Annotated in this window: 47 protein-coding genes (1 of these 47 only partly in view); 22 read left to right on the forward strand and 25 right to left on the reverse strand. The window is 62.0% G+C overall.

Features of this window, described 5'->3' with window-relative positions; translation table 11 throughout:
* The 13 genes from LNV09_RS23325 to def form a co-directional block, all read right to left on the reverse strand.
* Positions 1 to 671, reverse strand: the 5' portion of a protein-coding gene (locus LNV09_RS23325; RefSeq protein ID WP_263559462.1) for a substrate-binding periplasmic protein. 139 nt of this gene lie to the left of the window's left edge; the window shows 671 of its 810 coding nt (coding positions 1-671); its start codon is at positions 669 to 671; its stop codon lies beyond the left edge, outside the window.
* Positions 672 to 675: 4 nt separating this feature from the next.
* The gene (locus LNV09_RS23330) at positions 676 to 1,647 is read right to left on the reverse strand and encodes a TIGR02285 family protein (RefSeq protein ID WP_263559463.1); all 972 of its coding nucleotides are present in this window, start codon (positions 1,645 to 1,647) and stop codon (positions 676 to 678) included.
* A gap of 53 nt (positions 1,648 to 1,700) precedes the next feature.
* A complete protein-coding gene (pyk, locus tag LNV09_RS23335) occupies positions 1,701 to 3,134 on the reverse strand; it encodes a pyruvate kinase (RefSeq protein WP_263559464.1) in 1,434 nt (477 codons plus the stop codon).
* 84 nt (positions 3,135 to 3,218) lie between these two features.
* Positions 3,219 to 5,537 (reverse strand): NADP-dependent malic enzyme, encoded by a 2,319-nt coding sequence (locus LNV09_RS23340; protein WP_263559465.1) that lies wholly within the window; start codon positions 5,535 to 5,537, stop codon positions 3,219 to 3,221.
* Between the two features lie 98 nt (positions 5,538 to 5,635).
* Positions 5,636 to 6,952 carry a GGDEF domain-containing protein gene (locus tag LNV09_RS23345; protein ID WP_263559466.1) on the reverse strand — a complete coding sequence of 439 codons (1,317 nt, stop codon included), beginning with the start codon at positions 6,950 to 6,952 and terminating at the stop codon, positions 5,636 to 5,638.
* A 40-nt stretch (positions 6,953 to 6,992) separates the two neighbouring features.
* Positions 6,993 to 8,189, reverse strand: a complete 1,197-nt coding sequence (locus LNV09_RS23350; protein WP_263559467.1) for a phosphoglycerate kinase — start codon at positions 8,187 to 8,189, stop codon at positions 6,993 to 6,995.
* A 99-nt stretch (positions 8,190 to 8,288) separates the two neighbouring features.
* A complete protein-coding gene (locus tag LNV09_RS23355; protein WP_263559468.1) occupies positions 8,289 to 8,618 on the reverse strand; it encodes a branched-chain amino acid transport AzlD family protein in 330 nt (109 codons plus the stop codon).
* Positions 8,615 to 9,343, reverse strand: a complete 729-nt coding sequence (locus tag LNV09_RS23360) for an AzlC family ABC transporter permease (protein ID WP_263559469.1) — start codon at positions 9,341 to 9,343, stop codon at positions 8,615 to 8,617. The genes LNV09_RS23355 and LNV09_RS23360 overlap by 4 nt, the downstream gene beginning before the upstream one ends.
* A 46-nt stretch (positions 9,344 to 9,389) precedes the next feature.
* Positions 9,390 to 10,142 (reverse strand): head GIN domain-containing protein, encoded by a 753-nt coding sequence (locus tag LNV09_RS23365; protein ID WP_263559470.1) that lies wholly within the window; start codon positions 10,140 to 10,142, stop codon positions 9,390 to 9,392.
* A 166-nt stretch (positions 10,143 to 10,308) separates the two neighbouring features.
* Positions 10,309 to 10,674: a hypothetical protein gene (locus LNV09_RS23370; RefSeq protein WP_411969342.1), complete on the reverse strand. Its 366-nt coding sequence runs from the start codon at positions 10,672 to 10,674 to the stop codon at positions 10,309 to 10,311.
* Between the two features lie 103 nt (positions 10,675 to 10,777).
* A complete protein-coding gene (gene htpX / locus LNV09_RS23375; protein ID WP_263559472.1) occupies positions 10,778 to 11,626 on the reverse strand; it encodes a zinc metalloprotease HtpX in 849 nt (282 codons plus the stop codon).
* Positions 11,627 to 11,701: 75 nt separating this feature from the next.
* Positions 11,702 to 12,658, reverse strand: a complete 957-nt coding sequence (gene fmt, locus LNV09_RS23380; RefSeq protein WP_263559473.1) for a methionyl-tRNA formyltransferase — start codon at positions 12,656 to 12,658, stop codon at positions 11,702 to 11,704.
* 3 nt (positions 12,659 to 12,661) lie between these two features.
* Positions 12,662 to 13,180 (reverse strand): peptide deformylase, encoded by a 519-nt coding sequence (def, locus tag LNV09_RS23385; RefSeq protein WP_263559474.1) that lies wholly within the window; start codon positions 13,178 to 13,180, stop codon positions 12,662 to 12,664.
* Positions 13,181 to 13,423: 243 nt separating this feature from the next.
* Here def and LNV09_RS23390 point away from each other — a divergent pair, with 243 nt between their 5' ends.
* The 3 genes from LNV09_RS23390 (at position 13,424) to LNV09_RS23400 (ending at position 16,336) form a co-directional block, all read left to right on the forward strand.
* Positions 13,424 to 14,626 carry a LysM peptidoglycan-binding domain-containing protein gene (locus LNV09_RS23390; RefSeq protein WP_263559475.1) on the forward strand — a complete coding sequence of 401 codons (1,203 nt, stop codon included), beginning with the start codon at positions 13,424 to 13,426 and terminating at the stop codon, positions 14,624 to 14,626.
* Positions 14,627 to 14,645: 19 nt separating this feature from the next.
* Positions 14,646 to 15,767 (forward strand): DNA-processing protein DprA, encoded by a 1,122-nt coding sequence (gene dprA / locus LNV09_RS23395; protein WP_263559509.1) that lies wholly within the window; start codon positions 14,646 to 14,648, stop codon positions 15,765 to 15,767.
* 116 nt (positions 15,768 to 15,883) lie between these two features.
* Positions 15,884 to 16,336, forward strand: coding sequence for a Smg family protein (locus tag LNV09_RS23400; RefSeq protein ID WP_263559476.1), 453 nt, complete (start codon positions 15,884 to 15,886; stop codon positions 16,334 to 16,336).
* Between the two features lie 72 nt (positions 16,337 to 16,408).
* On the opposite strand, the gene LNV09_RS23405 is transcribed toward LNV09_RS23400, so the two are convergent.
* The 4 genes from LNV09_RS23405 to yajC form a co-directional block, all read right to left on the reverse strand.
* The gene (locus LNV09_RS23405; RefSeq protein WP_263559477.1) at positions 16,409 to 18,775 is read right to left on the reverse strand and encodes a DUF1631 family protein; all 2,367 of its coding nucleotides are present in this window, start codon (positions 18,773 to 18,775) and stop codon (positions 16,409 to 16,411) included.
* Positions 18,776 to 18,820: 45 nt separating this feature from the next.
* Positions 18,821 to 19,855, reverse strand: coding sequence for a protein translocase subunit SecF (gene secF, locus LNV09_RS23410; RefSeq protein WP_263559478.1), 1,035 nt, complete (start codon positions 19,853 to 19,855; stop codon positions 18,821 to 18,823).
* Between the two features lie 18 nt (positions 19,856 to 19,873).
* A complete protein-coding gene (secD, locus tag LNV09_RS23415; protein ID WP_263559479.1) occupies positions 19,874 to 21,766 on the reverse strand; it encodes a protein translocase subunit SecD in 1,893 nt (630 codons plus the stop codon).
* Between the two features lie 179 nt (positions 21,767 to 21,945).
* Positions 21,946 to 22,272, reverse strand: a complete 327-nt coding sequence (gene yajC, locus LNV09_RS23420; protein WP_263559480.1) for a preprotein translocase subunit YajC — start codon at positions 22,270 to 22,272, stop codon at positions 21,946 to 21,948.
* Positions 22,273 to 22,478: 206 nt separating this feature from the next.
* Between yajC and LNV09_RS23425 the strand changes: the two genes are divergently transcribed.
* The 7 genes from LNV09_RS23425 (at position 22,479) to LNV09_RS23455 (ending at position 28,632) form a co-directional block, all read left to right on the forward strand.
* A complete protein-coding gene (locus LNV09_RS23425; protein ID WP_263559481.1) occupies positions 22,479 to 23,411 on the forward strand; it encodes a dihydrodipicolinate synthase family protein in 933 nt (310 codons plus the stop codon).
* A 47-nt stretch (positions 23,412 to 23,458) separates the two neighbouring features.
* Entirely contained in the window at positions 23,459 to 24,136 is a 678-nt protein-coding gene (locus tag LNV09_RS23430; protein ID WP_263559482.1) for a GntR family transcriptional regulator, read from the forward strand.
* A 20-nt stretch (positions 24,137 to 24,156) separates the two neighbouring features.
* Positions 24,157 to 25,089, forward strand: coding sequence for a proline racemase family protein (locus LNV09_RS23435; protein ID WP_263559483.1), 933 nt, complete (start codon positions 24,157 to 24,159; stop codon positions 25,087 to 25,089).
* The gene (locus LNV09_RS23440; RefSeq protein ID WP_263559484.1) at positions 25,086 to 26,210 is read left to right on the forward strand and encodes an NAD(P)/FAD-dependent oxidoreductase; all 1,125 of its coding nucleotides are present in this window, start codon (positions 25,086 to 25,088) and stop codon (positions 26,208 to 26,210) included. Before LNV09_RS23435 ends, LNV09_RS23440 begins: the two co-directional genes overlap by 4 nt.
* Positions 26,207 to 26,470, forward strand: a complete 264-nt coding sequence (locus LNV09_RS23445; RefSeq protein ID WP_263559485.1) for a (2Fe-2S)-binding protein — start codon at positions 26,207 to 26,209, stop codon at positions 26,468 to 26,470. The genes LNV09_RS23440 and LNV09_RS23445 overlap by 4 nt, the downstream gene beginning before the upstream one ends.
* Positions 26,467 to 27,744 carry an NAD(P)/FAD-dependent oxidoreductase gene (locus LNV09_RS23450; protein ID WP_263559486.1) on the forward strand — a complete coding sequence of 426 codons (1,278 nt, stop codon included), beginning with the start codon at positions 26,467 to 26,469 and terminating at the stop codon, positions 27,742 to 27,744. The genes LNV09_RS23445 and LNV09_RS23450 overlap by 4 nt, the downstream gene beginning before the upstream one ends.
* Before the next feature lie 108 nt (positions 27,745 to 27,852).
* The gene (locus tag LNV09_RS23455) at positions 27,853 to 28,632 is read left to right on the forward strand and encodes a DeoR/GlpR family DNA-binding transcription regulator (protein WP_263559487.1); all 780 of its coding nucleotides are present in this window, start codon (positions 27,853 to 27,855) and stop codon (positions 28,630 to 28,632) included.
* Between the two features lie 19 nt (positions 28,633 to 28,651).
* Here LNV09_RS23455 and LNV09_RS23460 read toward each other — a convergent pair whose 3' ends face one another.
* A complete protein-coding gene (locus LNV09_RS23460) occupies positions 28,652 to 29,905 on the reverse strand; it encodes a rhodanese-like domain-containing protein (RefSeq protein ID WP_263559488.1) in 1,254 nt (417 codons plus the stop codon).
* Between the two features lie 93 nt (positions 29,906 to 29,998).
* Positions 29,999 to 30,211 carry a hypothetical protein gene (locus LNV09_RS23465; RefSeq protein WP_263535755.1) on the reverse strand — a complete coding sequence of 71 codons (213 nt, stop codon included), beginning with the start codon at positions 30,209 to 30,211 and terminating at the stop codon, positions 29,999 to 30,001.
* A gap of 281 nt (positions 30,212 to 30,492) precedes the next feature.
* On the opposite strand from LNV09_RS23465, the gene LNV09_RS23470 reads away from it, so the two are divergent.
* Complete coding sequence (locus LNV09_RS23470; protein WP_263559489.1) at positions 30,493 to 31,053, forward strand: thymidine kinase; 561 nt, start codon at positions 30,493 to 30,495, stop codon at positions 31,051 to 31,053.
* Between the two features lie 47 nt (positions 31,054 to 31,100).
* On the opposite strand, the gene LNV09_RS23475 is transcribed toward LNV09_RS23470, so the two are convergent.
* From LNV09_RS23475 to LNV09_RS23490, 4 genes are all read right to left on the reverse strand, one after another.
* Positions 31,101 to 31,337 (reverse strand): hypothetical protein, encoded by a 237-nt coding sequence (locus LNV09_RS23475; protein ID WP_263535753.1) that lies wholly within the window; start codon positions 31,335 to 31,337, stop codon positions 31,101 to 31,103.
* 215 nt (positions 31,338 to 31,552) lie between these two features.
* Positions 31,553 to 32,311 carry an enoyl-CoA hydratase/isomerase family protein gene (locus tag LNV09_RS23480; RefSeq protein ID WP_263559490.1) on the reverse strand — a complete coding sequence of 253 codons (759 nt, stop codon included), beginning with the start codon at positions 32,309 to 32,311 and terminating at the stop codon, positions 31,553 to 31,555.
* Positions 32,312 to 32,375: 64 nt separating this feature from the next.
* A complete protein-coding gene (locus LNV09_RS23485) occupies positions 32,376 to 33,878 on the reverse strand; it encodes a glycine betaine ABC transporter substrate-binding protein (protein ID WP_263559491.1) in 1,503 nt (500 codons plus the stop codon).
* Positions 33,875 to 34,594: an ArsR/SmtB family transcription factor gene (locus LNV09_RS23490; protein ID WP_263559492.1), complete on the reverse strand. Its 720-nt coding sequence runs from the start codon at positions 34,592 to 34,594 to the stop codon at positions 33,875 to 33,877. The genes LNV09_RS23485 and LNV09_RS23490 overlap by 4 nt, the downstream gene beginning before the upstream one ends.
* Positions 34,595 to 34,645: 51 nt before the next feature.
* On the opposite strand from LNV09_RS23490, the gene LNV09_RS23495 reads away from it, so the two are divergent.
* The 9 genes from LNV09_RS23495 (at position 34,646) to LNV09_RS23535 (ending at position 42,167) form a co-directional block, all read left to right on the forward strand.
* The gene (locus tag LNV09_RS23495; RefSeq protein ID WP_263559493.1) at positions 34,646 to 35,815 is read left to right on the forward strand and encodes a cytochrome P450 family protein; all 1,170 of its coding nucleotides are present in this window, start codon (positions 34,646 to 34,648) and stop codon (positions 35,813 to 35,815) included.
* Complete coding sequence (locus tag LNV09_RS23500; RefSeq protein WP_263559494.1) at positions 35,812 to 36,168, forward strand: antibiotic biosynthesis monooxygenase family protein; 357 nt, start codon at positions 35,812 to 35,814, stop codon at positions 36,166 to 36,168. The genes LNV09_RS23495 and LNV09_RS23500 overlap by 4 nt, the downstream gene beginning before the upstream one ends.
* Positions 36,169 to 36,195: 27 nt before the next feature.
* Positions 36,196 to 36,666 carry a CreA family protein gene (locus LNV09_RS23505; RefSeq protein ID WP_263559495.1) on the forward strand — a complete coding sequence of 157 codons (471 nt, stop codon included), beginning with the start codon at positions 36,196 to 36,198 and terminating at the stop codon, positions 36,664 to 36,666.
* Positions 36,667 to 36,781: 115 nt separating this feature from the next.
* Positions 36,782 to 38,860 carry an elongation factor G gene (gene fusA, locus LNV09_RS23510; RefSeq protein ID WP_263559496.1) on the forward strand — a complete coding sequence of 693 codons (2,079 nt, stop codon included), beginning with the start codon at positions 36,782 to 36,784 and terminating at the stop codon, positions 38,858 to 38,860.
* Between the two features lie 195 nt (positions 38,861 to 39,055).
* Entirely contained in the window at positions 39,056 to 39,652 is a 597-nt protein-coding gene (locus LNV09_RS23515) for a hypothetical protein (RefSeq protein WP_263559497.1), read from the forward strand.
* 403 nt (positions 39,653 to 40,055) lie between these two features.
* Complete coding sequence (locus LNV09_RS23520) at positions 40,056 to 40,250, forward strand: hypothetical protein (protein WP_263559498.1); 195 nt, start codon at positions 40,056 to 40,058, stop codon at positions 40,248 to 40,250.
* Positions 40,251 to 40,289: 39 nt separating this feature from the next.
* On the forward strand, positions 40,290 to 40,550 hold the full coding sequence (locus LNV09_RS23525; protein WP_263559499.1) for a hypothetical protein: 261 nt from the start codon (positions 40,290 to 40,292) through the stop codon (positions 40,548 to 40,550).
* 143 nt (positions 40,551 to 40,693) lie between these two features.
* A complete protein-coding gene (locus tag LNV09_RS23530; protein WP_263559500.1) occupies positions 40,694 to 41,536 on the forward strand; it encodes an HDOD domain-containing protein in 843 nt (280 codons plus the stop codon).
* Between the two features lie 13 nt (positions 41,537 to 41,549).
* The gene (locus LNV09_RS23535; RefSeq protein WP_263559501.1) at positions 41,550 to 42,167 is read left to right on the forward strand and encodes a methyltransferase domain-containing protein; all 618 of its coding nucleotides are present in this window, start codon (positions 41,550 to 41,552) and stop codon (positions 42,165 to 42,167) included.
* Between the two features lie 16 nt (positions 42,168 to 42,183).
* Here LNV09_RS23535 and LNV09_RS23540 read toward each other — a convergent pair whose 3' ends face one another.
* Positions 42,184 to 42,669 carry an Lrp/AsnC family transcriptional regulator gene (locus LNV09_RS23540; RefSeq protein ID WP_263559502.1) on the reverse strand — a complete coding sequence of 162 codons (486 nt, stop codon included), beginning with the start codon at positions 42,667 to 42,669 and terminating at the stop codon, positions 42,184 to 42,186.
* A gap of 120 nt (positions 42,670 to 42,789) precedes the next feature.
* On the opposite strand from LNV09_RS23540, the gene hppD reads away from it, so the two are divergent.
* Positions 42,790 to 43,920, forward strand: a complete 1,131-nt coding sequence (gene hppD, locus LNV09_RS23545; protein ID WP_263559503.1) for a 4-hydroxyphenylpyruvate dioxygenase — start codon at positions 42,790 to 42,792, stop codon at positions 43,918 to 43,920.
* A 60-nt stretch (positions 43,921 to 43,980) separates the two neighbouring features.
* On the opposite strand, the gene LNV09_RS23550 is transcribed toward hppD, so the two are convergent.
* Positions 43,981 to 44,889 (reverse strand): esterase/lipase family protein, encoded by a 909-nt coding sequence (locus tag LNV09_RS23550; protein ID WP_263559504.1) that lies wholly within the window; start codon positions 44,887 to 44,889, stop codon positions 43,981 to 43,983.
* Positions 44,890 to 44,941: 52 nt separating this feature from the next.
* Here LNV09_RS23550 and LNV09_RS23555 point away from each other — a divergent pair.
* Positions 44,942 to 45,617: DUF8198 family protein (locus LNV09_RS23555; RefSeq protein ID WP_263559505.1), on the forward strand; the 676-nt coding region annotated here is incomplete at its 3' end.

Raw genomic sequence — 45,617 nt, forward strand, 5'->3', positions numbered from 1 at the left:
AAAACGGCAATGCCGGCCGCGAAGCCCGATTCCTGGCGCAAGACCTTTTCCACCCCCCAAGGCTGCGGATTGCGATGAGAGGTCAGCATCACATCGCAGCGCCCGGCCATCAACATGCGCGTGCGCGCCGCCAGATCACCGTCCACTTGCTCGACCCTGAATAGCGAACTCTGTTTCGCTGCCTCAAAGGCCGAGCCATAACTGATGCCCCGGGTGACACACAGGGTACGGCCGCCCAAGTCGGCCAAGCCACGGTACACCAGCGCTTGATCGCGCCGCACCACCATCCAGACATGGTTATCGAACACCGGCTGGCTGAACTCGAACTGCTGCTCTCGACTGGCGCTGCGCGACACCCCAAATGCCAGCGCCTGTCCGCGCTCGGCCATCAAGAGCAAACGCGCCCAGGGCACCGACTGGATCTGCCATTCAATACGCGCCGCCTGGCCAATCAGCTTGAGCATCTGCGCCACAAAAGGCCGTCGACTGGCGTCGCTGACAGCGATTGGCAGGTGCAGCCAAGCCTGGGCCGATGCACTCTCCACCCCATTCGCGCCCGCCGGGATTGGCATCGCCAGCGACAACGGCGCCAGCAAGGCGCAGCGTCGCCGCAGCAACAAGACATCAGGCCCGGACATCGCGGCGCCCGTCACGACCAGGGTTTTCGTCAAACAATCAGCGCGCCCCTGACTTGGCTTGCTCCGCAGAGATTGCCGCAGCTGGCGACTGCTGCGCGGCTGCACTCGCAGTCAAAGCGGCCATACGCGCCCGGTAAATCTGCCGCTCGCCAGCCGGCAGCAGCGCCTCGTAGCGTTCCCGCAAGAGTGCCCGTTCAGCCTCCATGCCCGGCAATTGATCAATCGTCTGTATCACCTGCTTGCCCCAAGCCGTGCGACTGCAAGACGGATAGGTGATGATCAAGCCCGGCGCCTCGATCAGCGGCAAGTACTCAAACTCACCCAAATCGGGCTGGGTTTTGCGCAGCTGCTCTACCTCGATCGCATAACCCAAGGTCACATCAAAACGCTTGCGCCCCAAGGTGTGCAAAAGCCCGGACAACAGCCCGTACTCGCTGAAGTCGAGCACCTGATCCGGCCGACTGGCGCGCGCTTGCTTCAAGGCCTCGTCAATGCCAAGGCCAAACCGCCGCTTGGGCAGCGTACCGACGCGCACTTCAGGCGACTGCTGCAGCAATTCGGCCAATGAAATTTCACCCCGTGCGCGTTTTTTCCAGCCGCCCGGCGGGGCATAGCCACGCCGCACGATCAGCACCGGCGGCAACTGGATGAAGAAGGCTTCGCTGCCAAAGACCGTGTAAACCTCGCGCTCGGGCACCTTCAAGCTCGACAAGGTGCACACCGGCTGCCCGCTCTGCATGTATTGAAAAATGCGCTCGGTGCTGCTGACCTCAAGCACGTGGCGGTACTCGGGCATGCGTTTGATCAGCGCGCTGAGGTACTGGTCTCTCAAGCCCGTGCCTTTGAGCGGGCCGTCCACGATGTGATAGGGCACGAAGTCCAGCAAAAGCCAGCGAATTACCGGCGGCTCCGGCTGAGTTTCAGACCGGGCCGGGTTCGCATACAAGCCCGCCAAAGCCAGGCCGGCCGAAAACACGGCGCTCCAAAACGGACGTAGGCGCAAGTTCATGCGCCGACTATAGCGGTCCGTATGCCCGATCGGCTTGAAAGGATCGGGGCCGACTAACCGCCGACGCGGCAGACCTTCAGCATATTGGTGCCGCCTGGGTAGCCCATGGGCTCGCCGCAGGTGATCGCGTAGGTGTCGCCCGGCATCAGCACGCCCTTGTCGACCAGAATCTTCTCGGCCGCCTTCAGCGCAGTGTCGCGGTCTTCGAACTTGGGCATCAGCAAAGGCCGTACATTGCGGTACAGCGTCATCTTGCGCTGGCTGATTTCCTGCGTGGTCAAGGCATAGATCGGCACTTGAATGCGATGGCGGCTCATCCACAAAGCGGTGGAGCCGGATTCGGTCAAAGCCAGGATGGCCTTGCAGCCCAGGTGATGCGCGGTGAACAGCGCGCCCATCGCGATCGACTGGTCGATACGGCCGAACTGGCGGCCAGCGAAATCGGTGTCCAGCGTGACGAACTCGGCGCGTTCGGCCTCTTGCGCAATCGCCGCCATCTGCTCGATGGTTTCGACCGGGAACTTGCCAGCGGCCGTCTCAGCGCTCAACATCACCGCGTCGGTGCCATCAAGCACGGCGTTAGCCACATCGCTGACCTCGGCACGCGTGGGCACCGGGTTGACGATCATCGACTCCATCATCTGCGTGGCGGTAATGGCGACCTTGTCCAGCGCCAGCGCCATCTTGATCATGCGCTTTTGCAAGGCCGGCACCGCCGCATTGCCGACTTCAACCGCCAAGTCGCCGCGCGCCACCATGATGCCGTCGCTGGCCTTCAGAATCGCCTCGAGGTGCGGAATCGCTTCCGAGCGCTCGATCTTGGCGATCATGCTGGGCTTGTGGTTATAGGGTTCGCCGGCCATATTGGCGAGTTGGCGGGCCATTTCCATATCGGTGGCGTTCTTGGGGAAGCTGATCGCCAGATATTCACAGCGGAAGCTCATCGCGGTCTTGATGTCTTCCATGTCCTTGGCGGTCAGCGCCGGCGCGGTCAGCCCGCCACCCTGCTTGTTGATGCCTTTGTTATTGGACAGCTCGCCGCCGAGCTTGACGATGGTGTGCACCGCAGCACCCCGCACTGCTTCGACCGTCAGCACCAAGAGGCCGTCGTTGAGCAGCAGCGTGTCCCCGGGTTTCACGTCGCGCGGCAGTTCTTTGTAATCAAGGCCGACGGCTTCTTCGTTGCCCAACTCGGTGCGGTCGGCATCCAGGATGAAGCGCTCGCCATTGATCAGCTCGATCTTGCCGTTCTCGAACTTGCCGACGCGGATCTTCGGGCCTTGCATATCGGCCATGATGGCGACCGCCTTGCCGGCGGCCATCGCAGCTTCCCGCACCATGCGTGCGCGGTCGATGTGGTCTTGCGCCTTGCCATGCGAGAAGTTCAGCCGCACCACATCAACGCCGGCCCGGATCATGCGCTCCAGGATCTCCGGGGATGAAGAGGCTGGGCCGAGGGTGGCAACGATCTTGGTGGCACGGGTCATGACGGGCTCTCGCTGAAATAAAGTTACAAGCGGCGATTATGAGCCGCTTTCAAGACGCCAAACCGGTTTCACGCGGTTACAGCATCAGCTCTTGGCCGCCAACACATCGGCTACCGCCAAGGCCGTCATATTGACGATCCGACGTACCGTTGCCGATGGCGTCAAGATATGCACCGGCGCCGCCGCACCAAGCAGGATGGGGCCGACCGTCACGCCGTGGCCGCAGGTCACCTTGAGCACATTGAATAAGATGTTGGCGGCGTCCAGCGAAGGCAGCACCATCAGATTGGCCGAGCCCTTGAGCGTGCTGCCGGGCAGGAAGGCGGCGCGCACCGACTCGGACAGCGCCGCGTCGCCATGCATCTCGCCGTCGCACTCAACGTCAGGCGCATGCTGCGTAAATAACTCGCGAGCCCGGCGCATCTTGACGGCCGAGGGCCGCTTGCTGGAGCCGAACATCGAATGCGACACAAAGGCCAGCTTGGGCGGCAGGCCGAAACGCTTGACCTCCTCGGCCGCCATCGCGGCGATCTCGGCCAATTGCTCGGCATCGGGCTGGTCGTTGACGAAGGTGTCGGTGATGAAGAGCGTGTGCTGCTCCAACATCAGCGCATTCATGGTGGCGAAGTTGCGCGCGCCGGGCTTCAAGCCAATCAAGTCGGAGACATGCTCCAGATGATTGTCAAAGCGCCCGACCAGGCCGCAGATCATCGCGTCGGCGTCGCCGAGCTTGATCGCCAGCGCGCCAATGGTGGTGGCCGAGCGGCGTACTGCCGCCTTGGCCATATCGGGTGTCACGCCGCGTCGGCCCAGGACCTCGTGGTAAGCCTCCCAATACAGACGAAAGCGCGCGTCGTTGTCCGGGTCGATGACAGCCACATCGGCGCCCAGCTTCATCCGCAAGCCAGCCCGATCAAGCCGCGCGGCAATCACCTCGGGCCGACCGATCAGTGTGGGCTTGACGATGCCCTCGTCCAGCGCCACTTGCACCGCGCGCAAGACTCGTTCGTCCTCGCCTTCGGCATAAATCACCCGTGCAGGATTGGCTTTAGCAGCGGTGAACACCGGCCGCATAAACATGCCGGTCTGATAAACATAGCGCTCGAGCGACTGGCGATAGGCCTCCAGATCAGCGATCGGGCGCAAGGCCACGCCAGACTCGGCCGCGGCTTTGGCGACCGCCGGCGCGATGCGCAAAATCAGCCGCGCATCGAAGGGCTTGGGAATCAGGTACTCAGGGCCGAAATGCAGCTCCTCGCCGGCATAGGCGGCCGCGACCTCGTCGCTGGTCTCGGCCTTGGCAAGTGCGGCGATTTCACGCACACAGGCCAGCTTCATCTCTTCCGTGATCTTGGATGCGCCGCAGTCCAGCGCGCCGCGGAAGATATAAGGGAAGCAAAGCACATTGTTGACCTGGTTCGGATAGTCCGAACGGCCGGTGGCGATGATGCAGTCAGGCCGCACGGCCTTGGCCAGTTCCGGGCGAATTTCAGGCTCCGGGTTGGCCAGCGCCAGGATGATGGGCTTGACGGCCATCTTGATGATCATCTCCTGCGTCAAGACGCCGGCGGCCGAGCAACCCAGGAAGACATCGGCGCCGTCGACCACATCGGCCAGCGTGCGCGCGGAATTAACTTGGCAGTAGCGCTGCTTCGATTCATCCAACTTGCCGGCCTTGGCGTCCTCGCGCTGATCCTGGATCACGCCTTTGGAGTCGCAGACAAAGATGTTCTCGCGCCGCACGCCCAGACCCACCATCACGTCCAGGCAGGCAATCGCCGCAGCACCCGCGCCCGACACCGCGAGCTTGACCGTCGCGATGTCCTTGCCTACGAGTTCAAGACCATTCAGCAAAGCGGCGCTGGAGATGATGGCCGTGCCATGCTGGTCATCATGGAAGACGGGGATGTTCATCCGCTCCTTGAGCTTCTTCTCGATGTAGAAGCATTCGGGCGCCTTGATGTCTTCCAGATTGACGCCGCCCAGCGTGGGCTCCATCGCGGCAATCATGTCGACCAGCTTGTCCGGATCGCGCTCGGCCAGCTCGATGTCGAACACATCGATGCCGGCGAATTTCTTGAACAAGCAGCCCTTGCCCTCCATCACCGGCTTGGAGGCCAGCGGGCCGATATCGCCCAGGCCCAGCACCGCCGTGCCATTGGTGATCACGCCGACCAGATTGGCGCGCGAGGTGTATTCGGCCGCCAGCGCCGGGTCTTGCTCAATCGCCAAACAGGCATAGGCCACACCGGGCGAATAGGCCAGCGACAGGTCACGCTGGTTGGACAGCGCCTTGGTAGGAGTGACCGCGATCTTGCCGCGCGTCGGTGCGCGGTGGTATTCGAGCGCGGCTTCGCGCAAGGCGGCTTCGGCCGGGGACAAGGTATCCGAATTGTTATTCATCGCAGTCTCCTGATTATTCATACTGGCCGCAGCTTAGCCTGCAGCTTTCACTTAATCGATGCCGAGTGCTTTAGGCGTCATGCAAAGATGGCAATACCCTATTCAGCTGCTGCACCGATGTTTGATGCGCCGAATTCAACTCGGTTGCGCCCCAGGCGTTTGGCACGGTACATCGCTTGATCTGCCGCGCTCACGGCGGCCTCCACGCCCGCCTCGCTGTCGGCCTGGGCGACGCCAAAACTGCTGGTGACTTGCAGGCCGGCCGGCCAAGCCAGACTGCTCAGATGCTGACGCAGGCGCTCGGCCACCGCAACCGCCTCACGCTCGGTCGTCTGCGGCATCATTAGTACGAATTCCTCGCCGCCCCAACGAGCCAGCAAATCCTCGCGCTGGATATTGGCCTTCAGATTGACGGCAAAAAACTTCAAGACCTCGTCGCCGGCGTCATGTCCCAGGCTGTCATTGATACGTTTGAAATGGTCAATGTCCACAAACACGATCGCCAGCGGGAACAGCAGCTCTTCCTGCGCCCGAATCAGCAGCTTCAAATCATGCTGTAGGCCAATGCGGTTAGACAAACCGGTCAGACCGTCGTGGTGGGCCTTGGCCTCGTATTCTTCGGACCGCATCACCAAGCGCGCATTGGCTTTTTGCAGCTCCCGTTTGCGCTGCAGGGTCTGCCCCAAGCGACGGCGGGAACGGCGCCAGTCCCACAGCAGATAGAGGGCCATGCTGAGCAACCAAACCGCAATCAGGCCCAGTCGAAACACCGCCGGCTGCACCCACAGGCCGACAAACTCGGCCCTGTCCAGATAGATTTTGTGCTCACCCGGCTGCACGCTCCCGCCAGTCGTCAAACTCAAGAGCTTGACCTGGTCGAGTTGCGGCCCTTGCAAGCGCACCGGCAATGGGTGCTCTTGCACCCACCAGGAGGCCACCATGAATTGCGACAACTTCAGCTCCAGCGGCATGGTCTCAGCGCTGGGATCAAAAACCAACTCATGCGGTTTGAGGTCGGCGACACTTTTTGAGCTGGCATAGGCCGGGTCAAAGTTGCGAAGAAACACCCGCAACTGCTGATGCGGCTCGGGTCCGCTCGCGCGCACCCATAGGCGCAGGCTGTCGAATTGCGTCAGGTCCAGCCCTTGCCCTGCTTGGCCAAGCCGGATCTGCATATCGCAGAACGGCCATTCGTAGCCGCGCTGAATATTGCAATGCAAGACCCAACCGGAGCCCTGCTGCTCGACTCGGGCGACACTGCGACCGCCCTCCTCTTGGTCGTTGACGGCGACGACTTGCGTCAATTTGAGCGTGCTGGCATCGAGGCGCAAGATGCGCGTCATCCAGTTCGCATTGGCATACAGGGCCAGCAGGGTTGACAGCAACAAACCCAGCAAGATGCGGCGTGCAATCATCGGCTTGGCTGGGTTGTTGAGTCCGCCGGGCTTGCCTTGATCAGGCCTCCTGAGCGCGCTGGGTCAAAATCTCGAAGGCGGGCAAGGTCTTGCCCTCAAGGATTTCCAGGAAAGCGCCGCCGCCCGTCGAGATATAGCCGATATCTTTCTCGATACCGTATTTGGCGATCGCCGCCAAGGTGTCGCCGCCACCGGCGATGCTGAAGGCGCTGGACGCGGCTATGGCGCGCGCAATCGTCTCGGTCCCATGTGAAAAGGCGTCGAACTCGAACACGCCGACCGGACCGTTCCAGACAATAGTGCCGGCGGCCTTGAGTTGCTCGGCCAGCATGGCGGCGGTCTGCGGGCCGATGTCCAGAATCAAGTCATCCTCGGCCACATCGGCCGCGGCCTTCACCGTCGCTTCGGCATCGGCCGCAAAGCGCTTGGCCACCACCACATCAACGGGAATTGGCACTGCCGCTCCGCGCGCCTTCATTGCCGCGATCACCGCCTGAGCTTCAGGCACCAGATCGGGCTCAGCCAAAGACTTGCCGATCTTCAGACCCGCCGCCAGCATGAAAGTGTTGGCGATACCGCCGCCAACAATCAGGCCATCAACCTTGTCGGACAGCGCCTTCAGAATGGTCAATTTCGTGGACACCTTGGAGCCCGCCACGATGGCGACCAATGGCCGCTTCGGTGTGGCCAGCGCCTGGGTGATGGCGTCGATCTCGGCCGCCAGCAAGGGACCCGCGCAGGCAATCTTGGCGTACTGCGCGATGCCGTAGGTGGTGCCTTCGGCGCGGTGGGCGGTGCCAAAGGCGTCATTGACAAAGATATCGCACAGCGCGGCCAGCTTCTTGGCCAAGGCCGGGTCGTTTTTCTTTTCGCCCTTGTTGACGCGGCAGTTTTCCAGCAACACCAACTCACCGGGTGCGACCTCGACCCCGTCGACCCAGTTGGCGACCAGCTTGACCTCGCGGCCCATCAACTCGCCCAGGCGCTTGGCCACGGGTGCGAGCGAATCTTCGGGCTTGAACTCACCCTCGGTCGGGCGGCCCAGATGCGAGGTCACCATGACCGCCGCGCCGGCCTTCAGCGCCAGCTCGATGCAGGGGATGGACGCGCGGATGCGGGTGTCTTCGGTGATATTGCCGGCGTCGTCTTGCGGCACATTGAGGTCAGCACGGATGAAAACACGCTGGCCGGCGACCTTGCCGGCAGCAATCAAATCGGAGAAACGAATGACATTCATGAACTTGAGCCCGGTATAAAAAAGCGTTTTGCACCCACAAAACTGGACGCTGATGGCCGCTAGCTTACCAAGGCCAGCGGCCTGGTCAGAACAGCTGGGTTACCAGCCGAGCCCGATTCTCAGCGCCAACATCACTGCGGTGCCACTGATGATGGTGCCCAGAATGCCTCTTTTCCAGTAGAAATAGGCGCTGCCGACCGCCACGGCATAAAGCCGCGCGTCCTTCCAGGTGTCGATCAAGGCCCCATGACTCATCACAATCTCGGGCACGATGACGGCCGCCAGCGCGGCCAACGGCGCATAGCGCAGACCTTGTTTGACCCAGTCGGGCAGCGGCAAGTCCTGCTTGGGGAGCAGAAAGAAGCTGCGGGTGAGCATCGTGATCATCCCCATGCCCAAAATGGCCAGAACGGTTTCCCAGGTGCTCATTGCTCCGCCCTCCGCTCGGGCAGCCAATGTTCCATCAACAAACCGACCGTCACGGCCACCGCGATCGAAACCAGGATGTTCAAGCGCAAGGGCAGGCCATAGGCCGCCACCGCCGCGCAGCCGGCCACCGCCGCCGAGACCCAGGTGTTGCGGTCCTTCAGCAAGGTGTAGGACAGCCCCAGCAGCGCCAACACGCCGGCGAAGCCCAGCCCCCATTCGGTCGGCACATGGTTGGCCGCCAGAATGCCGATGATGGACGGGATTTGCCAGGAGGCCCAATTCCAAGCCACACCGCCCCAGTAATAAGGTAACTGCGCGGGGTTTGGCTTGGGCTCGGGGAAGCGCTTCAAGAACGCCACGTAATTCAAATCAGCGGCGAAGTAACCCACACTCATACGCTGCAGCAGCGGCAGATGGCCGAAATACATACGCCACTGCACGCTGAAAATCACAAAGCGCAGATTGACACAAAAGGCCGTCGCCCACAGCACCCACATGGGGGCGCCACTGGCGATCAAGGGCAAGGCCGCCAGCTGCGAGCTGCCGGCAAAGACCACCAAACTCATCAGCAGCGCCAGCGGCACCGATAAGCCGCTCTTGACCATCGCCACGCCGGTGACCAAACCCCAGGCCGAAATGCCTAGGCTGACGCCCATCATCTCGCGCGCGCCGCGCCTGAATTCGGGCTGCCGCCACAGCGCCCCGGTCAATTCTGTTCTGCTCATACCGGGATTGTCACCCGCCCAGCAGGGGAAGCTTGTCACATGGCGGTCAGTTCAGCTTGGTGATCACACCACGGCCGGCCACCGAACTGCTGACCTTGGGCGAGCCTAAATAGGCTATATCGCCAGAACCGGCGATCGAAATCTTCAAGGTATTGACCGCATGCACGGTGGCGTTGCCGCTGCCTGCAATGCTGGCCTTGACCTCATCGGCCTGCAGGTCGCGCGCATCGATGTCGCCACTGCCCGCCACCGCCAGACTGAACTTGGCAACGCGCCCACGCGCTTTGATATCACCGCTGCCGCTGACCTGCACGCTCAAGCTGTCACTGCTGAGGTCGACAAATTCGACGTCCCCGGAGCCACTGACGCTGACGCTGACGTCGGGCGTCTTCATCGTCTCGACCCGCATATCGCCTGAGCCCGCGATGGCGATCGAGCGCAACAGCGGCAGCACCAGGGTGATTTGCGGGTCGCTCTTGCTAGAAAAGCTGAAGCCCTTCTTGCTGCCTATCTCCAGGGTGCGGCCCTTGCTGCCCTCGACCACGCGGGTCTCGATCAGCGGCAACAAATTCTTGTCGGCCTTGATCTCCAGCTTGACGGCTGAGCCTTGACGCACCAGCACCTTGTAACTGCCGGACAAGCTGATAGCGTCGAAAGTACCCAGGTCGCGCGTCTCACTGACCACTTCGCCCGAGCCCTTGACCTGTTCATTGAAGCCCCAAGTCCAAGCCTGAACGGGCGCGGCCAGCCCCAAAACACCAACAGCGGCGGCGGCAAGAAGAAGGCGGCGATTCGACATAAGGAGCTCCTGACTATCTGAAACAGCGTTGCAATGCCCGCATCTTCACCCGCGCAGAAGGCCAAGCGCCGCCCGAGGCGACAGACTGCGTAAGCCCGGGCCTGGAAAGTAAAAAAGCCGTCGCGAACGGTCGCGACGGCTTCCCAGCCCATGAGCTCAGGCAGCCTCAGTGAGCTGCGGCCTTGGGCTTGCTGTCTTTGGCCTCGGCCTTGTCTGCGGATTTTTCAGCCGCTTTCTCGCCACCTTTCGCCTTGGGCTTAACGTCCTCTTCCGGCTCGGCGCCCGGCTTGACCACCGGCGTACGCGGCACTACCGGTGCTACGCCCTCCAGTTTGTTCTCGCGCATGTATTCGTCCATCTCCTTCCAGCCATTGAAGACAGCTGCCTTCTGCGCCTTGGGGTTGAGCGTGTAGCAGTCCTCAATCGCGCGCAGCGCATGGCGGCAGGCGCTACCGATGGCCTTGCCCTCGGCCTCCTTGATGGCGGCTAATTTGGCGGGATCTTCAATACCGAGTTGCTCGCAACCTGTCATCAAGACTAGCGCGAGCAACGGCACAGCACGGAGCGTGAACACTGATTTCATATGCCTTTATCGGCCCGTTAAGTACCCGCTTGAGTCAGCCCGCAGTTGCACATCAGCGGCGCTGCGCCATTTCCATCAAGCGTGCGACCCGCTCTTCGGTGGCCGGGTGGGTGCTGAACAAGCCGGCCAGGCCCTTGCCAGAGAGCGGATTCATGATCATCATTTGCGCCGTCTCGGGATGGCGTTCGGCAGCGGCCATCGGGATGCGCTGAGCGAAGTTGTGGATCTTGGTCAAGGCCGAAGCCAAGGCTTGCGGGTCGCCGGCAATCTCGGCGCCGCCGCGGTCGGCCTCGAACTCACGCGCGCGGCTGATCGCCATCTGGATCACGCTGGCGGCCAAGGGCGCCAGAATCATTACCAACAAGCCGACCAGTGGATTGCTGGAGCGGCCCTCACTATTGCGCCCGCCGAAGAACATCGCGAAATTGGCCAACATCGAGATCGCGCCCGCCATGGTTGCGCTGACGGTGCTGATCAAGATATCGCGGTGCTTCACATGCGCCAGCTCATGCGCCATCACGCCGCGCAACTCGGCCGCCGACAAAACCCGCATGATGCCGGTGGTGGCGGCCACCGCCGCATGCTCGGGATTACGGCCCGTAGCAAAGGCGTTAGGTGCGTCTTCTTCAATGATGTAGACGCGCGGCATCGGCAATTCGGCTCTGGCCGCCAGTTCCTTGACCATGGTGTAGAACTGCGGCGCCGAGGTCTCGTCGACCTCGCGGGCGTTGTACATCTTCAGTACCAGCTTGTCGGAGAACCAATAGCTGAAGAAGTTCATACCCAACGCTACCGTCAGCGCCATCATCATGCCGCTGCGCCCACCTATCATGCCGCCCAGGGCCATGAACAAAGCGGTGATGGCGGCCATCAAAATAGCGGTCTTCATCAAATTGAACATAGTGATCCTTTCAAGTTCCGGGGCATGATAACGGCCCAATAGACCGGATCTTATGTCGTGCCAAGAGCGCGAATTTCAAGCCGCGAAGCGCGCTCCGGCCGCAATGGGCTTCGCTTGCAAAAAGGCCTGCGCCGGCAATCGCTTGGCGCCCGCGCGCTGGAGTTCGGTCAAACGCAAGGCCTGCTCGCCGCAAGCCACCACGACGCCATGCTCATCCACGCCCAAGACCAAACCCGGTTCACCGGCGCCCGCGCAGACTTCGCCACGCCAGCACTTGATTGCCTCGCCGTCCAACCGCGCCAGGCCACCGGGGAACGGGTCAAAAGCGCGCAAACGACGCTCAATTTCGACGGCCGGCTGCGTCCAATCAATTTGCGCCTCGGCCTTTTCGATCTTGTGCGCATAGTTGACGCCCTCTGAGGGCTGCGGTGTAGCTCGCAAATCACCTCCAGCGGCCAAGGCCGCAACGATCATCCGTCCGCCCAATTCGGCCAGCCGATCGTGCAAGCTGGCCGTGGTGTCGCTCGCAGCGATGGCCACGCGCTCCACCAGCAACATCGCGCCGGTGTCCAAGCCCGCATCCATCTGCATGATGGTGATGCCGGTTTCGCTGTCGCCGGCCTCGATCGCCCGGTGGATCGGCGCCGCGCCGCGCCAGCGTGGCAACAGCGAAGCGTGGATATTGAGGCAACCGCGCGGCGGAAAATCGAGCACCCACTGCGGCAGGATCAGGCCGTAAGCGGCGACCACCATCACATCGGCCTTTGCATCAAGCAGGGCTTGCCTGGCGGAGGCAGCCTCTTCCGGGTATTTGCCGTCCAGCCGCAGGCTGCGCGGCTGCGCGACGGCAATGCCATGCTGTAGCGCCAGCTCTTTGACGCTGGAGGCCTGCAGCTTCATGCCGCGACCGGCTGGCCGATCGGGCTGGGTCAAAACCAAAGGCACGCTAAAGCCAGCATAGAGCAAGGCCGCCAGCGCAGTGGCGGCAAATTCGGGCGTGCCGGCAAAAATGACGCGGAGCGGAGCCGTCATCGCTCAGCGCCGGCGGCCATCTTCTTCACGCGTCTTTTTCAGCATCTTGGTCTTGATGCGTTCGCGCTTGAGCGGGCTCAGGTAGTCCACGAACACCTTGCCCATCAAATGGTCCATCTCATGCTGTACGCACACGGCCAACAGCCCTTCGGCGTCGAACTCATAGACCTGGCCTTCGCGATTCAAGGCCCGTACCGTGACGCGTGAATAACGCGGTATCTTGTCGTAAATTTGCGGCACCGACAGGCAGCCCTCTTCGCCCTCCGTGAACTCGGCGCTGGTTTTGATCAGCTCCGGGTTGATCAAAACGCGCGGGTCATCGCGACCCTCCGAGGTGTCCATCACGACCACCCGCTCGTGCACATCGACCTGGCTGGCCGCCAAGCCAACGCCTTCGGCGCCGTACATGGTCTCCAACATATCGTCGACCAGACGCTGTATGCGGGCATCAACGGCCACCACAGCGGTGGCGACGGTGTGCAAACGAGGGTCGGGGTAACGCAAAATATTCAATATCGCCATGATTCTCGCGTTGTGGACGGGGCACAACGTCTATTTGTAAGTGCTTGCAAGAGGGCGAAAGCCCTTGTTTTGTTCGTTGCGACGGCCTGTTTTTGGGGGCAGAATCGTCGCGGCCGGGTGGATTTTCGCTGAAATGCGCAAGCTTGGCCGCTTGCGGGTCTATGCGGGCGGCAAATCACCTGTCGCCTGCGCCGTAAAACAAGTCAACCCATTGCCGCATCCCTAGGCGGTAGAGAGTGCTCAATGCCTTTTTGCGAAAACACGAATCTCCCCCGCCGCACCCTGCTGGGCTTGAGCCTGCGAGCGGCCGGCATTTGCCTCTTGGGCTCGGCACCTGCGGCCTGGTCGCAGACCTCCACCCTGCCCATCACCGACCAGCAGCGAGCGACAGCCGACCGCGTCGCGCAGGCCGGTGTGCCCTTGAGCGAGTTGGCCCCAAACGCGCCAGACTCGCACACCGTCAAGCGCGGCGACACGCTGTGGGACATCTCCAAACTGTTCCTGACCAACCCCTGGCGCTGGCCCGAGCTCTGGGGCATGAACCGTGAGCAGATCAGCAACCCCCATCTGATCTACCCCGGTCAAATCCTGATGCTGGTCCGCATGGATGGACGCGCCCAGTTGCAACTGGCGCAACAGCGCTCAGGTACGCAAGCAGCAGAAGATGATCAATCGGGCAAACTCTCGCCACGAGTGCGCAGCAGCGACTTTGACGGCAACGCCATCACAGCGATCCCGCTCAATTTGATCGAACCCTTTTTGAATGATGCGGTGGTCTTTGATACCGATGAATTGGCGACGGCGCCGCGCATCGTGGCTACACCCGAGGGACGGGTGCTCTTGTCACGCGGAGATTTGGCCTATGCGCGCGGAGACCTAAGCCAAGCCACCGATTACCGCGTGTTCCGCAATACCCGCCCGCTGCTGGATCCGAGTACCCAGGAGATCCTCGGCTATGAGGCGCCCTATTTGGGCACCGCCGAGTTGAAGCAAGCAGAACAAAGTATTGAGTTGCCGGATGGCAAGGCCGAGATCGTGCCGGCCACCTTGGTGATCAAGGCTGTACGCCAGGAGATCGGCGTCGGCGACCGCCTCTCACCGGTGCCGCAGCGCAGTTTCTCGCGCTACATCCCCCACTCACCTTCGGCGCCGATCAACGGTCAGATTGTTTCGATTTACGGCGAGGGCTTGAACGCGGGCCAGAACCAGATCGTTGCCCTCAACCGGGGCCGGCGCGACGGTATCGAGCGCGGCCATGTGCTGGCGCTTTGGCAGCAGGGCCGCAGCATGGTGGACAGCACCAGCGACAAGCGCGAAGTCATCAAATTGCCCGACGAGCGCCACGGTGTGCTGTTCGTGTTCCAGGTCTACGAGCGGGTGTCTTATGCGCTGATCATCTCGGTCAAGGCTCCCGTCAAGGCCGGGGATAGGTTCAGCCAACCCTGATGGCTGGACGCAGCTCATGCTGGCGCGCGATGAATTAGCGGCCTGGCTGCGACTGCTGGAAACTCCCGGCATTGGTCTGGAATCGGCCCGCCGGCTGCTTGCGCTGACCGGCTCGGCGCAAGCGATCTTTGACTTGCCGGGCGACGCGTGGGCAGCAGCCTTGAGTTCGGCACAGTGCGAGAGCCTGGCCCGCCCACCCGCCAACTTTGACGATTTGCTGACCCAAACCTGGGACTGGCTGAACGCCGATCCGGCCCATGACATCTTGCTCTTGGGCGATGCCGACTACCCGGCCGCCCTGCTGCAAACCGCCGACCCGCCCTTGCTGCTGTATCTGCACGGCAAGCGCGAGCTCTTGGGCGATGCCGCGCTGGCCGTTGTTGGCAGCCGCAACCCGACCGCCCAAGGCCGTGACAACGCCGCTCAGTTCGCGCATGCCTTGAGCAGAGCCGGTCTGAGCATCGTTTCGGGCCTGGCCTTGGGCATTGACGGCGCCGCCCATCAAGGCGCTTTGGACGGCGAGCGCGAGGGGGGTGCTAGCACCATTGCCGTGCTGGGCACCGGGCTGGACCAGATTTACCCCAGGCGCCATCTCAAGCTGAGCCAGGAAATCATCGCGCGCGGCCTCTTGATCAGCGAATACTCGCTGGGCACGCCGGTGCTGCCGCCGAATTTTCCGCGTCGCAATCGAATCATTGCGGGCCTTTCGCTGGGCTGCCTGGTGGTCGAGGCGGCGCTGAAGTCGGGCTCGCTGATCACTGCACGGCTGGCCAGCGAGGCCGGTCGCGAGGTGTTTGCCATTCCCGGTTCGATTCACTCCCCCTTGAGCCAGGGCTGTCATGCGCTGATACGACAAGGCGCCAAACTGGTCGAACGGGTCGAGGACGTGCTGGAAGAGTTGAAGATGCCGCCCGGCGCTGCTCGCGCGGAGTCGGGCAGCGCCAGCGCACAGGCCCATTTGAGCCGCGAACAAACCCAAGTGTTGAACTTGATGGGCTTCGAGCCGGTGAGCCTTGATGGGCTGGCGCAGCGCGGTGGCTGGCCGGTCGCGGACCTGAGCGGGCTTTTGCTGGAGCTTGAATTGAACGGCGAAATCGCGCGCCTGGCCGGCCAGCTTTTTCAACGCCGCAAGTGCGCCTGACTGCTCGCATAACTGCTGGCAAAGGCGACGCTCAGCCCAAAATCAAGCCCGTTTAGCCACTTGGAAGCGCTATTTTTCGGTCCGAAGGGCTAAAAGGCCTGCGGTATAGTTGGCCCATGTTTGACGTGCTGGTCTATCTCTACGAAACCTATTGGCGTCCGGATGCCTGCCCGGATAACGCCCAATTGACGCGCAAATTGTCGGCCGTTGGATTCGAAAGCGACGAAATCCAAGAAGCGCTGTCTTGGCTTGAAGGCTTGGCCCAAGGTGCCGCTTCTTATCAAGGGAAACAAAGCGCCTTGAGCTTGCGGGTCTACTCGGTCGCCGAACTGGACCACTTGGGTGAGCTCTCGGTCGGTTTCATCAGTTTCCTGGAGTCGGCCGGCGTGTTGCCGCCACCGATGCGAGAAATGGTCATAGACCGCGGCATGGCGATTGCCGGCGGCCCTATGGATCTGGAAGACCTCAAGATCATCGTCTTGATGGTGTTCTGGAGTCGCGGCGAAGAACCCGATGCGCTGATCTTGGATGAGTTGTTTGTAGCGCCCGAAGACCGGCTGATCCACTGAACCCGGGCCACAACGGTCTAAGCGGCCTAGACGACCAAGACGACTTAAATGACCTAAACGGCCTAAACGGCCTCAGTTCAGCAGACGCGCTGGATCCACATCCAATTTGGCCAGCGCATTGCGCGTCGCCTTGACGGTCAAAGATTCGTCTTGCGCCGGCAGCAAGAGACCCGCTTGCAGGAACGCCGCCATCCGGTTCAACTGGAACAGCACGCCGCGCCCGCTGGCGGTAACAAACAAGGCCATTTGCCGACGCGTACCCCGCCAAGCCAGTTGCACCGCCTCGTTGCGATTTCGGTAGTCCAACATATACCAGCCGCCGACCTGTAGCTCCTTGGCCCAGGCCAGCATCGCTGGACTGGGATCCGAGCCGCCCTCGGCCACCACTTCCATACCCTCGGACTCGTGGCCAGACAGATCGCGCACCATGGTTTGGTCGATATCGATCTCGTCGCCGCCTTCCGGCAGCATCGCCTCCAGCGTTTCAAGCTGATCCATCAATTCGTCCAGGCGCTCGCGCGGAATTTGTGCGGTCTTGGCGGTAAAGGCCGCCGCCAAGGCATTGTTCAGCGTGCGCACTTGCTCGTCCTGGCGTTCCACCGCCATGCCGGCCTGGCCCATGCCGTCGCGCAAGGTCTTGAGCAGCGGCGGCAGGCGGCGAATCACCTCGGCCCGCTCCTCGCGCGACACCTTGGCACTGGCCGACCAAATCAGATCGGCAGCGGCACGCTTCATCAACCGCGTTTGCTCGGACTGCGCGCCGGCCCGCACCGCGGTCACCGCCAACACGTCGGCCCAGATATGGAACAAAAACTCCCGCACGCCGTCTTGCACCGGCACCGCGCTGAGCATCTTGCGCAGCTCAATCGTGTACTGAATGGCCAAGGTCTCACGCTGCTCGACCTGCTGGGCCAACGAGACACCATGTTTGGTGGTCAGGTTCTCGTTCTCAAAATAGTTGTCAAGGAACTTCTCGAACTCGGTCAAGACGGTCTGAAAAACTCGCCGCCCGGTGTCTGGGTAGGCCTCGACCACCTGCACCACGCGCTTGATCTCACGCTCCAGGGGTTCCGGTCCTGAAACACCATTGCTGCCCCCCGTGCTGGCACTGAAGCCCATCACGCAAGAGCCCATGCGGTCGATCAACTGCCGCGCCGGATGGTCAGTGGTGGCAAAAAAATCGGGCTCGCTGACCGCCACCCGCAGCACCGGCATCTGCAGGCGGGCAAACCAAACCCGCACCGTCGCGGGGATGTGCTCTTCCATCAGGATGCTCTGAAACATCATTGCCACCAACTCGATGGTGGCGCGCTCTGCGGGTGTTTCGGCCGCTTGTTTGAGGACTTGCTTGAAGGCTTGATTGCGGGTCTGCAATTCCTCCAAAACCTGCGGCGCAGCGGCTTCCGGCGCACCAGGCGTCTGCAATGGGGCTCGCTGCAAGGCCTCTTGCGCATGCTTGATGGCGGATGACAGGCGCGGCGCCAGGCCATGTTTGGCGCCTCCCGCCATCGGTGCCAAGGCCGAAGCGCCCCCGCTCAGCGCGGTCGCATGCGCTTCTAGCCGGGTCGCGGCAAAGGCCGGCACCTGCCCGCCGACGATGCGCTGCAAGAGCTGCAGGACTTCCTCGGCCTGACTGCTGACGGGGCTGCGCGCAGCGAGTGCGGCAGGATGGCTTGCCGCCGCTGCCGGAGACAAACCCGAGCCGCCCCGAATCGCCCCGCCGCGTAGCTGCGCTTCGGCCGACTGCCCCGGATACGCCGCAGTTCCTGCCGCCTGAGCCGCACGGCGGATAAAGGGCCGCAAATCCACTTCAGGCATCACCGACTGCGTGAGCAACCAAGCATTGACTTCGTGATAGGCCTCACCCAGCAACTGCGCAAACTCCTGGTGCAGCTCGGTGCGCAGCATCTGCCAGTCGGAGTTGCTCAGGCCGCTACGCGTCCAGGCGTCCAGCACCAGCTTGGCCAGCACATTGGCTCGAAATAAATCTTGAGGCCCCAACTCGTCTTGCTGCTCCAAGACCTGCATGCGGGTGCGCAGATCGGAGAATTCCCAAGTGGCCTTGTCCATCATCGCCAGCGCCAGCCGGGAGGCGGTGATTTCGCGCTCGATGGTGTCGTCGTCAACCAGGCTCATCGAGCCCTCGGTATGCACGACTTTGGCTTCGGCGGGTGATTTCTGGGTGTCAACAATGCCGTAGACCGCCGCATGGCGAATGCCGCTGATGACGCCCGCTTGCCAAGCCGGGCCGTGCCGATTCCAGGACTGCACCCCGTCGCGGCGCGCCACCATCACCGCGTATTCGGCCGACAGCAACAGCAGCTTGGCGGATGCCTCATTGACCGCTCGCCCTAGCGCCACCAGGCCATGCACCAGTGCCTCGACGTAGATGCGCCGTGCCTGTGTGGCGAGAGCCTTGTTGCGAGCGGCGACGGTCATAGAGATGGGGCGGGCTGAAGCTAGGTCGAAGAAGCTGAAAGGACTCTACACCAAGGCTCCGGCGTTTGGATCATCCGGGTCGCCCTTGTTGACCGGCGTATTGACCAAATCCTCGCGCTTCACGCCCAGCCACATCGCAATCGCTGCGGCCACGAAGACCGAAGAGTAAATGCCGAACAAAATGCCGATGGTCAGTGCAACCGCGAAGTAATGCAGCGTGGGTCCGCCAAAAATCAGCATCGACAAGACCATCATCTGGGTCGAGCCGTGGGTGATGATGGTGCGGCTCATGGTGCTGGTGATGGCGTGATCAATCACCTCATGGGTCGTCAGCTTGCGATATTTGCGGAAGGCCTCGCGCACCCGGTCAAAAATCACCACCGACTCATTCACTGAATAGCCCAGCACGGCCAACACCGCCGCCAACACCGAGAGCGAGAACTCCCACTGGAAGAAGGCGAAGAAGCCCAGGATGATGACCACGTCGTGCAAGTTGGCAATGATGCCGGCGACGGCAAACTTCCACTCGAAGCGGAAGGCCAGGTAAATCATGATGCCGACCACGGTGGCCAGCAAGGCCTTGGCAGCATCCTGCGCCAACTCGGCGCCGACGGCCGGGCCAACCACCTCGCTACGCGACAGCTTGATCGGCTCGACGCCGGCGGCGGTCGCGCAGATCTGCTTGCTGATGGACTCGCCCTTGTCACTGATGCTTTGACGCTGGCTGATGGTGCCGGACTCAGCCCGGCACAGCTCGCCAAAGACCAGATCAACCTGTTCAGTCTGCTTGATGTCGGTGCGCAATGGCAGGCGGATCATCACATCGCGCGTGCTGCCGAAGTTTTGCACCTGCACCTCGCCAAAGCCGAGCTTCTCGACGATCTGGCGGGTTTTTTCAATATCGGCTGCTTGCGCGTATTCAGCCTCGATCACCGTACCGCCGGTGAACTCAATCGAAAAATGCAGCGGGCGTGTGATCAAGAAGAACACCGCAGCGGCAAAGGTCAGGAAGGAGATGACGTTGAAGATCAACGCATGCTTCATCAGCGGGAGATCCCGCTTGATACGGAACAATTCCATTTTTCTAGCTCCGTCTTATCAGGACTTGGCCACGGGCTGATCAGCCGCGAGAACCTCGGTGGGTGGGATCCAAATCTGTCCAATCGACAAGGACTTGAGCTTTTTCTGACGGCCATACCAAAGATTGACCAAGGCGCGCGAGAACACGACCGACGAGAACATCGAGGTCAGGATACCCAAGCAATGGACGATGGCGAAACCCTTCACCGGGCCAGAACCAAAGGCCAGCAGCGACAAGCCCGCGATCAAAGTGGTGACGTTGGAGTCCAGAATGGTGGCAAAAGCGCGTTCGTAGCCGATCGTGATGGCCCCTTGCGGGCTGGCACCGGCGCGCAACTCCTCGCGAATGCGCTCGTTGATCAACACGTTCGAGTCAATCGCCATACCCAGCACCAGCGCGATCGCGGCAATACCCGGCAGCGACAGCGTCGCTTGCAACATCGACAGCAAGGCCACCAGCAAGAGCAGGTTGAAGCCCAGCGCCAGCGAGGAAATCACGCCGAACAAGCGGTAGTAGAGGCTCATGAAGATCGCCACTGCGACAAAGCCCCAGGTCACCGAGAGAATGCCCTTTTCGATGTTTTCTTTACCCAGGCTTGGGCCGACGGTCTTTTCTTCGATGATTTCCATTGGCGCGGCCAAAGAACCGGCGCGCAGCAGCAAGGCCGTGTCGCTGGCTTCTTGCGTGCTCATCGAGCCTGAAATCTTGACCCGTCCGCCGGTCAATTCGCTGCGAATCACCGGTGCTGTGACGACCTCGCCCTTGCCCTTTTCGAACAAGATGATGGCCATGCGCTTGCCGATGTTTTCGCGCGACATGTCCCGCATGATGCGGCCGCCCTTGGCGTCCAAGGTCAGGTCGACCGAAGCCTGGTGATTCTCGTCAAAGCCGGGCTGCGCGTCGGTCAGGTTCTCGCCGGTCAACACAAACTGCTTCTTGACGATGATGGGGCCAAAACCACGGTCGATGAAACGCTCGGTGCCGAAGGGCACCGGGCCGCTGCCGGCCAAAGCGGCTTGCGCCTCGGCACTGTCGTCGACCATGCGCAACTCCAGCGTCGCAGTGCGGCCGATGATGTCTTTGGCCTTGGCGGTGTCTTGCACGCCGGGCAGTTGCACGACGATGCGGTCACGACCTTGCTGCTGAATCGTCGGCTCGGCCACACCGAGTTCATTAACCCGGTTGTGCAGCGTGCTGATGTTTTGCTTCAGTGCTGCGTCTTGAACGGCCACCATCGAGGTTGGCTTGAGGCTGCCGGTCAGGCGCTGCTCCAGGCCCTCGGTCGAGCTTGCCCACAGCACATCGGTGATCTGCCCGCTCAACAAGTCCTGGGCTTGCTTGAGCACCGCAGCGTCGCGGAAAGACACCACCACATTGTTGCCATCGCGGCTGATGCCGGAGTGGCGGATGCCCTTGTCGCGCAGCATGGTGCGCACATCGCCGGTCAGCGATTCGGCCTTTTTGGTCAGCGCCGACTTCATGTCGACCTGCATCAAAAAGTGCACGCCGCCGCGCAGGTCAAGGCCCAGATACATCGGGAAAGCATGCAGGCTGGACAACCAATGCGGCGAGCGCGACAGCAGGTTCAGCGCCACGATATAGCTTGGGTCGGCCGGGTCGGCGTTGATCGCCTTGCTGATCGCGTCCTTGGCGTGAATCTGCGTGTCCAGATCGGTAAAGCGTGCCTTGATCGAATTGCCTTCGAGTTGCACGAAGTCGGGCGTGATCTTGGCTTCGGCCAAAGCGGCTGCGACCCGGCTTTGCAGCGCAGGGTCGACCTTCAGCGTGGCCTTGGCACTGGACACCTGCACGGCCGGCGCCTCGCCGAAAATATTCGGCAAGGTGTAAATGGTGCCGACGAGTAACGCGAAGACAAGGATCGCGTACTTCCACATCGGATAACGGTTCATGCTGTTTCCTCTCAGACCCGGCCTTGATGGCTGCGTGGCGCGTGTGCACCAGGGCATGCTGTGCTGGGGGCGCTGCCCGACCGCTTGAGCGGCAAGCGGGCAACTTGGCTAACTTGACTCATCGGTTGAGCTTGGTTTGTTTGGCTGGAAGCCGCAAATCACAAGCACCCCGGGAAGTCTTACTTGACGGTACCCTTGGGCAGGACCTGCACCACCGCGCCGCGCTGCACTTGCAACTCGACACCCGTGGCCACTTCGATCGAGATAAAGCTCTCACCCAACTTGGTGATCTTGCCCAGCAGACCGCCCGTGGTGACCACTTCGTCGCCCTTGGCGATCGCCTCGATCATGGCCTTGTGCTCTTTCTGGCGCTTCATCTGGGGCCGGATCATCACGAAGTACAAGACCACAAACATCAAGACCAGCGGCAACATGCTCAACAGGCTGGATTCGGTACTGCCAGAAGCGGCCGGAGCGACCTGGGCAAAAGCATTGGAAATAAACACGACAGATCCCTTATCAATAATTGCGCCTCAACCGGCTCTTGATCAGCGATCAAGAGCCGCAGGCGAACGAGCGCGGATTGTAAGCGCCCAAGCATCCAACACTCGGCCGGCCTTGGACCCCAACTTACCCGCAGCAATATGCGGTTGACATCCTCATCATGCAAGGCTACAGTTAAATATATCAACAGCATACCTGCGAGCAAATCATGTCCCTGCCAAAAGCGAAAGCCAATCTGCCGCGCTGGACCGGCGTCTTCCCGGCCGTCACGACCAAGTTCAAGCCGAACGAGGATTTGGATGTCGCCGAGATGGAGCGCCACTTTGAATTCCAGATCGCCAACGGCGTGGATGGCCTCGTAACCGGCGGCTCGCTCGGCGAGGCCAGCACCTTGACGCTGGAGGAGAAGCTCGAAGTCGCTGCCATCGCCGTGCGCGTCGCCAACGGTCGCGTGCCGGTCTTGGCCAATGTGTCGGAAACCAGCACCCGCAATGCGTTGCGCTATGTCGAAGGCGCCGCGCGCATCGGCGTCGAGGGCTTGATGCTGATGCCGGCCGTGCTTTACCCGGCCGACACCCGCGAGGCGATCGCCAATGTGCGCACCATCTGCGCCGCCGCCGCACTGCCGACCATGCTCTATAACAACCCGGTCTCTTACCGGGTCGACTTGAAGCCCGAGGACATGGTCGAGTTGGCCGACTGCGAATGGCTGGTGGCGATCAAGGAATCCACCGACAACATCCGTCGCGTTACCGATCTGCGCAATGTGTTGGGCAATCGCTACCAACTCTTTATCGGCGTGGACGATCTGAGCTTCGAGGCCTTGGCCCTGGGCTGCGACGGTTTGCTGGCCGGACTGTGCGACGCCTTCCCGGCCGAAACGGTGGCGATCTACAAGCTGATGCGCGCCAAGCGCTATGACGAAGCGCTGAAGATTTATCAGTGGTTCATGCCGCTGCTGCATCTGGACGTGCACGCCAAGCTGGTGCAAAACATCAAATTGGCTGAAACGATGGCAGGTGTCGGCAACGAGAACGTGCGCCGCCCGCGCTTGCCCCTGGTCGGCGAGGAGCGCGCCCGCGTGATGGCCATCATTCAGCGCGGCCTCGACACCCGGCCCGATCTGAGCCGTTTGTTCTAAGCAACGGCGCTGCCAGACGCGGTGGAGCCTGCGATGATGGCGGCCATATGAAAAAAGCTGCCATCACCCCTGCACTCACGGACGACGGTTCCGACAAGCGGCGCTATGCAGATCAAGCCTACGACAAGCTGGAGTCGATGATCTCGACCCTGCTGCTGAGGCCCGGTGCGCCGATTGTCGAGGCCGACCTGATCGAGCATACCGGCCTGGGCCGCACGCCCACGCGTGAGGCCTTGATGCGCTTGGTCGCCAGTGGCTTGATCGTGCAGCAGCCGCGCCGGGGCTTGCTGGTCAGCGACATCCGCTTGGCCGAACATCTGGACTTGCTGGAAGCCCGCCGCGTGCTGGAACGTTTGATCGCCTCGACCTCGGCGCGGCGCGCCACCCCGCAGCAGCGCGAGGACTTGGCCAGCTGCGCGCAGCACATGGTGGCCGCCGCCCTAGCCTCGGATCTGCCGGCCTATATGGCGGCCGACCAGGCGCTGGACCATGTCAATCACGCCGCCTGCCGCAACCCGTTCGCGGTGGCTGCGGTGATCCCGATGGCGATTCAATGCCGGCGCTTTTGGTATGCCTATCAACACCAGGGCGATATGAGCGAAGGCGCGCGCTGCCACTTGGCGCTCGCTCAAGCGATCGCAGCCGGCGAGCCGGCCGCTGCGGCAGCCGCTTCCGACGCGCTGCTCGACTATCTGCGCCAATACGCGCAAGCGGTCATCGCCTAAACATTCATCCACCTGCACCCATGCGTTTCATTGACTCCCATACCGGCGGCGAGCCGACCCGCATTCTGATCTCCGGCGGCCCCGATCTGGGTCAGGGCAGCATGGCCGAGCGCCTGGTCAAGTTCCGCGCGCAGCATGAGCAATGGCGCAGCGCGCTGGTGAATGAGCCGCGCGGCTCCGAAGTGCTGGTGGGCGCGCTCTTGTGCGAGCCGGTCGACCCGACCAACGCCTGCGGCGTGATCTTCTTCAACAACGTGGGCACCCTGGGCATGTGTGGCCACGGCACGATAGGCCTGATCGCCACTTTGGCCTATCTGGGCCGCATCAACGCAGGCGAACATCGCATCGAAACGCCGGTCGGCCTCGTCACCGCCACGCTGGCCGCAGACGGCAGCGTCAGCGTCGCCAATGTGCCGTCCTATCGCCACGCCACTCAAGTGGCCTTGAACGTGCCCGGCCATGGTCTGCTGCACGGTGATGTGGCCTGGGGCGGCAACTGGTTTTTTCTCTGCGCCGACCACGGCCTGAATTTGAACCTCGCCAATGCGCAAGCCTTGACAGACTTGTCCTGGCGCATCCGCCAAGCCTTGCAAACACAAGGCATCAGCGGCGCGGACGACCAGGAGATCGACCATATCGAGCTGACCGGCCCGGCCCAAGACCCCGCCAATCATGGCCGCAACTTTGTGCTCTGCCCCGGCAAAGCCTATGACCGCTCGCCCTGCGGCACTGGCACCAGCGCCAAGCTGGCTTGCCTGGCCGCAGACGGCAAACTGGCGCCCGGCCAGACTTGGCGCCAAGAAAGCGTCATCGGCAGCGTTTTTGAAGCGGACTATCGATCGGGGGCGGCGGAGCAAATCCTGCCGCGCATCCAGGGCCGCGCCTTTGTCAATCTGGATGCGTGCTTGGTATTCCAGGCCGGCGACCCTTTCGCCTGGGGCATCTCGGTTTGAAGCAAAGCCGCAGCGCCGATGTGCTGATCGTCGGCGCCGGCATCATTGGCGCGGCCTGTGCGCGAGCCTACGCGCGCCAAGGCCTGTCGGTCTGCGTGATCGAGCCGGGAGCGGTCGGCGGCGGCGCGACCGCTGCGGCGATGGGTCATTTGCTGGTGGTTGACGACGAGGCTGGCGGCGCTGATGCCGAATTTCAGCTGACCCGGCGCAGCCAACAGCTTTGGCAGCAATGGCTGGAAGAGAACCCCGAGCACCCGGCGCAGGCCGAGCACCAGGCCTGCGGCACGCTGTGGATAGCCGCCGATGCAGAGGAGCTGGCCCTGGCCGAGCGCAAGCAAGCCTGGTTTTGTGCGCATGGTTTGGCCGCCGAGATGCTGAGCGCCGCCGATTTGGCCCGCGCCGAACCGATGTTGCGCCCAGGCTTGGCCGGGGCCTTGCGCGTACCCGGCGACGCCCGCGTCTACCCGCCCAAGGTCGCAGCGCGCTGGCTGGCCGAAGCGCGCGCTGAACTGATCGAGGGTCAGGTCTTGTCATTTGAGGGCAGCAGCGTCTTGCTGGCCGACGGCCGGCGCCTTTGGGGCGCGTTGACCGTGCTGTGCGCAGGCCTAGCCACTCAAGCATGGTTGCCTCCCGGCTGGCTGATTCCCAAAAAGGGACAGCTCGCGATTACCCAGCGTTATCCCGGACTGCTCAGCCATCAGTTGGTGGAGCTGGGCTATATCAAAAAAGCCCATCTGACCGACCAGGACACGGTCTCCTTCAACGTACAGCCACGCCCCGGCGGCCAGTTGCTGATTGGCTCCTCGCGCCAGATCGGCCGCAGTGACCGCGAGCTGGACCCGGTCATTCTGCAAGAGATGCTGCGGCAGGCTTGCAGCTATGCGCCCGGGCTGCGGGATCTGAGCCTGCTGCGCTGCTGGACCGGTGTGCGCCCGGCCAGCCGCGATGGCCAACCCATCATTGGCGCACACCCAGAGTTGCCGCGCGTTTGGCTGGCGACCGGCCACGAGGGCCTTGGCATCACCACTTCGCTGGCCACAGCCGAGTTGTTGACCGAGTTGAGCCTCGGCGCTGCGCCGCTGCTGGACGCGGGTCCGTTTTCACCGAGCCGCTTTCAATGACCCAGCCGCTGCTAACCGCCCAAATCACCGTCTATATCAATGGCGAGGCCAACATGGTCCCAGCGAGTTGCAGCGTTGCTGCGGCCATCGCACGGGCGGGCTTGAGCGCCACGCGGCGCTCACAGAGCGGCCAGCCGCGCGCGGCTTTTTGCGGCATGGGCCAATGCCAGGAATGCCGCGTCAGCATCGACGGCGTGGCAAACCGGCTCGGCTGTCTAACGCCTGTCAAGGACGGCATGAAAATCATCACCGAAACATGAAAGCGCAGAGCATCCTGACTGCCGATGTGATCATGGTGGGCGCCGGCCCGGCCGGCATCGCAGCCTTGGGCCCGCTGCTTGCGGCCGGGCGAAGCGTCATCTGGGTTGACCAGGGTAGGCAGCCCGGCGGGCAGATTTGGCGCGCCGGCCTGACGCAGCCCTGGGCCAAGCAGATTGCCGTATTGTTGCCGCATTCGGGTCTGCGCAGCCTGTTTGGTCATGCGGTCATAGCCGCGCAAAGCAGCCCAGATGGCGCCTACCGCCTGCGCTTGCAAAACCTGCTGGATCCTGCTGCTGCGGCGGTCTTGGTGCAGGCCCCGCAAATGCTGCTGGCGCTCGGTGCGCGCGAACGTTTCTTGCCGTTTCCAGGCTGGACCCTGCCCGGCGTCAACGGCGCCGGAGGACTGCAGGCGCTGGTCAAAACCGGCTGGCCGGTGGCGGGCCAGCGCGTCGTCCTGGCCGGCTCTGGCCCCTTGCTACTGGCCGCCGCCGACAGCGCCCGCTTGGCCGGCGCGACTGTCAGCATGGTGGCCGAACAGGCTTCCCGCACGGCGCTGGCCGGCTTCGCCACCCGCCTGACGCGAGCCAAGCTCGGCCAAGCCGCCGGGCTGGCTTGGCGGCTGCGCGGCACGCCCTATCGCACCGGCACCTGGGTTGTACGTGCTCTAGGTCAGCAGCGGCTGGAAGGCGTCGTGTTGAGCAATGGTGCCACGCAATGGGAGCTGCCCTGCGACGCACTGGGCGTCGGGTACGGCCTGCTGCCCAATACCGAAATGGCCGAGCTGCTGGGCTGTCGCGTCGAGGCTGGCGCGATTGCCGTCGACGCAAAACTGCAAACCTCACTCAGCGACGTCTATGCCGCCGGCGAATGCACAGGCATTGGCGGCGTCGACAAGGCGCTGATCGAGGGGCAACTGGCCGCCTTGTCCATGCTTGGGCAAGAGGCCAAGCCCGCGCTGCAGCGTCGCAAGCTCCAAAGCGAGCGCTTTGCCCAAGCGCTGGTGACGGGCTTTGCGCTGCGCCCGGAGTTACTGGCCTTGGCCGACGCCAAGACCTTGGTCTGCCGCTGTGAAGATGTGCCCTTGGGTGCTTTGAAAGCTCAGCGCAGTTGGCGCGATGCCAAGCTGCAAACGCGCTGCGGCATGGGCGCCTGCCAAGGGCGCATCTGCGGCCCCATCACCCAGACCTTGCTCGGCTGGCCGGCGGCGCAGTCGGGCCGCGGCGTGCGTGCGCCTTTGCAGCCAACGCCGTTGAGCTGCCTGTTGGACGATTAGGCAGGCGTCATCACGGCGTCATCAAGCTAGACGCTAATGGACGGCCGCCTAAGGCCGCTCGATTGGAGCGGCGCTTGCCCTTCAATAGTTCCGTGCATTTTAGCTATTATGTGGACCCCAGAACGTCACGACCGCATCATCTCGCTGTTGCATCAGCGCCAGCGCCTGACCACCGACGCGTTCGCGCTGGAGCTGGGGGTGTCCAAAGAAACGGTGCGCCGAGACCTGATCGAGTTGGAGTCCAACGGCAAACTCAAGCGCATGCATGGCGGTGCCGTGCCTTGCGCCTTGCCGGCCGAGAACCTGGCCGAGGCCAGCTACCTGGAGCGGGCGCGCCAATTTCAGGCCGAGAAGCGCGCCATCGCGCGCCATGCCGCCGCCCTGATCGAGCCGCGCAGCGCCGTTTTCATAGACGCCGGGTCCAGCACGCACGCCTTGGCTCAGGCTTTGTTGAACAACAAAGGCCTGCGTGTCATTACCAATTCGGTCGACGTGGCCAGGACCTTGGCGGCCAGCACTGATGTCGAAGTGCACCTGCTGGGCGGCACTTTGCAAACCGATGTGCCCGCGACCAGCGGTGACTTCACCATCAGCGAGATTGCGCGCTTTCACGCTGACTACGCGCTGATCTCGCCGACGGCGCTGAGCCCGGAGCATGGCGCACTGAACTACGCTTGGCACGAGGCCAGTGTGGCGCGCGCGATGCTGGCTCATGCTCGCCACAACATCATGCTGGCTCATGCCAACAAACTCGGTCAGGGCTGTCGGGTCCAAATCTGCAACACGGCGGCCATCGATTCGCTGGTCACCGACAGCCTGGCCGAACCGGCGATGCTCGAGCGCCTGCGCCGCGCCGGCATCAAGCGGATCATCAGCGCGGCTGTGTAGTTGCTTGGCCTAGCGTCATCTACTGTGTGGCGATGGGCAGATTAGCGCTACGCCATTCCGGAAATCCGCCACGGAACCAATAGACCTTGCTGTAGCCGGCTTTCAAAGCAGCCTGGCTGGCCTTGAAGCTCTTCCAGCATTCGGCGCCATTGCAGGCAAACACCAGTGGCGTGGCCTTGTTGGCGGGCAGTTTGCTGATATCAAAGGAATCATCGGCGGCCTTGAAGTCGGCATCCTTGGCGCTCTTCTCGCCGTAAGGCAGCAGGCTCGCTCCGACAATATGGCCAGCCTTGAACTCCGCATCATTGCGGGTATCGAACAGCAAGGCGCCGGCCTTTTGCAACTGCGCGACGGCTGCGGCATCGACCACGGTCGCCCCCGCCAAACTACGCGGCGTGAAATAGCCCAAAGTTGCCACGTAGTCAAAATCTTTGGCCACCAAGGGCTGCAGCTTTTGTGCACCAAAGATGCCCGGAATCGTCGCCAAATTCTTACTCAGAGCCACCCGCAAAGCATCCGGCGTCAGCGTCGAGGCGGGTTTCAGAGCAACGCCCAGCCCCGGCACGGCCTTGCTCTGCATCACGACCTTGAGCGGCTCACCGGCGGCCACCCAACGATCAAACACCGAGCGCTCCACCGCCACCACATCGCAGCGTTTGATCTGCAGGCAAATCAACAATGCGTCCTGATAGCGGCTCTCCACCACGCTGCTGAAATGCCGCTTGACCGTCGTATTGGCCGCATTGAGTTCGCCGCGCAAAAGATAGGTCACCACGCTGTCCTGCTGGGGTAGCCCCAAGCGCTTGCCGGCTGCACTTTCAAGGTTGCTGACCTGGCTGCTATTGAATGCGACCAAGACAGCTTGTACAGGCTTTTCAACGCTGGCGACCGGCACATAGCCATAGCGCATCGCGCTGCCGATCACATGAGCCGGCGCCACGAAAACATCGAATAAACGGGCTCGGGTGGCTGACAAATCGGCCGCGACATCGGTAGAAGGGGTGACCCTCGGTGCAGCACCGCGCTCGGAGCGAAGCGATTGTTCAACTGTCGTTTTCCAGGCACTGAAGGTGGCGAAGCGCGATTGTTCCGCCTCATCACCCGGATTGATCAACACCGAGTAGGACTCAGTCGCTGCACCTGCGGCCAAACCGGCCGCCATTGACGCCGCCGCAGTCAAGCCCAAAACCGCCGCAATCAGGCACCGCTGTGCCCGTTTGCCTAACAAGGCAAACGGTTCGCCTTGGCTTGTTGCGCCCGCAAAATGTTTCATGGCAGCCAGTCTAGGCCATAGGCAGGGCCTTGCACAAATGCTGCCTCGCCTCCTTGCAAAGGAGGCGGAGCAGCTGATAGCTGGCCTGAGCGGCTAGATACTGTCCTTGGGCTTGGCGCAGCCGGGCTTGCAGACCACCTCGGTGCGACCCAGTACGCGCTTAGATTGCAGGTTATTGGGTGTGCGGTGCTTGCCGCATTTGAAACAGGAGCGAGTGTGGCCACTACCCAAAAAAGGTGATCCGCCTAACTTTGACTCATAGCGCAGACCGTTATCGCTGACGCTGGTGTAGGTGTCTTTACTCATTGTTGTCACTCCTAAGTCTTGCCGACCCATGGCGCGAGGGGCGCGACGGACCCGATATGCATTGACTGCTCCCATCCCTCAACACAATAGTAGGCGGCAGATATGGCAATTGACTACCTCGCTTGCCCCATGTTTTGTCACAATTCGGGTAAGTCATACCGCCTATTTAGGGGATTACTGCGGCGGATCGAGTGAGTGGTGACTCAATTCCGAAGATTACGCATGTACAAGCACAATAGCCCGCTACCCATTTCCACCGCACTGAGACCCTAGACCTCCGCATGGCCAAGCTATTTTTCCGTTATGCCGCGATGAACGCCGGCAAGTCCACCGCGCTACTCCAGGTTGCCCACAACTACGAAGAGCGCGGCCACAGCGTGCGCTTGTTCACCGCCCGGGTCGACGACCGCTACGGCGGTGGCCACATCACTTCACGGCTGGGTCCGCAGCGCGAAGCGGAATTGTTTGGGCCGGAGACCGACTTCTTGGCGCTGAATGCGGCGCAGCCGGGCATGGCCTGCCTGCTGATCGACGAGGCTCAGTTCCTCAACAAGACGCAGGTCTGGGCTCTGCATGAACTGGCACACATCCAAAACCTGCCGGTCATTTGCTATGGCCTGCGTACCGATTTTCAGGGTGAGCTATTCCCTGGCTCGGCCAGTCTGCTGGCCTTGGCCGATGAGATGGACGAGATGAAAACCATTTGCGACTGTGGCCGCAAGGCAACAATGAATATGCGTGTCGACGCCAACAACCGCAAGGTCACCGTCGGCGACCAGGTCGAAATTGGCGGAAATGCCCGTTACCGAGCCGTCTGCGGGCGCTGCTTCAGGCAAATTTAACTGTTGAACACGGCCTCGATGGGCCGTTTTGTTCAAGATTCAAGCCATCACGGCTTGGTCAGCAACTCATCCAGCTCCTTGCAGGTGGGGGAGCACACCGGTTGAGATTTGCCCAAAAGCTTCTTGGACTTGAGCATCGCGCGCGGGCGATGCTTGCCGCACAAAAAGCACGACATGGTTGCGGCACCAAAGGATGAGGTCGCCGCAAATGGCGAACCCGGTGCTTTTGAGCGGTAGCGCAGTCCATCAGCTTCGATGGTGGTTTTAGTACTGTCCTTGGCCACGTCGGTCCTGATAGTGAGTTAGAAAGTGCCTGGCTGAATCGCCCACCCCGATTTTCCTCGATCCGGTTGGGCAGATTTGGCAGACCCTGTATTTTCCACTATCTGGAGGCCGATCTCGAAGACAGTTCGTTCCCTGCCCCCTCAGAGCGAGGGAGGGGATTCCCTAGTTGCGCCAAATTCAGTTTAAAACTCGGCCCAAAGGATCGCTGCGCTACTCATCCGCCGATAAAGTGCGGCACTCTTTTTTCCTGCCAAGCGGATACACCTTCGGCTAAATCCAAGGAAAGATTGACATGCGCGATATCGGCTTGCAAGGTCGTCGCATCCAGCGCGCCTCGCGCAATCGCATTCAAATGCTTTTTCATCCCCAACAGGGCCAGCGGCGCCATCGCTAACAAATCCGCCACCAAGGCCTCAGTCGCTACATCCAGCTCCGTGCCGCCCGCCAGCAGTTGATCAAGAAATCCGCAGCTCAGCATTTGCTTGGCATCCAGCGTGGCACCTGCCAGCAAGACCCGTTTGGCCCATTGCAGGCCAAGGCGGCTGACATAGCGCTGCAAGCCGCCTTGATAGAAATGCAGGCCCAGTCGCGCCGCCGGCACAAACATTTCGCAGGCGGCCACGCCCAAGCGGAAATCGCATGCCAGCGCCAGATCGGTCGCGCCGCCGTAGAGCCCACCCTGAATCCTGGCCACCGTGATGGGCCGCGCAGCTTCCCAGTCGTCCGCCAAGGCCTCGAACAAGGCGCCTGCATTCACGCCGGGTACGGCGGCAATATTGAAACCACTGCAGAAATAGCGCCCTTCGCCGCTCAGGACCAGAACCCGCACCGCGCTCAAATGATTGACCTGATCCACCTGCGCGCGCAGGGTGCGCAGATCCTCGATCTCCAAGCGATTGGCCAAGCGCGGCCGGCGCAGCGTGATGCGCGCCATGTGGCCGTCAATTTGCAGCAGTGGAGCGAGACCGTTCATGAAAATTAGAGGCGCAATGATCCTGTCAGTCTAGGGCAAACCAGCATGCGGTCCGGGGCCTGGCTCAAACAAAGCGCCTGCGCAGGCCCAGCGCCAAGGCAGCAAATGCCGCCTCGAACAGCAGCGCCAGAGCGGCCGCCGGCAAGGCGCCGGCCAACAAGAGCTCATGGTCATTCAGCGCCAGACCGGTGACGATGCGCTCACCCAAGCCTCCGGCGCCGATGAAGGCGGCAATCGTCGCGGTGCCGACCGCGATACTGGTGGCCGTGCGCACGCCGGCCAGCACCAGCGGCAAGGCCAGCGGCAACTCGATCAGGCGCAGGCTTTGCCAAGGCGTCAGGCCCAGCGCCATGCCGGCCTGCTTCAGGCCCACCGGCACCTCGGCCAAGCCGGTGCAGGTATTGCGCGTGATGGGCAGCAGCGCATAGAGCGTCAGCGCCAGCAGCGCCGGCAGACTGCCGATCCGGTCTACCCAGGAGATCAAGGCGGCCAGCAGCGCCAGCGAGGGCACCGTTTGCAAGAGGCCGCAAGCACCCAGCAGCAAGCCACGCAGACGCGCATGCGGCGCTACCAGCAAGGCCAGCGGCAAGCCAATGGCGGTCGCCAGGCCGACCGAAGACAAAACCAGGCTCAGATGCTGCAAGCTCAGCCGTAGCAAGTCGGGACCAAACAGCTTTAACCAGAAGTCCGCCTTGGCCGGCTCGCTTGCTCGCTTGTTTTGGGGCCGCAAATGTTCACTGGCGATCAACTCGAAGCTTTTGCCCTGCAGTTCGGCCTTGGCATTCATGTCAATCATGGCCCCCTCGTCGATGCTACCGGCCAGGCCTTGCAGCGCCGCCCAGGCGGCGGGGAAGCGCTGCGGCACATCGAGCCGGTACAAAACGACCGCGTCATAACGCGGGAAATGCGCTGCATCATCTTGCAACACCCGCAGGCCCAGATGGGCGATCTTGGCGTCGGTGGTGTAGATATCGATCACATCGGTCTGCCCGGCACTCAAGGCCTCATAGGCCAGGCCATGGTCCAGGCCGCTCGGTTGCTGCGGCAGGCGATAGCGTTTGGCCAGGCCGGGCCAGCCATCGGCCCGCCCGATGAACTCATTGCTCAGCCCCAGGCGCAAGTTCGCATGGCCGGCCAGATCAGATAGTTTGCTGATGCCCAGCGCCTGCGCCTTGTCGGCGCGCATGGCCAAGGCATAGCCATCATTGAAGCCCAGGGCGATGTCAACACCCAGACCCAGCGGCTGCAGTTGCGCACGCATGGCCGCCAAGCTTGACGGCGTTTTGTTCTTGAGGATTTCCTGGTCTATGGTGCCGGCGTATTCCGGGTAGAGATCAATGCTGCCGGCTTGCAGCGCGGCGTAGACAATGGCCGTGTTGCCCAGGCCGGCCAGGACTTCAACTTTGGCTGCCTTGTCGCTACGCTGCGCGGTTTGCGCCAGCACATGGGCCAGGATATAGGACTCGGTGAAGCGCTTGGAGCCAACGCGCAAAACATCGTCGGCGCCCCAGGACAGCGCGCTGGCGAGCAGCAGACAAATCGTCAAAAACGCATTCTTAAGTTTCATGCCGGGCCCGATCCAAGCAGTTGCTGCAGCTTGCTCAGGCCGCGCGGCGTGATGCGCAAGGCGCGGCTATCAAGTTCGCCCACGACCCAGCCCTGCTCGGTGAGCAGAGCAAGCCAGGCCGCACCCAAGGCCCCACCCAGATGCGGGCTGCGCACGCTCCAGTCCATGCAGGCGCAGGCCAGGCGTCGCCTTGTTGACCGTGCGGCCGCCACATCCAGGCCCAGTGCGGCAAACCCTGCAGCACCCGTCTCGCTGAGCGTGTAAGCGCGCGGCAGCGCTGCGTCGACCACCAGCCAGGCGCGACGCAAAGCATGGTCATGCAAGCGCACGGCCCAGTCACCGGCCAGATGGTCATAACAGCGACGCGCCTCTCGCATGCCAGGCGGCGTACTCGGCTCAAATGTCTTCAATCCCTTGCTGATGCTGCGCCCCGCCAGCACCAACATCGCCTCCAGCGCTGCCCCGACCTCGCCGCCGGCCAGCTTGTAATAGCGATGGCGCCCCTGCGATTGACACTCGATCAAGCCGGCGCTGCTCAAGCGCGCCAGATGTGCACTGGCGGTCGAAGCGCCGACCTCACCCACTGCCGCTAACTCGGTGGCCGTACGGGCATGGCCGTCCATCAAGCAGCACAGCATGCGCGCCCGCGTCGGTTCGGCCATGCTTTGGGCCAGCTCGGCCAAGGCCATGTCGGCAAAGTTGTGCTTGTCATCCATGCTTCGATGCTAAACGAAGCATTGCAAGAGCAGGGCAAAGATACTGGCGCCATGAGCTGCCCCTACCAAACCCCTACCCTCACCCCTTCCCCTGCTTTGACCGTGTTGAGCATCGCCGCATCGCCCGATGCGGCCGCACTGCAATCCTTCTACAAGGAGCTCAACCAGCGATCCAGCTTGCAATTCGACGCAAGCTCGAATTGCTGGCTTGCCGCGGGCTCAGCACTGGCGCAAGCCGCGTTGCAGCACCCAGATTTGGCTGTACGCCCGCCCGACCAAGCTGTTCCAACGGGGCTGCAAGGCCGGCCTTTTGGCACCGTCTTTGCCCGCTGGCTGCGCATGCGCGATGACGCCCCGCGCGAGGCCGAAAAGCAAGCCCTTCAATCGGCGCTAGCAAGCATCGATCCAGCCACGCTGCAGCAAGTTGCCGCGCGCCAAGCGGACTTGGCCTTGCAGGCGGGCTGGAGCCACTGGCAATGGGCCAGTATTCCCTGCACGGTGGCCCATCTGCTTGGCTTGAAAATGCTGGAAGTGGCCGACCAGCAAACACTGCTGACGCAGCTGGCGGCCATGGCGCTGGCCTTGAAGCCGCAGGCGGAACTCACAGCACTGAATGGTGGCGACCGCGCCGTGACTGAACTGATGGCAGCGCTTGATCTCGCCCCTGATGCCCCGCTGAGGCAGGCCTTGCGAACCCAAGCAGGGTTGCTGGGTCCTGGAAATTCAACTGATGGGTGGCAAGCGCAGGCGCTGGCCTTGCTGTGGCAAGGCTACGAGGCCGGCGCCGGCCTGCTCGGCCAAGCGCTGCTGGCGCCGCATCACTCAAGCGCCTCGGCGCCAGCAGATTTGGCCGGCTGCGCCGCCTTGCTGGATGAAATCGGCCGGCAGCCGGGTGTCATTCATCACACACGCCGCTGGGCCCTGCGCGACTGCGAGTTGGCGGGCCAGGCATTGCGCAAGGGAGATGCCGTGCTGGTGATCCTGGCCGGCGGAGTTGCCTCACAAGCAGAGCCTTTGGGCTTCGGCAGCGGCCGCCATCGCTGCCCCGGCATTGCGCTGACTCGGAACGCCGGCGCGATGGCTTTGTGGCGCGCCACGCAGCAAGTCACCCTGCAACAGTCACCACGGTGCACAGGCTTTCAAGCGCTGGCCAATGCCCGCATTCCCATCTTTGACAGCGCCATGTTGAACAATAAACACCCCGAGCTGAACGCCTCATGATTGCCGTTATTTTCGAAGTCTTGCCCCATCCCGAGCACTATCAAAAGTATTTGGACCTCGCTGCCGAGCTGCGCCCCTTGCTGGCGCAAATCGACGGTTTCCTCAGCATCGAACGCTTCAGCAGCCTGAGTGAGCCGGGCAAGCTGCTGTCACTGTCTTTTTGGCGCGACGAAGCGGCCGTGGCCGCCTGGCGCAATCTGGAACAACACCGCAGCACGCAAGCCTTGGGGCGCAGCCAAGTGTTCGCAGACTATCGCCTGCGCGTCGCCGCGGTGCAGCGAGACTACGGTCTGCTGGAACGCGAGCAGGCCCCGCTGGACAGTCAGCAAGCCCATCCCGCAGCGCCCACCTGATACGCTCTGCGCCCAGGAGGATCTGCAATGCGACTCAAATTGACAGTCTTGCTGGCACTGAGCTGGCCGGTTTTCGCGACGGCGGCAGACGCGGTCGGCGAGGTCGATACCGTTTTCAAATTCATCGGGCCGGATCACAAAATCGTCGTCGACGCGCATGACGACCCCAAGGTCAGCGGCGTCACCTGCTACGTGTCGCGCGCCAAGACCGGCGGCATCAAAGGCGGTCTCGGCTTGGCGGAGGACAAATCCGAGGCCTCGATAGCCTGCCGCCAGACCGGCCCTATAGGCTTCGCCAAGCCGCTGCCTCAGCAAGAAGAGGTCTTCAATGAACGGACCTCGCTGATTTTCAAGAAGCTGCGCATCGTGCGCATGGTCGACGCCAAACGCAACACGCTGGTCTATCTGACCTACTCCGACCGAGTGATCGAGGGCTCGCCGCAGAACAGCATCAGCGCTGTGCCGGTAGATCGCGGCACGCCGATTCCTGTCAAGTAGCAGCCCGCACTTGTAAGCGGGCCGCGCTTACTCTACGCTGCAGGCTGCGCCGGCACGCGCCTTGTTGGGCTCCGGCACTGGATTTGTCCAAGCATCCCTGTTCAAGGAGCGTGTCATGCCCAGTCCCAGCAGTCCTCATGAGGAAAGCGGCATTCCCGGCTTAGCGTCAATTCGCACGCTGGCCTTGGTCGGGCCGGCCGGCGCGGGCAAGACCAGTTTGCTAGAGGCCCTGCTGCTGCAGGCCGGCAGCATCAATCAAGCCGGCAGCATTGAGCGCGGCACGACCGTCAGCGACTACGACCCGCTCGAGCGCAAGCTGCAACATTCACTGCATACCGCGCTGGTGCATATGGCCCACGGCGGCCTGCGCATTCACGCGATCGACACGCCCGGCGCGGCCGACTTCATCGGCCAATCGCTGCCCGCCTTGGAGGCGGCAGACACGGCGGTGGTCGTCATCAACGCCCAAAACGGTATCGAGATGATGGCCTCCAAAATGCTGGAGACGGCTGCCCGGCGTGGCCTGTGCCGGCTGATCGTGATCAACAAGATCGACGCGGCCGAGCTTGATTTGCCCGGCTTGCTGGCCCAATTGCGCGAAGTCTTCGGGCGTGAATGTCTGCCGCTCAATCTGCCCAGCGCCGGCGCCAGCCGGGTGCTGGACTGTTTCTACAACGTCACGGGCCAGACCGATTTTTCCTCGGTCGGGATTGCCCACCAGGCGCTGGTCGAGCAGGTGGTGGAAGTGGACGCAGCTTTTGTGGAACGTTACTTGAACGAAGGCGATGTCGATCCGCGCGAGTTGCATGGGCCACTGGAGCAGGCACTGCGCGAGGGCCATTTGATCCCGGTCTGCTTCACCTCAGCACGCAGCGGGGCCGGCGTGGCCGAGTTGCTGGACGTGATTGAGCGCCTGCTGCCTAACCCGGCCGAAGGCAATCCACCGCAGTTTTTGCGCGCCATTGGCGCTGACACCGCCGAGCCCTTGCTGGCAAGACCTGAGCCCAGCGCGCATGTGCTGGCCCATGTCTTCAAGGTGGAGACCGACCCCTATTTGGGCAAGCTGGGCATTTTGCGGGTTCACCAAGGTACGCTGACGCGCAATAGCCAGCTCTTCGTGGGCCATAGCCGCAAGCCCTTTCGCGTCGGCCACTTGTTCATGCTGCAGGGCAATAAGCACATCGAAGTGGAACAGGCCTTGCCGGGTGAACTGTGTGCGATTGCCAAGGTGGACGAGCTGCACTACGACGCTGTGCTGCACGATGCACCCGAGGACGAGCATATCTTTTTAACGCCGTTGGACTTCCCGGTGCCCGTGCATGGCCTGGCCATCAGCCCGGCCCGTCACGGTGATGAACAAAAGCTCTGGGAGTTGCTCAACCGACTGGTGGACGAAGACCCTTGCCTGAAAGTGGAGCACAGCGGCCAGACCAATGAGACCGTCGTCTACGGACTGGGAGAGTTGCACCTGCGTATATTGCTGGAGCGGCTGCGCGAAAGCTATAAATTCGAAGTCTTGACCCAAACGCCCAAGGTCGCCTACCGCGAAACGATCTCGGCGGCCGCCGAGGGCCATTACCGCCACAAAAAGCAAAGCGGCGGGGCCGGCCAGTTCGGCGAAGTCTATTTGCGCGTCGAACCGCTGGCGCGCGGGGCTGGCTTTGAGTTTGTCGACGCGGTCAAGGGCGGCACCATCCCGGGCCAATACATGCCGGCGGTCGAGAAAGGCGTGCGCTCCGCGCTGGAAAGCGGTGTGGTGGCGGGCTACGCCTTGGTCGATCTGCGCGTGACCGTGTTTGACGGCAAGCATCACGCCGTCGACAGCAAGGAAATTGCCTTCGTCACCGCCGGCCGGCGCGCCTTGATCGCGGCTGTGCGCGAGGCGCGCCCGCTGGTGTTGGAACCGATGGTGCAAATCGAAATCAGCGCGCCCGCCGCGGCGACTGGCGATATCACCGGCGACCTTGCCGCGCGGCGGGGCCAGGTCAACGGCACCAGCACCGCGGTGCCCGGCACCATCATCGTGCAAGGGCTGGCGCCGCTGGCCGAGCTATCGAGCTACCAAACTCGCCTCAACGCCTTGACCAGCGGCCAAGGGCGTTACACCTTGCTGCTGTCGCACTATGACCCGGTGCCTCCCAACACGCAGTCGCAACTGATGGCGGCGCACAAGGCCAACGACGAAGTGGACTGACAGCAGGGCTGGCCCAGGCGGCCCCTTGATGATCAATCCTTTATCAATATCGCGCTCAGCAGCTTGGCTGGCGAACTCCGTTTCACTGTGAGTGAGAAACATTGAGCGGCTCAAAGCTGAGCAAGAGTCAGCATCTTTCGCGGCTGAATTGCGCTGCCGCAAGGGCTGCGAGCAACGAAGCTTTATCATACGCAAATGTCATCCGCCCCTGTGGACGTCGCCCAAGTCCGATTGGACAACGCGATGCTCCTGTTCGAAGAGTTCGTTACCGCCGCCGTCAAACACCCCGATGCAGCCGCTTTGCGCGGGCTGGAGCGGCGTTTTGCCGAGCGCCTGCAGATTCAGCCCAGCTATTGGAGCCAGATCAAGAGCCGCTCGCGGCAAATTGGCGAGCGCTTGGCGCGGCAGTTCGAACAGCTGTTCCACAAGCCCGCCGGCTGGATGGACCGGCCGCAGCACAGCAAGGCAGCAGCAGCGCCGGTGCAGGACAGCAACCCTAGCGTCCCGCAAGATGATGACGAGCGCTTTATCGTCGGCTTGGTGCTGACCTATTACCGTCGCCATCCGCAGCGTGCACGTACGCGCCTGTTGGATCTGCTCGGTGAGGTGTTGACACCGCCGCCGGCCACGCCGCTTGCCTCCACACCTCGGTCGACGCCGGCGGCGGCCGCGCAACTCCCAGCGGCAAGGCCTAGCCCGGCGGCGGCTTCCGCGCAGGGAGGTGCCGCGGAACTGGACGAGTGGCGGCGTATCCAGCAAGGCATCGCGCCGCTGAAACCCAAGAAGCGCTGAACTTCCCCCCTAGTTTCATAATCAAAAAAGATACAAAACACTTGCGCAAGATAAACAATCGTTTATCATTTGCACAAGTCGCGGCGTTATGCGTTGCGGCGATGAGCAACCCAACAACGCCCAACTCAACCCTTTAACGGGCGCACCCCGCCCCACTGACGCTTCAAGCGCTCAGCAAGGCCGGCCCTGCACCCAAGCCACTCGGCCCCGCCGACAACTTCGCCAGCCGCAGCCCATTGCTCGATCAGCAGCACCGATCGGGGAGCCGCTGCATTTTCCAAAGCTGCCCAGAGCGACGCTCAGCGGCTTGCCTTCAGCGATTGATTTATGCCGCAGCGGCCCAGCAGCGCCGCCGCATGCCCGAAAAATTTTTTGCGAGTTCACTCGCGAAGGAAGATTGCATATGACCCAGTTCACCAGCCCCCGCCCGCTCAACTTGAAGCTGCGCAAACCGCGCAATCCGCTGGTTGCCCATGCGCTGATGCGCCAGGCCGGCAAGCACGGCCACTTCAACACCGGCAGCAGCCAGCGCCAAACAGCGCGCCGCGAATTGCACAAACAAACCCTGGAAATGACGCTGCCAGACAGCAGCGCCTGAACCGATCGGCCCCGATTCGGGCCGACAAGGAGACACATCATGAGATTGACAGAATTGCGCGGCCCCGACGCAAGCGCGGCCGACTACGAATGGACTCACGAGGCCTGGCGATTGCGCCTGGCCCTTGCACTGCGCTGTGGCAGTGCCTTGCTGGCCCGTTTGGCCCAGCGCTTGACGCCGCAGCGGCGTAAGCAGCGCAAGCCCGAGTTGGAGTTCTACGCCGAGGCCGGCGCCCCCGAGGGTGCTTTGTATGCCGACGGTCGCCGCATTGGCACTTTGTCGGGCATCACCCGGCTATAAAGCCCGCAATACCGGCCCAGACGACTTGAAACCAGTTGTCTGGGTCGGTGTTTTGCCACGGCAAGCCCGCTCTTTTCGCCTCTTTTCTGGGCACCGGACAGAAATAGACGCTATACGATCAGGCATCACTCCAGCAAGTAGCCATGCCCGCGACCACACCCCTCTCCGCCCTGCGCCAAGCCCCGCCGGACTTGGCCGCTTGGACGGCCTTGTTCTGCAATGCCGAAATCCCGGTACTGGCCGAGACGGCCGAGTCGCTGGAGCTCTTGCGCAGCAATGAAGACGCGGTTGACGCCAACAGTTTGGGCGAGATGATCGCCACCGACCCTTTGATGACGCTGAAGGTTTTGGCCTACGCCGCCAGCCATCGCTCCAGCCGCTTGCTGACCGACGCCGAAACCGTCACCGCTGCCTTGGTCTTGATGGGCATCACGCCCTTCTTCCGTGAGTTCGGCCCGCAGCCGACCGTGGAGGACAGGCTGGCTGCTCAACCTCATGCCTTAGACGGGCTCCAGCGCGTCTTGCACCGTGCCGAGCGGGCAGCACGCTACGCGCTGTGCTTCGCCATCCATAGACGCGACCCGGATGCGGCTGTCATCCACAGTGCCGCTCTACTGCACGACTTCGCTGAAATGCTGCTCTGGGTCAATGCGCCGGAACTGGCTCAGCAGATCCGGGACAAGCAAACCGCCGACCGTCATTTGCGCAGCTCGGCCGTGCAACGCGAGGTCTTGCACATTGAATTGAGCGATCTGGAGCAGGCGCTGATGCAGGCCTGGCACCTGCCGGAACTGCTGCAGCACATCACCAATGACAAACGCGCCAATGACCCGCAAGTGCAATGTGTCAAATTGGCGATTCGGCTCGCGCGCCACACCGCCGACGACTGGGATGACGAGGCCGTACCCGATGATTTGCTGGACATCGCCAAGCTGCTCAACCTGAGCCAAGAGGCGACGCTCAAACTTCTGCACGAGTTTGACTGAGTGAGCGCCTGAGATGGCCGGGCCGACCCAAGATTTCTGGCAGCAACGCTTCGTCAGCGGACAAATCCCTTGGGACCGAGGTGAAGCGCATCCACAGCTCCGCCAGTGGCTTGAACAAGGTTTGATCGCAGCGGGGCTCGAGCTCGTGGTGCCAGGCTGCGGCCGCGGCCATGAACTGCTGCTCCTCGCCAAGGCTGGCGTTCGGGTGCGAGGGCTTGACTATTCACCGGCTGCAGTTGCCTTGGCCCGCACACAACTCGCGACAGAGGGTGCGAGTGATTTGGCCCAAGTGGAAGAGGCCGATGTCCTGCTCTGGCAGTCCAGTGAAGCGCTGGACGCCGTCTATGAGCAGACCTGCTTGTGCGCCTTGCACCCCGACCACTGGCGCCGATATGCCGACCAGCTACACGCATGGATCAAACCGGGCGGCCGACTGTTTGCGCTGCTGATGCAGGCCCGGCGCGACAGCGCGGCCTTAGGTAGCGTAGAAGGGCCACCCTACCATTGCGACATTCAAGCCGTGCGGGCCTTGTTCCCAGCCGAGCGCTGGGACTGGCCGACTCCGCCCTACCCTGCACATGGGCATGCCCAAGGCTGGTCGGAATTGGCTGTGGTGCTGGTTCGGCGTTGAAGTGGTGTGCCGAGCGCTAAACCGGCACGGCCGTGGTGTTCTTCAGCCGGTCCAGCACGAAACTCGTTTTGCAATCCTGCACGCTCGGGTGTTTGAGCAGCGTTTCGGTAATGAACCGGGCGTAATGCGCCATGTCCTGCACCAGCACGCGCAGTAAATAGTCCATATCGCCGGTCAGCGCCGCACATTCCACCACCTCAGGCCAGGCCTGCACAGCTACCCGGAATAGCTCCATTGGATTGCGCTGGTGGCTTTCGGTGTGCTTTTCAAGCCGCACATTGATGTAGGCGGTCAACCCCAGCCCAACCTTCTCGGGCGGCACCAGGGCCACATAAGCCGCAATCGCACCCGACTCCTCAAGGCGTCTTACGCGCCGCAACACCGCTGACGCAGACAAGCTGACCTGCGCCGCCAAGGCGTCATAGGTCACGCGGCCGTCGATCTGCAACGCCCTCAAAATGCGTCTATCAATCGTATCGAGCTGTGCATCAATTCCCATCATTGAAATTCTCGCAGGAATCCTGCGCGTGCGCACAAGCTTGCGCCAGAGTTCGCATGAATCCTGCGCCTCAAACAACCTAAAGTCTTGACCCATCGCAAGACTCTTTTTTGGAGACAAGATATGGCATTCACTCCCTGGGAAAACCCAATGGGCACCGCTGGCTTCGAGTTCATTGAATTCGCTGCCCCCGATCCGGCCGAACTCGGCAAGCTGTTCCTGACCATGGGCTTCACCGCCGTGGCCAAGCACCGCCACAAAAACGTCACCCTGTATCGCCAAGGCGGCGTCAACTTCCTGATCAATGCCGAACTTGACTCCTTCGCCCAGCGCTTTGCGCGCTTGCACGGCCCGTCGATCTGCGCGATTGGCTTTCGCGTCCACGACGCCGCGCACGCCTACCAACGAGCCTTGGAATTGGGCGCCTGGGGCTTTGACAACAAGGCCGGCCCGATGGAGCTCAACATCCCGGCCATCAAGGGCATCGGCGATTCGTTGATCTATTTTGTCGACCGCTGGCAAGGCAAGAACGGTGCTGCTGCCGGCGACATCGGCAATATCAGCATTTACGACGTCGACTTCGTACCCTTGCTGGATGCGCAGGGTTTGCCGGTTCCGTCCAACCCGGTCGGCTTGGGTCTGACGTATATCGACCACCTGACACATAACGTCTTCCGTGGTCGCATGAAGGAGTGGGCTGATTTTTATGAGCGCTTCTTCAACTTCCGTGAAGTGCGCTACTTCGACATCGAAGGCAAGCTGACCGGCCTCAAGAGCAAGGCCATGACCAGTCCCTGCGGCAACATCCGCATCCCAATCAACGAAAGCAGCGACGACAAGAGTCAAATCGCCGAATACCTGGACATCTACCATGGCGAAGGCATCCAGCACGTGGCCATGGGCACCGACGACGTGTACAAAACCGTCGAGCGCATGCGCAATTCCGGTGTCGACTTCCAAGACACCATCAACACCTATTTCGACTTGATCGACAAGCGTCTGCCCGGCCATGGCGAGAACGTTGAAGAGCTGCGCCGTCTGCGCATCTTGATCGACGGCGCCGCCCATCTGGATGCACCGAACGAATTGCTGTTGCAGATCTTTACCAAGGAAGTGATTGGTCCGATCTTCTTTGAGATCATCCAACGCAAAGGCAATGAAGGCTTTGGCGAAGGCAACTTCAAGGCGCTGTTTGAGAGCATCGAGCTCGATCAAATCCGCCGTGGCGTTTTGAAGGACGAATCCGCCGCCTAAAACACGGCCGGTAGACCGACCAAATACAGTAGAAAGAGGGAGCCCTGAAGCAAAACGGTTTCAGGGCTCTTCTTTTGCCAATCGTTGCTGCAAATCTGCAAATATTCGAGCATCAAACAGCATGGACAAATGACCGCAGCCGGCCACTTCGATCGCCCGACCGCCGGGCAGTACAGCGGTCAAGGCTGGACAAACGACCTGATCAAAATAGCTGAAGTAACAAGTGAACAGCGCGGCCAGCTCTGGCTTCTCGTCCCGCGCGAGAGCGCCGAGCCATTCACTGCCGCACCGCATTTGCCTTGCATTGACTGCAGGCGAGAACCGCGCCATCAAGGTACCGGCATGCGGTGACCCCAAAGTCATGACACTTGCCACCCGGGTCGGGCCATGCGTCGAAACTCCATACCTGCGCAGCCATGCGCGCACGGCCAAGCCGCCCATACTGTGCGCCACGATGACCGGCGGTAAACCGCCCATGCGCGTCAAAGCTTGTACGCTCGCCTCAATCTGTTCGACATACGCGTCTATAGACCCAAAAGCTGGTTCCATGGTCAAAGCCACTGATGGCGTCCCCTGCCCGCGTAAACGTTTCATCCAAGGATTCCACAGACCTCGATTGCAAGTGAATCCGTGTACCAGCAACACGCCGCGTTCGGAGGATGAGGCTGGCAAGTAATCTGGCCAACGATTCTCCGCAAAAGGTTGTTGCCAAGAAAAGACTTGTTCGCAACTCAGCCACTCACGCAAACTGGCACTCGCCAGCTGAAGGGGGCGAAATTTACCCTCGCGACCATTGATTCGCGAAATGGCAGCAAAGCTCAAAAAAATTGGTAACCCGCCGGACCCAAAGACGAACGCGACCAGCAAGAAGCCTGCCGTTAGATTGCCACTGCGCCCAGCCCAGAGCAGAGCAAGCGCGCACAGCAAAATCTTCATGGCAATCAAGCCGCGTTGGATCCAAGCGTTCATCAACTCAGTGTAGTGGCAGCACAATGAAGGCATTGACACCAAACTACATGTCATGACTTCAGCGCACGCCGAACAAATATTGAACTATTTACGCCAAGTTGACACCCAGCGCTTGCACCGTGAACAACAACCTGGGCTATTGGGAAAGGTCCAAGCACTGAAACGCTATCAGCAACAGCGCTTTGCCCACACCTATGCAGACCTGCTGATCTCAAGTCGGTACCGGGGAGCGGCCGAGTTCTTTTTGCAAGAGCTCTACGGCCCCGGAGACTACACCCGCCGCGATGCTCAGTTCGCGCGCGTAGTCCCTGCCTTGGTCAAACTCTTTCCTGCCGAAGTTGTCGAAACCGTGTTGCGACTGGCCAGATTGCACGCAATCTCGGAACGGCTGGACACTTTGATGGCTGAACAGCTAACTTCTGAGCACATCGATGCTCAAAGCTATAAGCGGGCTTGGCAAGCCTGCCATGAAGCAGAGTCTCGCTTGCTGCAAGTTACCTTGACGGTAGCCGTCGGCGAATCGTTGGAGGGACTCACTCGCAAACCACTGCTTAGACAGGCACTGAGAATGATGCGCGGCCCGGCGACTGCAGCCGGCATGGCGGAGTTGCAAAGTTTTTTAGAGTCAGGCTTCGACACCTTTCGGGCAATGAAAGGTGCGGCAGAATTCCTTCAAACGGTGCGGGCACGCGAGACACAATTTGCCGAGAGCATGATTGGCGATACTC

This window comes from Paucibacter sp. B2R-40 (assembly GCF_025717555.1).
Taxonomy (GTDB): Bacteria; Pseudomonadota; Gammaproteobacteria; order Burkholderiales; family Burkholderiaceae_C; genus Paucibacter_A.

Coding starts and splice junctions, on each gene's coding strand:
- LNV09_RS23330 (WP_263559463.1), bottom strand. CDS start 1,647: ATGAACTTGCGCCTACGTCCGTTTTGGAGCGCCGTGTTTTCGGCCGGC.
- pyk (WP_263559464.1), bottom strand. CDS start 3,134: ATGACCCGTGCCACCAAGATCGTTGCCACCCTCGGCCCAGCCTCTTCA.
- LNV09_RS23340 (WP_263559465.1), bottom strand. CDS start 5,537: ATGAATAACAATTCGGATACCTTGTCCCCGGCCGAAGCCGCCTTGCGC.
- LNV09_RS23345 (WP_263559466.1), bottom strand. CDS start 6,952: ATGATTGCACGCCGCATCTTGCTGGGTTTGTTGCTGTCAACCCTGCTG.
- LNV09_RS23350 (WP_263559467.1), bottom strand. CDS start 8,189: ATGAATGTCATTCGTTTCTCCGATTTGATTGCTGCCGGCAAGGTCGCC.
- LNV09_RS23355 (WP_263559468.1), bottom strand. CDS start 8,618: ATGAGCACCTGGGAAACCGTTCTGGCCATTTTGGGCATGGGGATGATC.
- LNV09_RS23360 (WP_263559469.1), bottom strand. CDS start 9,343: ATGAGCAGAACAGAATTGACCGGGGCGCTGTGGCGGCAGCCCGAATTC.
- LNV09_RS23365 (WP_263559470.1), bottom strand. CDS start 10,142: ATGTCGAATCGCCGCCTTCTTCTTGCCGCCGCCGCTGTTGGTGTTTTG.
- LNV09_RS23370 (WP_411969342.1), bottom strand. CDS start 10,674: ATGACAGGTTGCGAGCAACTCGGTATTGAAGATCCCGCCAAATTAGCC.
- htpX (WP_263559472.1), bottom strand. CDS start 11,626: ATGTTCAATTTGATGAAGACCGCTATTTTGATGGCCGCCATCACCGCT.
- fmt (WP_263559473.1), bottom strand. CDS start 12,658: ATGACGGCTCCGCTCCGCGTCATTTTTGCCGGCACGCCCGAATTTGCC.
- def (WP_263559474.1), bottom strand. CDS start 13,180: ATGGCGATATTGAATATTTTGCGTTACCCCGACCCTCGTTTGCACACC.
- LNV09_RS23390 (WP_263559475.1), top strand. CDS start 13,424: ATGCCTTTTTGCGAAAACACGAATCTCCCCCGCCGCACCCTGCTGGGC.
- LNV09_RS23400 (WP_263559476.1), top strand. CDS start 15,884: ATGTTTGACGTGCTGGTCTATCTCTACGAAACCTATTGGCGTCCGGAT.
- LNV09_RS23405 (WP_263559477.1), bottom strand. CDS start 18,775: ATGACCGTCGCCGCTCGCAACAAGGCTCTCGCCACACAGGCACGGCGC.
- secF (WP_263559478.1), bottom strand. CDS start 19,855: ATGGAATTGTTCCGTATCAAGCGGGATCTCCCGCTGATGAAGCATGCG.
- secD (WP_263559479.1), bottom strand. CDS start 21,766: ATGAACCGTTATCCGATGTGGAAGTACGCGATCCTTGTCTTCGCGTTA.
- LNV09_RS23425 (WP_263559481.1), top strand. CDS start 22,479: ATGTCCCTGCCAAAAGCGAAAGCCAATCTGCCGCGCTGGACCGGCGTC.
- LNV09_RS23430 (WP_263559482.1), top strand. CDS start 23,459: ATGAAAAAAGCTGCCATCACCCCTGCACTCACGGACGACGGTTCCGAC.
- LNV09_RS23435 (WP_263559483.1), top strand. CDS start 24,157: ATGCGTTTCATTGACTCCCATACCGGCGGCGAGCCGACCCGCATTCTG.
- LNV09_RS23445 (WP_263559485.1), top strand. CDS start 26,207: ATGACCCAGCCGCTGCTAACCGCCCAAATCACCGTCTATATCAATGGC.
- LNV09_RS23450 (WP_263559486.1), top strand. CDS start 26,467: ATGAAAGCGCAGAGCATCCTGACTGCCGATGTGATCATGGTGGGCGCC.
- LNV09_RS23455 (WP_263559487.1), top strand. CDS start 27,853: ATGTGGACCCCAGAACGTCACGACCGCATCATCTCGCTGTTGCATCAG.
- LNV09_RS23460 (WP_263559488.1), bottom strand. CDS start 29,905: ATGAAACATTTTGCGGGCGCAACAAGCCAAGGCGAACCGTTTGCCTTG.
- LNV09_RS23465 (WP_263535755.1), bottom strand. CDS start 30,211: ATGAGTAAAGACACCTACACCAGCGTCAGCGATAACGGTCTGCGCTAT.
- LNV09_RS23470 (WP_263559489.1), top strand. CDS start 30,493: ATGGCCAAGCTATTTTTCCGTTATGCCGCGATGAACGCCGGCAAGTCC.
- LNV09_RS23480 (WP_263559490.1), bottom strand. CDS start 32,311: ATGAACGGTCTCGCTCCACTGCTGCAAATTGACGGCCACATGGCGCGC.
- LNV09_RS23485 (WP_263559491.1), bottom strand. CDS start 33,878: ATGAAACTTAAGAATGCGTTTTTGACGATTTGTCTGCTGCTCGCCAGC.
- LNV09_RS23490 (WP_263559492.1), bottom strand. CDS start 34,594: ATGGATGACAAGCACAACTTTGCCGACATGGCCTTGGCCGAGCTGGCC.
- LNV09_RS23495 (WP_263559493.1), top strand. CDS start 34,646: ATGAGCTGCCCCTACCAAACCCCTACCCTCACCCCTTCCCCTGCTTTG.
- LNV09_RS23500 (WP_263559494.1), top strand. CDS start 35,812: ATGATTGCCGTTATTTTCGAAGTCTTGCCCCATCCCGAGCACTATCAA.
- LNV09_RS23505 (WP_263559495.1), top strand. CDS start 36,196: ATGCGACTCAAATTGACAGTCTTGCTGGCACTGAGCTGGCCGGTTTTC.
- fusA (WP_263559496.1), top strand. CDS start 36,782: ATGCCCAGTCCCAGCAGTCCTCATGAGGAAAGCGGCATTCCCGGCTTA.
- LNV09_RS23515 (WP_263559497.1), top strand. CDS start 39,056: ATGTCATCCGCCCCTGTGGACGTCGCCCAAGTCCGATTGGACAACGCG.
- LNV09_RS23520 (WP_263559498.1), top strand. CDS start 40,056: ATGACCCAGTTCACCAGCCCCCGCCCGCTCAACTTGAAGCTGCGCAAA.
- LNV09_RS23525 (WP_263559499.1), top strand. CDS start 40,290: ATGAGATTGACAGAATTGCGCGGCCCCGACGCAAGCGCGGCCGACTAC.
- LNV09_RS23530 (WP_263559500.1), top strand. CDS start 40,694: ATGCCCGCGACCACACCCCTCTCCGCCCTGCGCCAAGCCCCGCCGGAC.
- LNV09_RS23535 (WP_263559501.1), top strand. CDS start 41,550: ATGGCCGGGCCGACCCAAGATTTCTGGCAGCAACGCTTCGTCAGCGGA.
- LNV09_RS23540 (WP_263559502.1), bottom strand. CDS start 42,669: ATGATGGGAATTGATGCACAGCTCGATACGATTGATAGACGCATTTTG.
- hppD (WP_263559503.1), top strand. CDS start 42,790: ATGGCATTCACTCCCTGGGAAAACCCAATGGGCACCGCTGGCTTCGAG.
- LNV09_RS23550 (WP_263559504.1), bottom strand. CDS start 44,889: ATGAACGCTTGGATCCAACGCGGCTTGATTGCCATGAAGATTTTGCTG.